This window comes from Streptomyces sp. NPDC058375 (assembly GCF_042723425.1).
Classification (GTDB): Bacteria; Actinomycetota; Actinomycetes; order Streptomycetales; family Streptomycetaceae; genus Streptomyces; species Streptomyces durocortorensis.
In genome coordinates this window covers 1-46,491 of the sequence record NZ_JBHXJG010000023.1, presented here as the reverse complement: position 1 = coordinate 46,491, position 46,491 = coordinate 1, and the positions used below count along the sequence as shown (strand labels likewise).

General features: G+C 70.8%; 56 protein-coding genes and 1 pseudogene. 25 read left to right on the top strand and 32 right to left on the bottom strand.

All coding sequences use genetic code 11. The features are described 5' to 3' along the window. Positions 1–132: 132 nt before the first annotated feature. Positions 133–744, top strand: coding sequence for a Uma2 family endonuclease (locus ACFWM7_RS06585; protein ID WP_383255844.1), 612 nt, complete (start codon positions 133–135; stop codon positions 742–744). Positions 745–755: 11 nt separating this feature from the next. Here the strand turns inward: ACFWM7_RS06585 and ACFWM7_RS06580 are convergent, their stop codons facing one another. The 6 genes from ACFWM7_RS06580 to ACFWM7_RS06555 form a co-directional block, all read right to left on the bottom strand. Then, positions 756–1,169, bottom strand: coding sequence for a DUF4259 domain-containing protein (locus tag ACFWM7_RS06580; protein ID WP_383255840.1), 414 nt, complete (start codon positions 1,167–1,169; stop codon positions 756–758). 42 nt (positions 1,170–1,211) lie between these two features. Then, entirely contained in the window at positions 1,212–1,934 is a 723-nt protein-coding gene (locus ACFWM7_RS06575; RefSeq protein WP_383255838.1) for a class I SAM-dependent methyltransferase, read from the bottom strand. 38 nt (positions 1,935–1,972) lie between these two features. Further along, the gene (locus ACFWM7_RS06570) at positions 1,973–2,362 is read right to left on the bottom strand and encodes a nuclear transport factor 2 family protein (RefSeq protein WP_383255835.1); all 390 of its coding nucleotides are present in this window, start codon (positions 2,360–2,362) and stop codon (positions 1,973–1,975) included. Continuing rightward, positions 2,355–2,624 carry a (4Fe-4S)-binding protein gene (locus ACFWM7_RS06565; RefSeq protein WP_383255831.1) on the bottom strand — a complete coding sequence of 90 codons (270 nt, stop codon included), beginning with the start codon at positions 2,622–2,624 and terminating at the stop codon, positions 2,355–2,357. Before ACFWM7_RS06565 ends, ACFWM7_RS06570 begins: the two co-directional genes overlap by 8 nt. A gap of 16 nt (positions 2,625–2,640) precedes the next feature. Beyond that, on the bottom strand, positions 2,641–2,949 hold the full coding sequence (locus tag ACFWM7_RS06560; RefSeq protein ID WP_383255829.1) for a GNAT family N-acetyltransferase: 309 nt from the start codon (positions 2,947–2,949) through the stop codon (positions 2,641–2,643). A gap of 79 nt (positions 2,950–3,028) precedes the next feature. Then, positions 3,029–3,682: a hydrolase gene (locus ACFWM7_RS06555; RefSeq protein WP_383255826.1), complete on the bottom strand. Its 654-nt coding sequence runs from the start codon at positions 3,680–3,682 to the stop codon at positions 3,029–3,031. 147 nt (positions 3,683–3,829) lie between these two features. On the opposite strand from ACFWM7_RS06555, the gene ACFWM7_RS06550 reads away from it, so the two are divergent. Continuing rightward, positions 3,830–4,294, top strand: coding sequence for a MarR family winged helix-turn-helix transcriptional regulator (locus tag ACFWM7_RS06550; RefSeq protein ID WP_383255824.1), 465 nt, complete (start codon positions 3,830–3,832; stop codon positions 4,292–4,294). A gap of 12 nt (positions 4,295–4,306) precedes the next feature. Here ACFWM7_RS06550 and ACFWM7_RS06545 read toward each other — a convergent pair whose 3' ends face one another. The 3 genes from ACFWM7_RS06545 to ACFWM7_RS06535 all read right to left on the bottom strand — a co-directional run bounded on the left by ACFWM7_RS06545 (position 4,307) and on the right by ACFWM7_RS06535 (position 6,848). Continuing rightward, positions 4,307–4,843: a GNAT family N-acetyltransferase gene (locus ACFWM7_RS06545; RefSeq protein WP_383255821.1), complete on the bottom strand. Its 537-nt coding sequence runs from the start codon at positions 4,841–4,843 to the stop codon at positions 4,307–4,309. 152 nt (positions 4,844–4,995) lie between these two features. Next, the gene (locus ACFWM7_RS06540; RefSeq protein ID WP_383255817.1) at positions 4,996–5,835 is read right to left on the bottom strand and encodes an ABC transporter permease; all 840 of its coding nucleotides are present in this window, start codon (positions 5,833–5,835) and stop codon (positions 4,996–4,998) included. After that, positions 5,832–6,848 carry an ATP-binding cassette domain-containing protein gene (locus tag ACFWM7_RS06535; protein WP_383255815.1) on the bottom strand — a complete coding sequence of 339 codons (1,017 nt, stop codon included), beginning with the start codon at positions 6,846–6,848 and terminating at the stop codon, positions 5,832–5,834. The genes ACFWM7_RS06540 and ACFWM7_RS06535 overlap by 4 nt, the downstream gene beginning before the upstream one ends. Positions 6,849–6,975: 127 nt before the next feature. Here ACFWM7_RS06535 and ACFWM7_RS06530 point away from each other — a divergent pair, with 127 nt between their 5' ends. The 3 genes from ACFWM7_RS06530 to ACFWM7_RS06520 all read left to right on the top strand — a co-directional run bounded on the left by ACFWM7_RS06530 (position 6,976) and on the right by ACFWM7_RS06520 (position 10,022). Further along, positions 6,976–7,911 carry a TetR/AcrR family transcriptional regulator gene (locus ACFWM7_RS06530; RefSeq protein WP_383255813.1) on the top strand — a complete coding sequence of 312 codons (936 nt, stop codon included), beginning with the start codon at positions 6,976–6,978 and terminating at the stop codon, positions 7,909–7,911. A gap of 31 nt (positions 7,912–7,942) precedes the next feature. Then, entirely contained in the window at positions 7,943–8,344 is a 402-nt protein-coding gene (locus ACFWM7_RS06525) for a PPOX class F420-dependent oxidoreductase (protein ID WP_383255811.1), read from the top strand. Between the two features lie 382 nt (positions 8,345–8,726). Beyond that, entirely contained in the window at positions 8,727–10,022 is a 1,296-nt protein-coding gene (locus ACFWM7_RS06520; RefSeq protein WP_383255808.1) for a hypothetical protein, read from the top strand. A 46-nt stretch (positions 10,023–10,068) separates the two neighbouring features. Here the strand turns inward: ACFWM7_RS06520 and ACFWM7_RS06515 are convergent, their stop codons facing one another. The 5 genes from ACFWM7_RS06515 to ACFWM7_RS06495 form a co-directional block, all read right to left on the bottom strand. After that, positions 10,069–11,046 carry a hypothetical protein gene (locus tag ACFWM7_RS06515; protein ID WP_383255805.1) on the bottom strand — a complete coding sequence of 326 codons (978 nt, stop codon included), beginning with the start codon at positions 11,044–11,046 and terminating at the stop codon, positions 10,069–10,071. Further along, the gene (locus ACFWM7_RS06510) at positions 11,043–12,788 is read right to left on the bottom strand and encodes an alpha/beta hydrolase (RefSeq protein ID WP_383255801.1); all 1,746 of its coding nucleotides are present in this window, start codon (positions 12,786–12,788) and stop codon (positions 11,043–11,045) included. The genes ACFWM7_RS06515 and ACFWM7_RS06510 overlap by 4 nt, the downstream gene beginning before the upstream one ends. An 8-nt stretch (positions 12,789–12,796) precedes the next feature. Continuing rightward, the gene (locus ACFWM7_RS06505) at positions 12,797–13,240 is read right to left on the bottom strand and encodes a hypothetical protein (protein WP_383255796.1); all 444 of its coding nucleotides are present in this window, start codon (positions 13,238–13,240) and stop codon (positions 12,797–12,799) included. 409 nt (positions 13,241–13,649) lie between these two features. Next, positions 13,650–13,991 carry a hypothetical protein gene (locus ACFWM7_RS06500; protein ID WP_383255794.1) on the bottom strand — a complete coding sequence of 114 codons (342 nt, stop codon included), beginning with the start codon at positions 13,989–13,991 and terminating at the stop codon, positions 13,650–13,652. 104 nt (positions 13,992–14,095) lie between these two features. After that, positions 14,096–15,124, bottom strand: a complete 1,029-nt coding sequence (locus ACFWM7_RS06495; protein ID WP_383255792.1) for a WD40 repeat domain-containing protein — start codon at positions 15,122–15,124, stop codon at positions 14,096–14,098. Here ACFWM7_RS06495 and ACFWM7_RS06490 point away from each other — a divergent pair. Continuing rightward, positions 15,123–15,902, top strand: a complete 780-nt coding sequence (locus ACFWM7_RS06490; protein WP_383255790.1) for a GDSL-type esterase/lipase family protein — start codon at positions 15,123–15,125, stop codon at positions 15,900–15,902. The two genes, ACFWM7_RS06495 and ACFWM7_RS06490, sit on opposite strands and share 2 nt — an antisense overlap. Here the strand turns inward: ACFWM7_RS06490 and ACFWM7_RS06485 are convergent. Both ACFWM7_RS06485 and ACFWM7_RS06480 read right to left on the bottom strand, forming a co-directional pair. Next, positions 15,886–16,623, bottom strand: a complete 738-nt coding sequence (locus ACFWM7_RS06485) for an MBL fold metallo-hydrolase (protein WP_383255788.1) — start codon at positions 16,621–16,623, stop codon at positions 15,886–15,888. The genes ACFWM7_RS06490 and ACFWM7_RS06485 overlap by 17 nt on opposite strands. 41 nt (positions 16,624–16,664) lie before the next feature. Then, on the bottom strand, positions 16,665–17,132 hold the full coding sequence (locus tag ACFWM7_RS06480) for an NUDIX hydrolase (RefSeq protein ID WP_383255854.1): 468 nt from the start codon (positions 17,130–17,132) through the stop codon (positions 16,665–16,667). A gap of 18 nt (positions 17,133–17,150) precedes the next feature. Between ACFWM7_RS06480 and ACFWM7_RS06475 the strand changes: the two genes are divergently transcribed. Both ACFWM7_RS06475 and ACFWM7_RS06470 read left to right on the top strand, forming a co-directional pair. Further along, entirely contained in the window at positions 17,151–17,930 is a 780-nt protein-coding gene (locus tag ACFWM7_RS06475) for a GntR family transcriptional regulator (protein WP_383255786.1), read from the top strand. Between the two features lie 335 nt (positions 17,931–18,265). Further along, positions 18,266–18,592: a hypothetical protein gene (locus tag ACFWM7_RS06470; protein WP_383255784.1), complete on the top strand. Its 327-nt coding sequence runs from the start codon at positions 18,266–18,268 to the stop codon at positions 18,590–18,592. Between the two features lie 46 nt (positions 18,593–18,638). Here ACFWM7_RS06470 and ACFWM7_RS06465 read toward each other — a convergent pair whose 3' ends face one another. Then, on the bottom strand, positions 18,639–19,256 hold the full coding sequence (locus ACFWM7_RS06465) for a DUF6461 domain-containing protein (protein WP_383255781.1): 618 nt from the start codon (positions 19,254–19,256) through the stop codon (positions 18,639–18,641). Between the two features lie 182 nt (positions 19,257–19,438). Further along, positions 19,439–20,080, bottom strand: coding sequence for a TetR/AcrR family transcriptional regulator (locus ACFWM7_RS06460; protein WP_383255778.1), 642 nt, complete (start codon positions 20,078–20,080; stop codon positions 19,439–19,441). 331 nt (positions 20,081–20,411) lie between these two features. Here ACFWM7_RS06460 and ACFWM7_RS06455 point away from each other — a divergent pair, with 331 nt between their 5' ends. Beyond that, positions 20,412–21,350 (top strand): hypothetical protein, encoded by a 939-nt coding sequence (locus ACFWM7_RS06455; RefSeq protein ID WP_383255776.1) that lies wholly within the window; start codon positions 20,412–20,414, stop codon positions 21,348–21,350. 57 nt (positions 21,351–21,407) lie between these two features. Here the strand turns inward: ACFWM7_RS06455 and ACFWM7_RS06450 are convergent, their stop codons facing one another. After that, the gene (locus tag ACFWM7_RS06450) at positions 21,408–23,699 is read right to left on the bottom strand and encodes a glycoside hydrolase family 3 N-terminal domain-containing protein (RefSeq protein ID WP_383255774.1); all 2,292 of its coding nucleotides are present in this window, start codon (positions 23,697–23,699) and stop codon (positions 21,408–21,410) included. A gap of 179 nt (positions 23,700–23,878) precedes the next feature. Here ACFWM7_RS06450 and ACFWM7_RS06445 point away from each other — a divergent pair, with 179 nt between their 5' ends. After that, positions 23,879–24,478 (top strand): TetR/AcrR family transcriptional regulator, encoded by a 600-nt coding sequence (locus tag ACFWM7_RS06445; RefSeq protein WP_383255772.1) that lies wholly within the window; start codon positions 23,879–23,881, stop codon positions 24,476–24,478. Positions 24,479–24,802: 324 nt separating this feature from the next. On the opposite strand, the gene ACFWM7_RS06440 is transcribed toward ACFWM7_RS06445, so the two are convergent. Continuing rightward, positions 24,803–25,705: a CPBP family intramembrane glutamic endopeptidase gene (locus ACFWM7_RS06440; protein WP_383255769.1), complete on the bottom strand. Its 903-nt coding sequence runs from the start codon at positions 25,703–25,705 to the stop codon at positions 24,803–24,805. A 441-nt stretch (positions 25,706–26,146) separates the two neighbouring features. Here ACFWM7_RS06440 and ACFWM7_RS06435 point away from each other — a divergent pair, with 441 nt between their 5' ends. After that, a complete protein-coding gene (locus ACFWM7_RS06435) occupies positions 26,147–26,932 on the top strand; it encodes an SAM-dependent methyltransferase (protein WP_383255767.1) in 786 nt (261 codons plus the stop codon). Here the strand turns inward: ACFWM7_RS06435 and ACFWM7_RS06430 are convergent. Continuing rightward, a complete protein-coding gene (locus ACFWM7_RS06430; protein WP_383255765.1) occupies positions 26,905–27,996 on the bottom strand; it encodes a hypothetical protein in 1,092 nt (363 codons plus the stop codon). The two genes, ACFWM7_RS06435 and ACFWM7_RS06430, sit on opposite strands and share 28 nt — an antisense overlap. A gap of 188 nt (positions 27,997–28,184) precedes the next feature. Between ACFWM7_RS06430 and ACFWM7_RS06425 the strand changes: the two genes are divergently transcribed. The 4 genes and pseudogenes from ACFWM7_RS06425 (at position 28,185) to ACFWM7_RS06410 (ending at position 29,754) form a co-directional block, all read left to right on the top strand. Then, positions 28,185–28,463, top strand: a complete 279-nt coding sequence (locus tag ACFWM7_RS06425) for a type II toxin-antitoxin system Phd/YefM family antitoxin (protein ID WP_383255762.1) — start codon at positions 28,185–28,187, stop codon at positions 28,461–28,463. A gap of 3 nt (positions 28,464–28,466) precedes the next feature. Continuing rightward, on the top strand, positions 28,467–28,745 hold the full coding sequence (locus tag ACFWM7_RS06420) for a type II toxin-antitoxin system RelE/ParE family toxin (RefSeq protein ID WP_383255760.1): 279 nt from the start codon (positions 28,467–28,469) through the stop codon (positions 28,743–28,745). A 31-nt stretch (positions 28,746–28,776) separates the two neighbouring features. Further along, a pseudogene (locus ACFWM7_RS06415) lies at positions 28,777–28,950 on the top strand (N-acetyltransferase); the annotation flags it as partial. A gap of 60 nt (positions 28,951–29,010) precedes the next feature. Next, complete coding sequence (locus ACFWM7_RS06410) at positions 29,011–29,754, top strand: SDR family oxidoreductase (protein WP_383255757.1); 744 nt, start codon at positions 29,011–29,013, stop codon at positions 29,752–29,754. 22 nt (positions 29,755–29,776) lie between these two features. Here the strand turns inward: ACFWM7_RS06410 and ACFWM7_RS06405 are convergent, their stop codons facing one another. Together ACFWM7_RS06405 and ACFWM7_RS06400 are read right to left on the bottom strand one after the other, a co-directional pair. Next, on the bottom strand, positions 29,777–30,247 hold the full coding sequence (locus tag ACFWM7_RS06405) for a pyridoxamine 5'-phosphate oxidase family protein (RefSeq protein ID WP_383255754.1): 471 nt from the start codon (positions 30,245–30,247) through the stop codon (positions 29,777–29,779). 331 nt (positions 30,248–30,578) lie between these two features. After that, complete coding sequence (locus tag ACFWM7_RS06400) at positions 30,579–31,211, bottom strand: hypothetical protein (protein ID WP_383255751.1); 633 nt, start codon at positions 31,209–31,211, stop codon at positions 30,579–30,581. A 239-nt stretch (positions 31,212–31,450) separates the two neighbouring features. Between ACFWM7_RS06400 and ACFWM7_RS06395 the strand changes: the two genes are divergently transcribed. Together ACFWM7_RS06395 and ACFWM7_RS06390 are read left to right on the top strand one after the other, a co-directional pair. Next, positions 31,451–31,933, top strand: coding sequence for a DUF5753 domain-containing protein (locus tag ACFWM7_RS06395; RefSeq protein WP_383255851.1), 483 nt, complete (start codon positions 31,451–31,453; stop codon positions 31,931–31,933). Further along, the gene (locus ACFWM7_RS06390; RefSeq protein ID WP_383255748.1) at positions 31,930–32,169 is read left to right on the top strand and encodes a DUF397 domain-containing protein; all 240 of its coding nucleotides are present in this window, start codon (positions 31,930–31,932) and stop codon (positions 32,167–32,169) included. Before ACFWM7_RS06395 ends, ACFWM7_RS06390 begins: the two co-directional genes overlap by 4 nt. A 55-nt stretch (positions 32,170–32,224) precedes the next feature. On the opposite strand, the gene ACFWM7_RS06385 is transcribed toward ACFWM7_RS06390, so the two are convergent. Continuing rightward, positions 32,225–32,482, bottom strand: a complete 258-nt coding sequence (locus ACFWM7_RS06385) for a hypothetical protein (RefSeq protein WP_383255746.1) — start codon at positions 32,480–32,482, stop codon at positions 32,225–32,227. 66 nt (positions 32,483–32,548) lie between these two features. Then, on the bottom strand, positions 32,549–32,983 hold the full coding sequence (locus tag ACFWM7_RS06380; protein ID WP_383255744.1) for a hypothetical protein: 435 nt from the start codon (positions 32,981–32,983) through the stop codon (positions 32,549–32,551). Between the two features lie 253 nt (positions 32,984–33,236). Between ACFWM7_RS06380 and ACFWM7_RS06375 the strand changes: the two genes are divergently transcribed. From ACFWM7_RS06375 to ACFWM7_RS06365, 3 genes are all read left to right on the top strand, one after another. Then, positions 33,237–34,106 (top strand): helix-turn-helix domain-containing protein, encoded by an 870-nt coding sequence (locus tag ACFWM7_RS06375; protein WP_383255847.1) that lies wholly within the window; start codon positions 33,237–33,239, stop codon positions 34,104–34,106. After that, positions 34,081–34,887, top strand: a complete 807-nt coding sequence (locus tag ACFWM7_RS06370) for an SAM-dependent methyltransferase (RefSeq protein ID WP_383255742.1) — start codon at positions 34,081–34,083, stop codon at positions 34,885–34,887. Before ACFWM7_RS06375 ends, ACFWM7_RS06370 begins: the two co-directional genes overlap by 26 nt. Positions 34,888–34,972: 85 nt before the next feature. Further along, the gene (locus ACFWM7_RS06365) at positions 34,973–36,427 is read left to right on the top strand and encodes a helix-turn-helix domain-containing protein (protein WP_383255740.1); all 1,455 of its coding nucleotides are present in this window, start codon (positions 34,973–34,975) and stop codon (positions 36,425–36,427) included. A gap of 19 nt (positions 36,428–36,446) precedes the next feature. On the opposite strand, the gene ACFWM7_RS06360 is transcribed toward ACFWM7_RS06365, so the two are convergent. Next, a complete protein-coding gene (locus tag ACFWM7_RS06360) occupies positions 36,447–36,776 on the bottom strand; it encodes a nuclear transport factor 2 family protein (RefSeq protein WP_383255738.1) in 330 nt (109 codons plus the stop codon). Between the two features lie 103 nt (positions 36,777–36,879). Continuing rightward, entirely contained in the window at positions 36,880–37,680 is an 801-nt protein-coding gene (locus ACFWM7_RS06355) for an alpha/beta fold hydrolase (RefSeq protein WP_383255734.1), read from the bottom strand. Between the two features lie 36 nt (positions 37,681–37,716). On the opposite strand from ACFWM7_RS06355, the gene ACFWM7_RS06350 reads away from it, so the two are divergent. Continuing rightward, on the top strand, positions 37,717–38,334 hold the full coding sequence (locus tag ACFWM7_RS06350; protein ID WP_383255733.1) for a TetR/AcrR family transcriptional regulator: 618 nt from the start codon (positions 37,717–37,719) through the stop codon (positions 38,332–38,334). Between the two features lie 55 nt (positions 38,335–38,389). Here the strand turns inward: ACFWM7_RS06350 and ACFWM7_RS06345 are convergent, their stop codons facing one another. Together ACFWM7_RS06345 and ACFWM7_RS06340 are read right to left on the bottom strand one after the other, a co-directional pair. Further along, positions 38,390–39,292, bottom strand: a complete 903-nt coding sequence (locus tag ACFWM7_RS06345) for a LysR substrate-binding domain-containing protein (RefSeq protein ID WP_383255730.1) — start codon at positions 39,290–39,292, stop codon at positions 38,390–38,392. 36 nt (positions 39,293–39,328) lie between these two features. Beyond that, positions 39,329–40,090, bottom strand: a complete 762-nt coding sequence (locus tag ACFWM7_RS06340; RefSeq protein WP_383255727.1) for an SDR family oxidoreductase — start codon at positions 40,088–40,090, stop codon at positions 39,329–39,331. A 204-nt stretch (positions 40,091–40,294) separates the two neighbouring features. Here ACFWM7_RS06340 and ACFWM7_RS06335 point away from each other — a divergent pair, with 204 nt between their 5' ends. Together ACFWM7_RS06335 and ACFWM7_RS06330 are read left to right on the top strand one after the other, a co-directional pair. Then, entirely contained in the window at positions 40,295–41,131 is an 837-nt protein-coding gene (locus ACFWM7_RS06335; RefSeq protein ID WP_383255725.1) for an SDR family oxidoreductase, read from the top strand. A 45-nt stretch (positions 41,132–41,176) separates the two neighbouring features. After that, positions 41,177–43,219, top strand: coding sequence for a serine/threonine-protein kinase (locus ACFWM7_RS06330; RefSeq protein WP_383255723.1), 2,043 nt, complete (start codon positions 41,177–41,179; stop codon positions 43,217–43,219). A 69-nt stretch (positions 43,220–43,288) separates the two neighbouring features. On the opposite strand, the gene ACFWM7_RS06325 is transcribed toward ACFWM7_RS06330, so the two are convergent. Next, complete coding sequence (locus ACFWM7_RS06325; RefSeq protein ID WP_383255721.1) at positions 43,289–43,774, bottom strand: cupin domain-containing protein; 486 nt, start codon at positions 43,772–43,774, stop codon at positions 43,289–43,291. 60 nt (positions 43,775–43,834) lie between these two features. Here ACFWM7_RS06325 and pip point away from each other — a divergent pair, with 60 nt between their 5' ends. Next, the gene (pip, locus tag ACFWM7_RS06320) at positions 43,835–44,812 is read left to right on the top strand and encodes a prolyl aminopeptidase (RefSeq protein ID WP_383255719.1); all 978 of its coding nucleotides are present in this window, start codon (positions 43,835–43,837) and stop codon (positions 44,810–44,812) included. A 127-nt stretch (positions 44,813–44,939) separates the two neighbouring features. Here pip and ACFWM7_RS06315 read toward each other — a convergent pair whose 3' ends face one another. Then, positions 44,940–45,113 carry a CsbD family protein gene (locus tag ACFWM7_RS06315; protein WP_383255717.1) on the bottom strand — a complete coding sequence of 58 codons (174 nt, stop codon included), beginning with the start codon at positions 45,111–45,113 and terminating at the stop codon, positions 44,940–44,942. Between the two features lie 306 nt (positions 45,114–45,419). Beyond that, a complete protein-coding gene (locus ACFWM7_RS06310) occupies positions 45,420–45,938 on the bottom strand; it encodes a hypothetical protein (protein ID WP_383255713.1) in 519 nt (172 codons plus the stop codon). Between the two features lie 263 nt (positions 45,939–46,201). Here ACFWM7_RS06310 and ACFWM7_RS06305 point away from each other — a divergent pair, with 263 nt between their 5' ends. Beyond that, positions 46,202–46,444, top strand: a complete 243-nt coding sequence (locus tag ACFWM7_RS06305; RefSeq protein ID WP_383255710.1) for a DUF6411 family protein — start codon at positions 46,202–46,204, stop codon at positions 46,442–46,444. The last annotated feature ends 47 nt before the right edge of the window (positions 46,445–46,491 follow it).

Below are 46,491 nucleotides of genomic sequence, written 5' to 3'. Positions count from 1 at the left end.
GCCCGGCACCTCGCGTGGGTGCCGGGCCGTTTCTGCTTCACTCGACCGGGTGGCATATGCCAGAAGCGCGATCTCGGGCAGTCCCGCCCTACGATGATGCTCTCGACACCAGCCCATTCCAGGAGGCCCGCAATGTCTGCAGCAGCAGTCGAGCACCCCTGTGACGATGAGCCGGAAACGCTGCTGGAAACGGCCAACCGTCTCACCGAGCAGCTTCCGGGGCATCGCGTCGAGATCATCGGAGGCGTCATCACCGTGGCCCCGCCCGCGGACGGCCCGCACGCACGTGCGCTCACGAAGCTCATGCGCCCCTTCATCTCCGCAGGTCTCGACGACGGCGAGAGCGAAGTCCTCCAAGGCGTGGGCCTCTGGCTCCCCGGCGGCCCCCAGGACTTCGCGATCCCCGATCTGGCGATCGTCGACGCAGACTTCGACGAGCACCTGCGCGAGAACAACAGCTACGACCCTGCCTGCTTCCGGCTGGTCCTGGAGGTCACCTCCGGGAACTACCAGAACGACCTCCGCCACAAGGTCACCGCCTACGCCCAGGCCAAGATCCCGGTCTACGTCATCGTCGACCGCAAGCACGGCCGGGTCCACGTCCTGACCGACCCGCTCCCCAGCGGCTACGACCGCCACGAGGTCTACGCCCCCGGCCAAGAAGCCCCGCTGCCCGCCTCCATCGGCGCCGAAGTCGCCCTGGACGTCGACGAGATCGTGCGCGCGGGCAGCCCGAAACGCTGAAGGCGCGGGCCTCACTCCCCCGGCGCGCCCGCCAGCACCGCCCGCAGCGCGGCTATCCCCGCCAGCCACTCCTGGTCCGCCCCGGCGTCCGCCCACAGGTCCAGCGGCTCCGCGTTCTTCGCGGTGAGGCGGTCCAGGGCGCGGACGGCCAGCGGGCGCAGGTCGGCGGGGAGGGGCGGCAGGGGCTTCTTCGGGCCGTACGGCGTGGTGACGGGCTCTCCGTCGCGGCACTGGGCGGCGATCAGCGCGGCGGCGGCCACCGCTTCCTCCCCGCCGTCCGCATAGTCCTCGGGCCCGGTGTCCGCGGCGGCCGCCAGGACCGCCCGGAGCACGTCCGCCTTCCTCTCCGGTTCCGCGTCGTCGACCCGGCCACCGAAGTCGGCGGCGGTGTCGTTGTCGAAGTGGCCGATGTCCCAGGCGCCCATGGGATCCCCCTCAGTCCGTGTGCCGGTCAGCCCGTGTGCCGGTCAGTCCGTCGTGCTGACGTCCCCATCCTCACAGCCGCCACTGACAACCGGCCGGCGCGCAAGGACGAACCCCTGCGGCGCCCGCTCCGGGAACGGCCCGTCCGTCTCCCGCTCCCGCCACACCCGGGACACCACCTCCAGGCCCGCGTCCCGCAGCAGTTCGGCCACCCGCTCCGGCTGCCGCCGGTGGAAGACGAGCGAGACCTCCAGGCCCCACGCCTCCGTCAGCCGCAACGGCTCGTCGCCGACCTGGAAGCCCAGTTGTACGTAGCCTCCCGGGGCGAGCACGCGGTGGAACTCCGCGAAGACGCGCGGCAGTTCCTCGTCCGGTACGTGGATCGTCGAGTACCAGGCGAGCAGGCCGCCCAGTGAGGCGTCCGGCAGGTCGAGGGCGAGCATGGAACCCTCCTCGAAGCGCAGCCCGGGATGCTCCCGCCGCGCCACCGCGACCATCTGCGGGGAGAGGTCGATCCCGAACACGCCGAGTCCCCGGCCGAGTTCGTGGAGGTGCTCGGTCACCCGTCCCGTCCCGCAGCCGACATCGGCCACCGGGAGGCCGCCGCCGCTCGCCTCCGCGAGTTCCGCGAACGTACTCAACAGCGCACGTTCCAAGGGCTTGGCGGCCAACTCGCCGCGGGTGAAATCGACGTAGGCGGGGGCCATGGCGTCGTACGAGGTACGGGTGGTGTGGAGGAAGCCGGGTGCCGGATCAGTTGCGGTCATGGCGCACCACCCTAGGGGCCGCCTCCCGGGCCCGGGGGTCAGACCATCGGGTGGCCGCTGACGGTCGCCCCGGGCGGGACGAGCTCCTGGACGACGTCCCAGTGCTCGACGATGCGGCCGTCCTCCAGCCGGAAGATGTCGACGATCACGACGGGGTCCGACGCCCAGCCGTGGACGACGCTGTGGGTGAAGACGAGGTGGCCCTGCGCCGCGATCCGCTGCGGTTCCCACGAGAAGCCCTCCAGCTCCGGCACCGTGGCACGGAGCGTCTCCAGGCCGCTCGGCATCCGGGGGCTGTGCTGCACATAGGGCTCGGCCCAGTACCGGTCGAGAGCCGTGAGGTCCTTCTCGGCGAAGAGCTCGCGCATGGCGGTGAGCACGATCTCGGTGTTGCGCCGGGCCTCGTCCGCTGCGGGACGTTCACTCATGATCATGTCTCCTCGGTGGTTGCGCGGGCGGCTCCCCGCCGTCCACGCGTTCGTACTGAAGCGCGCCCGAGGGGCAGCGCCGCACCACGTCGACCAGGCGCTCGGCGTCGGCAGCGTCGGGCGTGATCCACGGGCGCCTGCCGGTGTCGAAGACCTCCGGCAGGCCGTGGACGCACTCGGCGGCGTGCCGGCAGCGCCCGGCCTCGAAGGTCACGGTGATCGACCGGCCCTCGTAGGACTTCTTCCCGGTACTCCTGTTCATCCCTGCCACCGCCCGATCAGTCGCTGACCTTGCTGCGGGACTGGTACAGCAGGTCCTGGTACTCCGGGTGCCGGGCGATCCAGCCGGCGAAGAACGGGCAGGTGGGCAGGACCCGCAGATTCGCGGCCCGCGCCTCGTCCAGGGCCGTGCGGGCCAGCGCCGCCCCGACCCCCTTGCCCTCGTACGCCGGCGAGACCTCGGTATGGAGGAACGCGATGAGTTCCGTCGTACGGAGGTAGTCGGCGACGCCCGCGACCTCGGACTCCCCCTCCACCCGGGCCTCGTACCGCTTGGCTTCCGGAACGTCCTTCACTTCGACTGCCATGTGCCTGCCCTCTGTTCGTCCTGCGTCCGCACCCGCCCGGTCGGCGTGGCGCACCGTCGTCGACTCCGCCGCCCCGGCCTCAGCCGGCGCTCCGGGCGTGCGCGAGGAGCTGGGTCTCCCAGGCGAAGGCCACCCCCGTGGCGCCGCCGTGCTGGGCCTGCACCTCGGCGGCCGCCGGAACGGTCTCCTCGCGGGCCCAGTCGCGCTGCCACTCGCCCATCACGGCCAGCCAGGTGATGGGCACGACGCCCGCCTGGATCATGCGCCGCACCGCCATGTCGTGGGCCTCGGCCGACACGCCCCCCGACGCGTCGGTGACGGCGTAGACCTCGAACCCCTCGCCCACCGCCTGGATGGCCGGCATCGCCAGGCATATCTCCGTCCAGAGCCCGGCGAGGATCAGCTTCTTGCGGCCGGTCGCCTTGACGGCATCGACGACGCGCTCGTCCTGCCAGGTGTTGATGAAGGTCCGGTCGATCGGCTTCTGCTCCGGGAACACGTCCTGGATGCCCTGGATCAGCAGCCCGCCGCGCTCCTCCAGAACAGTGGTCAGGATGGTCGGGACGCCGTAAGCCTTGGCGGCCTTGGCGAGCCCGACGACGTTGTTCACGACCATCGTCGGCTCATGACTGTTCAGGTTGGCGAACTGGAACGGCTGGTGGTCGATCAGCACCACGACGCTTTCCTCGGGCGTCAGCAGCGCGTCGAGTCCGGCCTTGGGCTGGGTGCTCATGGGGGTTCCCCTTCACCAGATGGTTGACGTGTCATCAACATTAGGCACGGGTGGTTGATACGTCAACCATCACCTCGGGCGGGTGACTCGCCGTCGACGCCGAGACTCCGGTGAAGGCGCCCCGGACGGCCTCGCTACGCTCCTCGCATGAACGCGACGCCTCGCTGGCTGACCCCCGAGCAGCAGGCCGCCTGGGACGGCTTCATCCGCATGCAGGAGAAGCTCATCGGACGGCTCTCCCGCCGGGTCCAGGCAGACTCCCGCATGTCCCCCTCCGACTACATCGTGCTGGCCAAACTCACCGAGGCCGGCGGGCGCATGCGCTTCATGGACCTGACCAAGCTGGTGGAGTGGGAGAAGAGCCGCATGTCCCACCAGGTGGCGCGGATGGCCAAGCGCGGCCTGGTGGACAAGGAGGACTGCCCCGACGACGGGCGCGGGGCGTTCATCATCGCCACGCCCGCCGGCCGCGAGGCGATCGAGGAGGCCGCGCCCGTGCACGTCGAGCACGTCCGACGGCTGTTCATCGACGCGCTCACCCAGGAGGAGCTGGACACCCTGGCCCGGATCTCGAACCGCGTCCTCGCCCACCTGGAGAAGCAGCCCGACTGACAGAACTCCGGCTTACGGCATCGGGGGCAGCGGCACGTTCGCGGCCCACCCCCGCTCGCCGCCCTCCCACTCCCCGGTCGGGCCGAGGCCCGCCGCCACCGCCACGGCGGCGGACGCGGCGTGGTCGGGGTGGATGTGGGCGACGAGTTCCCGGACACCTCCGGCCGAGACGAGGTACGCCGCGAGCCCCTTCGCGGCCTCGCTCGCGTAGCCCCGGCCCTGCCACGGCGTCCCGATCACCCAGGCGATCTCCGCGCGGGGCCCCCGTACCGTCGCCTGGACGTATCCGGCGAGGCTCCCGTCCTCGCGGACCCGGAGCACCCAGTTCCACCAGCGCTCCCCCGCATCCGGCGAACCGGCGCACTGCCGCTCGTACCGGGACCGCAGCGCGACCGGGCCCGGCGGCTCGCCCCCGGTGAACACGTACAGCGCGGGGTCCGCGAGGACGGCCGCCATCTCCTCGGCGTACGCCGGTTGGAGGGGGAGCGCGTCGAGGCGGGCGGTGGCGAAGGGCGGAGGCGGAGGCGCGGGCGCGGGGGTCGTCGGCACGGTGCCCGACCCTACGTGCTCCGCCTCCGCCCCGACCGTCCCTTTTCAGGCCCTCAGCTCTCAGGCCCTCAGCTCTCAGGCGCTCAGCTCTCAGGCGCTCAGCGGCTCGCGCCCTCAGCTCTCAGCTCTCAGGCGCTCAGCGGCTCGGGCCCTCAGCGGCTCAGGCGCTGGAAGCGGCGGACCGCCAGCGGCAGGAACACCAACGTGATCACGAGCGGCCACACCACGGCCATCAGCAGGGCGTGTTCCTCGACCCAGGTCCCACCGCCCGCCACCGGGTTGCCGAAGAGTTCGCGGGTGGCCGTCGCGGTCGAGGAGATCGGGTTCCAGGCCGCGACGAAGCCGAGCCAGTCCGGCATCAGGGACGGGGCCACGAAGGTGCTGGAGATCATGGTGAGCGGGAAGGCGACGGCGTACAGCCCGCCCGCCGCCTCCGGGGTCGGCACCACCATGCCGAGCCAGACGCCCACCCAGATCAGGCTGAACCGCAGCAGCAGGAGCAGCCCGAACGCCCCGAGCGCGCCCAGCAAGCCGCCGTCCGCGCGCCAGCCGATGAGCAGGGCCGTGACCGCCAGGATGGTCAGCTCGGCAGCGGCCACCACCAGGTCGGCCGCCCCGCGTCCGGAGGCGAACGCGGAGGGGGCCATCGGCATGGACCGGAAGCGGTCGACGACCCCCTTGGAGGCGTCGGTGACGACGGCCACGGCGGTGTTCATGAAGCCCATGGCCATGGTCATGGCGAACATGCCGGGCATCAGGAACTCCCGGTAGTCCCCTCCCCCGGGCACCTTCATCGCACTGCCGAAGACGTATCCGTACAGCAGGACGGAGAGGATCGGGAAGCCCAACTGCCAGACGACCGCCACGGGTTGGCGCTGGTACTGGGTGAGGGTGCGGCGGGTGATGTTCCAGCAGTCGAGGACCGCCCAGTAGGCCAGGCCGCCGGCGGGGGGTCCGGCCGTCGCCGCGGGATTGCGTTCGAGTGCGGTCATGCCGCCGCCACCTCCAGGGCGTCGCGGTTCTCGGCTCCGTGTCCCGTCAGGCGCAGGAACACGTCGTCCAGGCTCGGGCGGCGCAGCCCGATGTCCTCCACCGCGATACCGGCGTCCTGGAGGCTCCGGGCCACCTCGGTGAGGGCGGCCACCCGGTCGGCGACCTGGGCGTGCACCCGGCGGGCGGGGGCGTCGGTGACGACGAGCCCGCCCCCGGCCACCCGGTCGACGGTCTTCGCCACCGCGTCCAGGTCCCCCGGGTCGGCGGCGACGACCTCGATCCGGTCGCCGCCGACCCGGTCCTTCAGCGCGTCCGGGGTGTCGTCGGCGATGGCCCGCCCCCGGTCGATGACGGTGATGCGCGAGGCGAGCCGGTCGGCCTCGTCGAGGTACTGCGTGGTCAGCAACACCGTCGTCCCGCCCGCCACCAGCGCCCGGACCGCCTCCCAGACCTCGCCGCGGCCGCGTGGGTCGAGCCCGGTGGTCGGCTCGTCCAGGAAGAGCACGTCGGGCTGGAGGATCATCGAGGAGGCGAGGTCGAGCCGCCGCCGCATGCCACCGCTGTATGCGCCGGCGCCCTTGTCGGCCGCCTCGGTCAGGTCGAACCGCTCCAGCAGTTCCGCGGCGCGCTGCCGGGCCCGGCGGTTGCCGAGGTGGAAGAGGCGCCCGAACATCTCCAGGTTCTGCCGCCCGGTGAGGCCCTCGTCGACGGCCGCGTACTGGCCGGCGAGCCCGATCCGGCTCCGTACGCGGCGGGGTTCGCGCGCCACGTCGAGCCCGGCGACCTCGGCGCGACCCGTGTCGTACCGCAGGAGGGTGGCGAGGATCCGTACGGCGGTGGTCTTGCCGGCCCCGTTCGGGCCGAGCAGGCCGTGGACGGTGCCGGGGCGGACGGCGAGGTCGAACCCGTCGAGCGCCCGTTTCTCCGGCCCGCCCTTCCCCCGGTACCGCTTTACGACACCTTCGGCGAGCACCGCGTACCCGGATACGGATGCGGATGCGGATGCGGACATGGCACAACCCCCTGTTTCTCCGACTGACCGGAAGCGAACTGAGTACACCGTACTCCACACTGGGTACACCGTACCCCAATACGAGTACGGTGTACCCAAAACCGCTCCGGAGCACTACGCTGACCCCATGGCGAAAGCGAAAGACGGAACGACAGTGGCGACGAACGGCACGGACGGCGCGGGCGGCACGAACACCGCGAGCGGCGATATCGCACGCAGCCTGGAGCTCCTGTGGGGCACCGGGGAGCGCCCCGGCCGCGGCCCCAAGCCGGGCCTCACCCTGGACCGGATCGTCACCGCCGCGGTCGCCGTCGCGGACGCGGAAGGGCTGGCCGCCGTCTCGATGCGCCGCCTCTCCACCGAGCTGGGCACGGGCACGATGTCGCTCTACCGGTACGTCCCCGGCAAGGCCGAGCTGCTGGACCTGATGCTCGACCGGGTGCTGGGCGAGCCCCTGCCCTCCGCCGAGGGCCGGGCCGACGACGCGCCCGCAGACCTGGCCGACTCACCCGGAGCCCCGGCCGACTCACCCGCAGTCCCCGCCGGGACGCCCGCAGCCTCCGCCGACGCATCCGCGGCCCCCGCCGAGGCGCCCCCCGCCCCCGCCGACTGGCGGGCGGCCGTCGACACCATGGCCCGCGACTACCTGGACAACCTGCGCCGCCACCCCTGGCTGCTGAAGATCAACCAGGCCCGTACGGTGCTCGGCCCCAGCGCCCTGCGTGGACTGGAGCTCGCGCTCACCGGCCTGCGGGGCATGGGGCTGCGCGACCCCGAGCTGATCGGCGTGATCATCACGGTCAACAGCTTCGTGGAGGGCCTCGCCCGCACCCAGGCCGACGCGGCGGAGGCGGTACGGCAGACCGGGCTGAGCGACGAGGTGTTCTGGGACCACCAGCGCCCGTTCCTGGAGCGGGCCATGCTCAGCGGCGCGTACCCGATGATGGCGAGCATGTCGGAGGACACCTTCAGCCCCGAATTCGACCAGTTCGAGTTCGGGCTGCAACGGCTCATCGCCGGTTTCGACGCGCTGGTCCGGGAACGGGCGGCGTCCCGCACATGACAGGGCGGCCGGCCCGTGCCCCAATGGATGTATGGACGCCAGCCGGGAGCTCGCTCCTTTCGTCAAGCAGTACGCCGTCCTGCTGAGCACCCACCGGCAGGACGGGACCTCCGTCGGCACACCGGTCAACATCGCCGTCGAGGGCGATCATGCGTTCATCCGCACGTTCTCCTCCGCCTGGAAGGTCGAGCGGATGCGCAACCACCCGCGGGTGGAGCTCGCCCCCTGCACGGTGCGGGGTGTCCCGACCGGACCCCAGATCAGGGCGCACGCACGCCTGCTGCGGCCGGGCACGAAGGAGAACACGCACGCGGCGCGGATGCTGTCGCGCAAGTATCCGGTCGTGCAGGGCGTGCTCGTCCCGCTCGCGCACCGGCTGAAGCGGGACCGGACGCTGCACTACGAGGTGTGGCCGGTGACGGACGAGAACTGAGGGACGTGCGGGAGCCGCCGAACCGGACAAGCCCCGGACAGTCTCCGCACGCAAGGGTTCCGCCACCGGATCGCACCTCAGCGCGACCCGGTGGCCCGCGAAATCCCGCCACCGGATCGCGAACGACCGCGACCCGGTGACCCGCGACATCAGCTACTTAAAGAACCAAGAGAAATAACCCCACCCGACCCACCCCGGCCTCTACCTGACGCATCCCAGGGGGTTCGTCACTCACACGGGTGAGGTTTGCCAACTCCACTGGATTTGGTGCCGGTTGTCCGGCATATGCTCTCGCCAGCACCACACCCGACATACGTCGGCCCCCGACCGGGAGTGCAATCCCAACCGAGGGCCTGGCCACCAAGGAAGAAGCCCCTTCCCGATGGATGCCCAGCAGAATACCGCCCTCACCCGCGCCCTGGCAGAGGTTCCCGGACCTCTCCCGGCACGAGGCGTGATCCACATCGTCATCCCGCACACCGACCGCTTCACCGTCGTCGGCAACCACCTGGCCCAGCACGCCGGCCTCAGCACCACGGCCGTGGGCTTCGCCGTACGCATCCAGTCCCTGCCCCAAGGCACCGAAGTCGGCGTCAAGGCCCTCGCCGCCCGCTTCCGCGAGGGCGAGAAGCTCATCGCCGCCGCCCTGCGCGAACTGGAAGCCCACGGCTACCTGCAACGAACCCGTACTCGTCTGCCGGACGGTCGGATCGTCACCCGCACGGTCTTCTGCAACCAGCCCTCAGGGCTGTTACGGCCCCTGAAGACGCCCCCACATCAGCCCGCCACTCAGCAGGCCCCGCCGCCGACGCCTCCGCCGAACCGAAACCCGGCACCGGTCCCGGCCCAGGTCCCCGCACCCCTGCCCCAGCCCGTACCAGCTCCGGCACCCACGCTTCAGCCCGTACCAGCGTTGGCCCCCGCGCCCCAGCCGGTACAAGTCCTGGCCCCCGCGCCCCAGCCCGTACAGGCGCCGGCCCCCGCGCCCCAGCCCGTACAGGTGCCGGGCCCCGCGCCCCAGCCCGTACAGGTGCCGGGCCCCGCGCCCCAGCCCGTACAAGTGCTGGCCCCCACGCCCCAGCCCGTACTGGCCCCGGCCCCCACGCCCCAGCCCGTACCGGCCCCGGCACCCGCTCCCGAGCCCGTATCGCCCCTCGCGACCACACCCCCGCGCGCGCCCGGACCACCACCCCAGCCGGCCACCTCGCTCTTCGTCCCGCTCGTCCCGCTCGTCCCACCCCCGACCGCCCCCAAGCCGCCGCCCCGGCCGCTTCCCCACCCCCACGAGCTCACTCTGGAGCTACACCGCGCGGCCACCGCTCTCCTGGCCGATCTCCGGCGTCACGCACCGGAGTTCACGCTCTCCGAGGACGAGATCCAGCAACTCGCCCCGGCAGTCGCAGCCTGGCTGGAACGCGAGGCCCACCCCGACACCATCCGCCACGCCCTCACCACTGACCCACCTCAGCCGCTCCGACACCCCGCGAAGCTCCTCAGGCACCGGCTCACCGCCCTGCTGCCCCCACCGCTCCCCGGCGCACACGACCTCGTGGTGCACGCCCCCCGCGTCACCGTCACGCCGTTCCAGACCTGCGACGGCTGCGAACGCGCCTTCCGCTCCCCCACACCAGGACGCTGCCGCGACTGCCGGACCGACCACGCGCAGACTGCCGCCTGACCTGTCCGTGACGGTGAGCACAGACTTGGGCCCTCGCGCGGTCGTCCTACTGGACGTCCTGGCGCATATAGGGAGGCGGCCACTCCCGTTCCCAGGCGGCGGAAACGCGGATGACCGCGTCACCGTGAGCCCGGGTCACGCCGGCCCCCGCCTCGTGATCGTCCGGTGTCAGAGCAACGACTGCGTCTCCGGCCTGTGCCACCTCCTCCGCACTCGGCTCCCGCGTCTGCCAACCGCGCTCCCTCAGCGAACGCACCATGTGGTGGAAGGCGCGCTCCGCGGACGGAGCGTCCTCGCAGGTGTACGTCCACTGGTGACCGGCGTAGCACGAACCGTCCTGCGGACGCACGAGAACGGCCGGCTCCTCATGGGAAGGCCGTCCGTCATCAAGGCTGTCCAGAATCTGACTGGAAACAGCTCGCACACCGTTCATTGCTTCCTGGCGTTCCTGCAACTCGGCATCGGTCCGGGGAGCCGGGTGACCAAGGGACGACGGCGCTGGTTCCCGGTCCCAGAAGCAGGGAGAGGTGACGCCTACACTCAGTTGGCCGCTCATCCCCATCGCTACCTGCATAAGGAAATCGTCGGGCTTGCTCCTCAAGTTGGCGGCTACCACGCGACGCCCGTAGGCCGGCGCGTCGTCTACAACGTGACCAGCTTCCTTCCAGTTCCCGAAGACCTTGCGAACGACATCTTCTGCCGATTCTCGCGGAATACCTTTTAGTCGGTAGTTACGCGTCAACGTGACACGTTCCTCGGATCCGCCGTCACTGGGTTCCTTGCAGGACCTCACTCCCCCACCGAACGACTCAAGAGTTGGCTCGGGAGTCACCCCATGAATGGCTTCCCTGATCAGCGCCTCAGCAGTGCGCTCCGCCTGACTCATATCCATTCCCGTGCCTCCATTTTGAGCAGCGGAACCACTCGATTCACTGCGCCCTGTCGAATCGTCGCCGCTTGCACCGCACCCGGCCGCGAGGAAGAAAATACTGACGATCAGGCAGAGCAGACGCCCAGTTTTCACTCCGATTCCGCCCCACTCATCGGATACTCGCCGTTCACGATCAGCGCCATATTCTTCAGGGATTTTGAGTTTTCATCCCAGTAGAGGCTGTGTGCAGCAAACGGAGGCCACTTGCTTCCGTCTTGCACTTCGAACTGCTGCCCACCAAAACCTGGGTCCGTGGGGTCAACCCCAAAGGGTCGCTCGCCCCAGCTCCAGGGATTATAGATGGACCGCGTCGGAAGGCTCGCAACTACATCGTTGCGAGACTTCCCCGCCCACACGTTCTCCGGTGGAAGATTCAAGTCAGCCGCATGATCCACCCCCACTCCCGGGCTGCCGACAAAAATAGCGGCATCAACGGGCGGAGTCTCATCCCCGGAGAGCATCTTCCCGGAGACCAGCGACCCATAGCTGTGCCCCAACAGAGTGTCGTTGGCAGGCTCGCCCTGATGCGAAGCCTGCAATCCGTCCAGAAAGTCATTGAGGACCGGCGCCCCTTGATTCGCCAAACCCTCCTTGGCCACCGCCACAGGACTCTGTGGCGCATCGTAACCGAGCCACATCAACGAGGCATACTTCTGGTCCGAATCTCCCATCTCAACCGCTTGACTGTAAAGGATCTCAGCCCTTTCGATGTCTCCCCCGACCGTTTCAAGTTTCGTATTCATGCCAGGCACGTACGTCATCACATTGTCCGCCTCGTCGGGGTTTCCGACCGAAACTATGGCATGTCCATTCTTTTCGGTGTCGATACCGAGCAGGTATAGCTCTGGAATTCCTTTCTCGCCGGTGGAGTCGAGGTGTTGCTGCACCTTATTCAGGCCAGCCAATTTCTTATCAATTCCTTTCAACCTGTTCTCGATTGAACGGTTCACGAACCGCCCGTCCCGCGAGAGCAGGTCCCGCATCAAAATCAATCGCTCACGCTCCATCTCCCATCTGGCAGAGGTGGCTCGCAAGGTATACCTGTTCCCTTCATCACGAATTTCCGAGGGCAGCCCATCCAGGGTACCGACCGTGGCGATATTGAGTGAAGCATAGTCACTCCTCTGCTCCTCAGTAAGCCCGTCCCACCACTCTGCATTCTCTTCAGGGGTTCCGTTCTTGGGGGGCTCAAGAATGAGGTTCAGGTAATCCTCAGCACCCTTGAGAGTGCCTCTCACGTCGTGGCGGGTGTTAATCCAGTCGCGACCGGACACCGTAAGATCGTCGTCCGCTTCGAGATTTTTGAGCTTCGCCGACCATTTCGCATCCACCTCGGTGGCCTCTTTTATAGCCTCGGCGATGCGATTGACGTAGGTTTGAGCCGCATTGTGGTTCGGGTTGATACCCGGCCCCTGCACCAGCGCGGCCCCACCCGACACCGTGCCGCCGGGGATGTTCTCACTGCCCGCCGGCCCGCTCCAGGCCCCGTAGCTGACCGAACCGTCGCCCCGAACCCGGAGGTGGGCGTCTGTCGCGTCGCCGACGGCGAGGTCGAGCTTGACTTTCGCCAGCCGCAGTTCCAGAGCGAATGCGTTGAGTGCGGCACTGATCAAGCCACACTCGACCTGGGCGTACTGGAAATTCTTGGACAGCTCCCGAAGTTGCGTCACTGCTGCGTTCAGCGCCTCGCCACGGAGGGACTTCTGCATCCCAGGAATCACCTGATTGTAGAGATCATCCTTGGCTTGACTGGCCATACTGCTGGCCTTGCGGTAGCCATCTGCCGCGTTCTCGAAATCAGAGATCCTTAGAGATTTGAGCGTTGCGTAGTCCACAGTCCGGATCACCGCGCCCGACTGTCGTGACCGCCGCCGTCGGTATCCTCGTACTTCTTGGCCAACCCGTCGAACGCAGCACGAACCGCGTCGTCGTTCTTGAACTGGTCGTTCCCCGTCTTCTCCAACAGGTCCTGGAGAGCGACGCACCTGTCGCGCACCCGGGTGATGTACTTGCTCCAGGACCGATAGACGCCCTTCTGTGCCGCTCCGCTCAGGACTTCAGCGTTGACTGCGGCTCCGGACTGTTCATGCTTCAACTCCGACAAGGCCTTCCGGGCGTTCCCTGCCAGTTTGCCGACGCTCTCGCCCGCCCGCGTCCAGGACACCTTGCTCGACCGGACTCCTCCGAGGCCCTCATCGGGGCCCTCGCCCACCTGGTTGAGCCGCACCTGCACCGTATGCCGCTGAGCGGCCTCGGCCTTGAGCTGTTCCCACTCATCCCACGCCATCCCCGTACCCCCTGAAGCCCGTCGCGCCCCGGAGCCCCTGAAGGCCAAGGCGCACTCATGTACCGCCTCCGAGTGTCCTTACTCGGACACACGTCGCACGACGAACGACGAACATTGTCCAAACACGGTGCATTGCCGAGGGCTACGAGGTCCCCTCGCACCAGCACCCCGTCACCCTGTCACCCCGGCGGTGAGACTCGGCGGCCTTCCCGTAGTCGTGGTGGTCCAAGGTCATCCGGACGCGCGGCGGCCTGCTTCCGTCGCAGCCCTCGAAGTACCCGGCGACCGTGACCGCACCCGCTCCGCAAGGAAGCTCACGATGCAGGCGAACCACGGATCCCAGCAGCGTCATATCCTTTCGCCTCAGGCGCGCCCGCAGGTCTTTGACTCCCACGTCCAGGGCCGCGAGCTAAGGCGCGGCCAGCCTGATGCGGGGTGTCGGCTGCTCCACCGGCAGGTCGGGGGACCATGTGAAGCCGAAGGAAAATCCCGGCACGTCATCCCCTCCGATCTTGACGAACGCCTCGCAGAGATTGACCGAAAGACCGCCAGGGGCGAAGCGGGCGAAATCGACCAACCCGTCGTCTCGGATGGTACGGCCGGCCGCCTCACGGGCACAGCCCAGAGCCGTGTACAGCGTCCGCGTCACTCGCTTCGCGAACGGCACCTCACGGGAGTTGTGGTCGAACAGAAGGCCTTGGGCCGACCCCTCGGGCAGCGGAGTACACACGGCGACGAAGTAGCTGCCCACCCTCGTCTGATCCAACCGGACGGAGCACACATGGTCCTTGACCGCCTGGGACTTGTTCGCGGGCTGGCCGGGCTACCAGCCGGAGCTCAGCCCTGCCCTTGCCCCTATCCCCGCTTCCGCCGGAGCGCGAACCACAGGATGCCCACCCCGACGACGATCGCCGCACCGAGCCCGGCACCGCCCTTGCCGTCGCCTTCCCCGCCACCGCCCTGGTCACCGGCTTCACCACCGGCGCCACCGCTCCCCGACGAGGGCTTCCCCTGCTCCTGGCCGCCCCCGCCGGAGCCGCCGCCCTCCGCCTCCACCCGGACGACACCGCTCCGGGCCCCCTCCGAGCCGAACATGAGCGCCGAGCCGTCCGCCGTGTACGTCACCGACTCGGCCTGCCGCTGGAACGGGGCGGCGACCGAGCGGTCCTCGCCGAGGCGGCCGTTCTCGAAGGCGTACTCGCGGGCGCTGAAGTACGAGCGCAGCACCAGGCGCTTCCCGTCGGGCGAGAAGGCCCCGTCCGTGACCCACGGCACCTCACCGACCCGCCGGAACGTGTTCACGGCCCCGGCGGTGAGCTTCGCGGGCCCTTCGTAGAGGCCGCCGCCGTCCTCGTTCTTGGAGGCGATGTAGACGCGGCCGGTCTTCGGGTGGACCATCAGCGCCTCGGCGTTGCGGGCCCCGTCGGCGTACTTCACGTCGTACTGGACGGCGTTCACGGTGGCGTCGCGCAGTTCCTTCGGCTCGGGGAAGCGGTAGATCCAGACATGGCTCCACGAGCCGTCCAGGTTGTCCCCGATGTCACCGACGTAGAGGTCGCCGTCCGGCCCGATCGAGATGCCCTCGACGTCCCTCGGCTCCCCGACCCCCCGCATGGTGATGGTGGCGAGGGTCTTGCCGGTGCGGGAGTCGACGGCGAAGACGTAGGGGCCGTCGTCGCTGTCGTTGTGCGTCCAGTAGACGCCGGGGTGCGCACGGCTGGCGGCGAGGCCGCTGGACTCCGTGATGCGGGGGTCCTCGATCGTGAAGTCACGGTCGGGCCGCCCGTTGTCGGCCACGGCCGGACCGGCCCCGGGGAGCAGCAGAAGAGCGGCGGCGAGGGCGGCGGCACGGGTGCCCGCCGGGCCGGTCAGATACGAACGCATGGCCCAAGTGTCCATCGTCACGTCGCAGGCCGGAGCCGTGATCGGCCATGATGACGCCATGCGTTTCCTCTTCGTCGGCGATTCCATGACCATCGGGCGCGCCGGCGACGTCACCTGGCGCTACCGGATGTGGCAGCACCTGGAGGCGTTCCCCGGCCTCCCGTACGAGATCGTCGGCCCGCGCGCGACGCTGTACGACGCCGAGGCGAACGCCCCGCTCTCCCACGCGTACGCCGACCCGTCCTTCCCGCCGCCCGCCCGCCGCCACCTGTCGGGCTGGGGCGAGGGCTGGCTGCACATGGCCCCGGTGATCGCGGACGCGGTGCGCGAGGCGAAGGCGGACGTCCTGCTGGTCTCGCTGGGCCTGATAGACCTCGGGTTCTACACGGACGCCGAGCAGACGGCGGCGAACGCCCGCACGTTCATCGAGGCGGCCCGGACGGCGAACCCGCACCTCCGCATGGTGCTGCTCCCGGTGATACCGAACGTCCGGGCCGAGACGGACGCGCCCTTCGCCGCCTCCTGCGCCCACTTCAACGAGCTGCTGGCCAAGGCGGTGGCCGACCTCGACACTCCCGCCTCCCCGCTGCTCCTGGCCTCGCACCCGCCGGGATACGACATCCACACGGACACGTACGACGGCACGCACCCCGGCCCGACGGGCGAACACCTCCTCGCCGCCGCGTTCGCCGACGCGATGCACCAGGCGTGGGGGCTGGGCGGCCCGTACGCGGGGCAGCCGGCGCTGGTCGGCGGACCGGTCACCGCGGAGGGCTGACCCGCCCCGAGGCCGGCTCCCACACCGAGCAGTCGTGCGCGAAGAACACCCGCTGCGGATCGAACGCGGCCAGCCGGTCCAGCCAGGGCCGATACGGCGGAAGCGGCTGCGCCACCCCGTCGAGGGCGGCGCGACGGGCCAGCTCGTCGGAGGCGTAGTGCGAGGCGAAGTCGTGGGCCTGCCCGGCGAGGACGACGGCCGTACCGTCCCCCTGCCGGACCACCAGCGACTGATGTCCTGCCGTATGCCCGGGAGTCGGAACGACCCACACCCCGGGCCAGACCTCAGCTTCCCCGGAGAGCTCCTCGTACACCGCACCGGGGAAGTCGACCAGGGCGTCGATGGTGTACCCGCCCCGCCGCGCGACGGCCAGCTCGGTCTCCTGGACCAGGACGGGCACCCCGGCCAACAGAGGATTTCCGCCGATGTGGTCGAAGTGAAGGTGACAGTTCACGACGAGCGCCACGTCCTCAAGTGCCGCCCCCGCGGCGGCAAGCGCGCCTTCCAGCGGTCGCCGCCGGGGCCGGTAGTGCGCTTCGGCCCCGGGATCCCCCGCCCCGATACCCGTATCGAAGAGAATCCGCCCGCGCTCGTGCTCGACGAGGTAGGCGAGCACGGGTTCGACTCTGGGGTGCGGCCCGCCGGTCTCGGACGCGGGCCGGACGAAGAAGCCGAGATCGAGGCGGTGCAGTGCGACGGTCTCGTTCGTACGCTGCGTCATACGGCCAGCCTGTCAGCTCGGCCGGCCGGTTGTCCTCGATCTCAAGCGTCCCGGGCGAGCTTCCGGCCGTCATGCGCCCGCACGCGGGCCGCGCCGTCCATCAGGGCATCGGTGACCCGGACCGCGTAGACCTCGGCCATGCGGCTGGTCACCTGGTCCGGGGTCAGCCACTCAACTGCCGCTGATTCATCCGAGAGTTGCTCGCTTCCGCCTTCGACGCGGCAGCGGAAGACCAGAGCGACGATGCCTCGGGAGGTGTTCTTGTAGACGCCGGTCAGCCGGTCCACGTCGACCTTGATGCCGGTCTCCTCGTAGACCTCGCGTCGTACGCCGTCCTCGGGGTCCTCGGCCAGTTCGAGCACGCCTCCGGGCGGCTCCCAGGTCCCGTTGTCGGCCCGCTTGATCGTGAGCACCCGGCCGTCCTCCCGGACGACCACCCCGGCTACGGACACGGAGTGGAGCGGCGTTGACGGGGTTTCCTGACGGATGTTACTCATGTACATGAGGATAGGAGACTCAGAAGGACTATGGCGAGTAGCGATGTGACCTCTTCGACCAAGGCGAAATATCTTCAGATCGCCGACGACCTTGCCGCGCAGATCCGGTCCGGCGTCCTGGCAGCCGGGGACGCCGTGCCGAGCGAGACGGCCCTCATGGAGCGGTACGGCGTCGCCTCGGGCACGGTGCGCAAGGCGGTCGCCGAACTACGGGCGACCCAGCTGATCGAAACCCACCACGGCCGGGGTTCGTTCGTCCGGTCCAGGCCGCCCGTACAGCGCAAGTCCTCCGACCGGTTCCGCCGCACACACCGGAAGGCGGGCAAGGCGGCGTACCTCGCGGAAGCCGAACAGTCCGGTGACAAGCCGTCCGTGACCGTCCTCTTCATCGGCCCTGCCGAGGCACCGCAGGAGATCGCCGAGCGGCTGGGCGTGTCCGCCGGCTCCCAGGTCCTCGCCCGCAAGCGCCGCTACTTCAGGGAGGGCGTACCCGCGGAAGAGGCCACCTCGTACCTCCCGTGGGACGTGGTGAAGGACATCCCGGAGATGTTCGCCGAGAATCCCGGCGGCGGCGGGATCTACGCCCGCCTTGAAGACCACGGCCACACCCTCGCCGAGTTCACCGAAACCGTCCGGGCCCGCCTCGCGACCAAGGCCGAGGCGACCGCACTCGCACTGAGCCCGGGCTCTCCCGTGATCCACCTGGTCCGAAACGCGGAAACGAAGGCCGGACGGGTCGTGGAGGTGTGCGACACCGTCATGGCCGCCGACCAGTTCGTCCTGGACTACCGCTTCCCAGCCACAGACTGAGGCGTCATCAGGCAATCTCCGCGCACGCCCTGACTCCACACGACGAACCACTTGACTCATGTACAGGAGTGCGGCACCCTATCGACCGTCACTCATGTACATGAGTGGAGGAGATCGTCTCTTCTATATGAGGTGCTCATGCCGCCGTCCAAGGTTGCTGAAGTACGGATGACACTGCGGGTCTCGCACGACTCGGGCCGGACGTGGGGGCCACTCACCGAGGTATGCGTGGGCGACAATCCGGCGCTCCCCGACAACCCCGGCGTCTTCCCGCCCTGCACGTGCGGACGCTGCGCGGAGCTCAACTCCGCCGAATCCCTGCGGAGGGTGTCGTAATGCGCTGCAATCACTGGCGTCGCGTGCCACCGGACCTGGCACGAGAAGCCCGGCAGAAGGCCCCGGACGGATGCGTCGACCGGGCCGTTCAGTGCCAACTGTCCGCCCACGGGGGCGAGAAGCACTACGGGCTCCTTGCCGAAGTCAACGCGTACGGCACCGCTCTATGGCTCCGTTGGTACGGAACCTCAACGGACCTGACCGCGCTTCAGGACTGTCCGGTGACCGGCCCCGTACCGGACGGAGAGGGCTGCTGCCTCTTCGTCGGCCACCCCGAGCAGCACACCTGGCAAGACGCCACGGGAAGTGTCTCGGCCATCGATTGACCCCGCATACCCCCTCACCACGCGACCGGCAGCGAGGGAAAAGGCTTCACCTTCGGGATGTCGACAGCGCCGCTGCGGGCAGGCGTTGCTTCTCGGAAGCCTTCGGCACCCACACCCCGAACAGGCGCTCCAGATGCTCCAGAACCTGCGTTGAGCCCAACACCTCGTCGTCCGCCGGCCATGCGAGCGCTGATGGGTCGTCACCATCGTTGTACGCCGGAAGGGCAGGGTCGAAGGTCGACAGGACACGTCTGTCGACCGCGTACTCCACCCGCTGCACGGCATTCACGTCCCTGCTGACAGCGATGACGCGGGTGCCTCGGGAGAGCGCAGAGAGATAATTCCGGGCGGAGACGTACGACGTGGAGGCCTGGATCGCGAAGGACCATCCCTCGATGGAGCCGGCCCGGACGACCGCGTCGGTCTCACGCCGCAGGAACCCCAGCTCTTCCACGGCCTCGACGTCCAGGTCGTCCAAGTCGTAGGGCTCGTCCGCCGCGTTGCGGAGCTCGATCTCCTGGGCTTCGACGCTGGTGAGCGGGTGGAGGGACGCGCGCTCGGCTCCGAGCCGTTCGAGCACCTCCTCCGGCGTGAGGCCTTCGCAGAAGGCGAGGCTGTAGCCGAAGGGGTAAGCCTCGTATATCCAGCCGAGTCCGTCCGTCATGTGACCAGTATCCAGCTGAGTCCGCCCGTCATGTGATCGGGCGGCTCAGGGCGGGGAGAACATCGCGCAGGTACGCCACCGTTCACCGTGACCGTCGCCGCCGCCCGTGCTCCTGCCGAGGCGTTGACCGCCAGGCCCGTCCGGTACACGCCCCGGCCGGCAGCGGGCGCCCCGGCAGAAGCTCACCCGCTCCGCTGCGACCCCAGCATCGTCAGGGCCAGCTGGGTCAGTTCGCCCGAGACCTCGCCGGGGCGGGCACGGCGGCAGCGGCGGGCGTGGTGGGCCATCAGCTCGTGGACCGTGCCGACCATCACCATCACGTCGACCCGGTGGTCCCGGTCCTCCGCCTCGCCCCGGTCCACCGCCCGCTCGGCCTCCCCCGTCAGGAACTCCGTCCACAGCGCCCGCCAGAGCTTGCAGTGCTCGTCGACCACGGCGCTCACGCCCAGCACCTCGACGAACGTCACGCGGGCCTCGCGCGGGTCGCGGGTGACGGCTTCCACGTACGCGTCGAAGAGCCGCCGGACCCGCTCCTCGATCGAGCACTCCTCGATGCCCTCGGTCAGCAGCGCGCTCTCCGCAGCCCGCAGCCCCGTCGTCGTGACCCGGTTGTGGAGGGCGATGAGCAGCCCCTCCCGTGACCCGTACTCCTGACGCAGCACCTCGACCGGCACCCCGGCCGCCTCGCACACATCGTGCTCGGCGGTCTCCCGGTATCCGTTGATGCCGTACAACTCCCTGGCTGCTTCCAGAAGTTGTTCCCGCGCTTGCGTGCGCGCGACATCCCCGGGCCCGGTCCGCTGAACCGTCCAGCTGTCCGCCACCGGTCCTCCTTGAGCGCAAGGTGCGGGAGAGGGGCCTGCGCGCCTCTGCACGAACCGCCGCCCCATTGTGCTCGCCCCACCGCCGTCCGGACGGCCGCGCCACACCCATACGGGGGAATACCCGCACGCGGAAACGCTTCTTCTTTGCACACCCCCGGACGCACCCCGGGCGCGCCCCGAACGCGCCCCGCCCACCGCCCACCCTGCGTTGAACGCGTTCAAACTGCTCTGGCACGATGACCGTAGCTGCCGCCCCCGGCGGGGGCGTGCGCGTACATCACCGTGCGCAAAGGGGGGCTCAACAGTGGAGAAGACGGCGAAGAGAACCGGGATGGGAACGGGGACGGGGACGGGGGCGGGGGCGGGGGCGGCGCAGAGGACGGGGAAGAAGCGGCTCTTCGGGCTGTCGCTGCTGCTCTCGATCCTGGTGCTGCTCCTGGAAGCGACGCTCGCGCTCGTCGTGTCCATCGTGTACGGCGTCACGCAGGAGTCACCGAACGCGGGCGTCGGCGGTTCGGCGATGTTCATCTTCCTTCTGCCGGTGCTCGCCGTGTTCGCGACCGTGATCGCCGCCGCGCTGTCCGTGGGCCTCGTCTTCCCCACCGCCTGGCTCAGCGACGTACTGGGGCGCCGGTTCGGCGGGCGCGAGGTGTGGTGGTGGGTTCCGGTGGTGGCGGGGGCCGTCTCCCTCGTGCTCCTCGGCGCCGTCGTCGTCCTGGCCGACGGCGCGGGGGCCGGCGCCGCCGCCCTGGGGTGGTTCCTGACCACGGCCGCGCTCACCGTTCCGGCGCTGCTCTGGCGGTCGCGCCGGGAGCGGGTCTTCGGGCCGGTGACCCTGTGGGGAGCGGCCGCCATCGTCCTCACCGCCGTCCTCGGCGGCGTCGGCCTGGGGACGGGGCTGCTCCAGGAGTACCGACCACCGGCGGTCACCTCGGCCGACATCGTCGGCCGCTGGTCCGACGGACGCGGCGGAACGCTCACCTTCGGGGCCGACGGCCGGGTCACCGCCGACGCCATCGACGACGACCTCGGCGGCTGGGGACCTGGGGACGGGGAAGACGACGGCGACATCTGTACGGGGCAGGGCACCTGGACGTACGAACCCGGCGAGGGCCGATGGTCACAGGTGGTGGCCGTCAGGGTCGACTCGTGCACGTACGGCACCTGGAACGTCGGCGGTACGGAGAGCCGGCTCGCCCTCTACCAGTTCATCGGCGACCCGGACTCCTGGGACCTGTACGAGCTGAGGAGGACGTCCGAAGAGCCGTGACCCCGCCCGCCCCCTCTCCTCGCACGCCCTCACCGCCGCCCCTCGCACGCCCCCGCCTCACCCCTTGACCGTGAACTCCCCCCGCAGCAAATCCTCGTCCCGGGACGACGGGCCCACCAGCAGTTCGAAGCGGCCCGGCTCCACGACGCGGACGCCCTCCGCGTCCACCAGCGTGCAGTCGGCCACCGGGAGTTCGAAGAGAAGCTCGCGCGACTCGCCCGGCACCAACTCCACCTGCCGGTAGGCCTTCAGCTCCTTCTCCGCCCAGGTCACCGACGTCACCGTGTCGCTCACGTACACCTGCACCGTCTCCAGCGCCGCCCGCGTCCCCGTGTTGGTCACCGTGACCCTGGCCCGTACGGTCTCCGACTCGTCGACCACCGCCGTCAGCACCTCCAGGTCCGTGTAGGCGACCGTCGAGTAGCTCAGCCCCTCGCCGAACGCGAACGCCGGGCGCTGGGTGAGGTCCGCGTAGCGCGTACCGTGCTGGCCGCGCACCTGGTTGTAGTACGTCGGCTGCTGGCCCGCGTGCCGGGCGAAGGAGAGCGGGAGGCGGCCGGTCGGCTCGATCAGGCCGAGGAGCAGTTCGGCGATCGCCCGGCCGCCGAGCATGCCCGGGTTGGCCGCGTACACGATCGCCGCCGCATCGAGCGCGGAAGGCGGCAGCACCAGCGGCTTGGAGCTGATGACCACGACGACCAGCGGCTTGCCCGTCGCCGCCAGCGCGTCCAGCAACGCGACCTGGTCGCCGACGAGTTCGAGCGTCGCGGTGGACTTGCCCTCGCCGATCAGCTCGATCCGGTCGCCGACGACGGCCACCACGTGGTCGGCGGCCTCGGCCGCGGCGACCGCGTCGGCGATCAGCGCCGGGTCGGGCGCGGCAGGGACGACGACCTCGGGGCGGGGCTGGCCGTCGGGGAAGAACTCCCCCTCCGGGTCGGGCCCGACATCCAGGATCCGGGCGCCGGGAGCGTACGAGACGGTCCAGTCGGCGGGCACGTGGTCGCGGAAGCCGTCGAGGACGGTACGGATCATGGCGCGCGGCTGGCCGTCCGGCAGCCAGTCGGCCTGACCGGAGGAGCCCGCCCAGTCGCCCAACTGGGTCTGCGCGTCATCCGCGTTGGGGCCGACGACCGCCACCGTACGAGGGCGTCCGGGGGCCAACGGCCTGCCCCGGCCGGCCTCGTCCGCCGTCAGGCCGCCCGCGAACGGCAGCGTGCCGTCGTTGGCCAGCAGGACCAGCGAGCGGCGGGCCGCCTCCAGGTTCAGCACCGCGTGCGCCCCGCTGCCGATGACCTCGGCCTGCCGGGCGGAGTCGGGGTGGCGCGGGTCCTCGAAGAGGCCCAGCTCGAACTTGAGCGTCAGGATGCGGCGTACGGCGGCGTCGATCTCCTTCTCCGTCAACGCGCCCTGGGCCACGGCCTCCTGGGCCCCCGCGAAGAAGTTCGACGTGGTCATCACCATGTCGTTGCCCGCGCGGACCGCCGCGGCCGACGCCTGCGCGTAGTCGGCGTAGACCTTCTGCTCCCACACCATGCGGCCGACGTTGTCCCAGTCGGTGACCAAGGTCCCGGTGTAGCCCCACTCGCCGCGCAACACCTCGTTGAGCAGCCAGTTGTTGACGGTGATCGGCACGCCGTCCATCGACTGGTAGCCGAGCATGAACGTCCGGCACCCCTCCTTCGCGACCCGCTCGAACGGCGGCAGGAACCAGGAGCGCAGCTTGCGGCGCGAGATGTCCGCCTCGCTGGCGTCCCGGCCGCCCTGGGTCTCGGAGTACCCGGCGAAGTGCTTGGCGCAGGCCAGGATCGCGGTCGGGTCGTCGAGGCCGTCACCCTGATAGCCGCGCACCATCGCGGAGGCCAACTCACCGATGAGGAAGGGATCTTCGCCGAAGGTCTCACTCACCCGGCCCCACCGCAGGTCCCGGGTGATGCAGAGCACCGGCGAGAACGTCCAGTGCACCCCGGTCGCCGCGACCTCGACCGCCGTCGCCCGCGCGATCCGCTCCACCAGCTCCGGATCCCAGGTGGCGGCCATCCCGAGCTGCGTCGGGTAGATCGTGGCCCCCTCCCAGAACGAGTGCCCGTGGATGCAGTCCTCCGCGACGAGCAGCGGGATGCGCAGCCGGGTCTTCGCGGTGAGCGCGGCGGCCTCGCGCACCCGCTCCGGCGAGGCGTGCAGGATCGAGCCCGCGTGCAGGTCCTCGACGAGGTGCCGCACGCCCTCCTTGGCGTTGAGCTGAAGCATCTGGCCCACCTTCTCGGGCAGCGTCATGCGCCCCAGGAGGTCGGCGACCCGCTCCGCGACGGGCAGCGCGGGGTCGAGGTACGGCGGCTTGAGACCCACAGGACTTCCTTTCACGACGGCTATGACGGCTATGACGGCTACGACGGCTACGGCAGCCATCACGACCACGGCGGCACTCGCAGTACCGTACGCTCAATCCCGACCGCTTGGTAAGTATTCGCCCCTGTGAGAATCTGGGGCGGAACGAGAGGCGTGGCGATGACAGCGGGTGAATACGCGTGACCCCGGAAACCCGGCGCGGCTACGCCAAGGGCCGGGCCAAGCGGATCGAGATCCTCGACCAGGCGATGGCCCTGTTCGGCGAGGCCGGCTACCGGGGCGCGTCGCTCCGTGTCATCGCCACCCGGTGCGGCATCTCCCACCCCGGACTCCTGCACCACTTCCCGACGAAGGAGGCGCTGCTCCTCGCCGTACTCCAGCGGCGCGACGACGTGGACGACGAGTGGCTGGCGCTCGGCGTCACCCAGGGCGTGGACCATCTGCGCCGACTGGTGGACCTCGCCGAGCTGAACGCCAAGCGGCGCGGGATCGTGGAGCTGTTCTCGGTGGTCGCGGCGGAGGCCACGGCCCCCGACCACCCGGCGCACGCGTACTTCGAGGCCCGCTACCGTACGTCCGTGGCCAACACCGAACGCGCCTATCTCCAGGCCCGGGAGGCGGGCGAACTCCGGGACGACGTCGATCCGTCGGCCGCCGCGCAGCAGCTCATCGCGCTGATGGACGGCCTCCAGATCCAGTGGCTGATCAGCGACTGCGCGACGGACATGGCGGAGGTGCTGCGGGCCCACGTCCGCGCGCAGTTGACCGTGCGGTTCTGAAACGGGTGTGGCTCCCCGAGCCACTGACAAAATGAACGGGTGCCATGCCGACGCCGTTGATGGGACTTCTCCCGCATCTCAGCGGGGCGGCTGAACCGGCGTGCGCCCTGGTGGTCGTGCTGCTGCTGCGGAACCGGCCCCACCCGCTGCCCAAAGCCTTCGGGGCGGCGGCCCTGCTCTTCGGCTTCTCGGCCGCGGCCGTGTCAGCGTCATGGCCGGCGGCCAGCAGGGGTACGAGGACGCCTCGGCGATCAGCCTGCGCCGCATCCACAGGTTGATCAGGGCCCAGAGCCTTCCACGGACCCCGCGTACGGCCTGCACCGGTCAAGGGCTCACCCGCTCGATCCCGCGGCGGCCGGCGATCCGGGCCATGGTGAGGCAGTACAGCGGGGCGAAGACGAGTTCGGCCGCCATGGCCTGCCAGGGCGCGTCGGCGGCGGTCTCCGTGCTGGCCAGTTCGCCGAAGCCGGCCGCCAGGCCGAAGGCCAGCAGGTTGTTCGCGACGTGCATGACGATCACGGCTTCGAGCCCGCCGGTACGGATCACCAGCCAGCCCCACCACAGCGCCGAGTACAACAGCAGGAGGAACCCGGAGAGTTCACCGAACCCGTGGGCCAGGGCGAACAGCAGGGACGCGACGACGATCGCGGGCCAGGGTGTACGTACGACCCGGCCCATCACCTGGACCAGCCAGCCCCGGAAGACGTACTCCTCGGCGGCGGCCTGGAACGGGACGAGCGCCAGGATCACGGTCAGGCTCAGCAGAAAGACGGGCCATCCCGGGAAGCCGCTCCCCGACTCCCCGACCGGCTCGTCGTTCCAGGTCCACGCGATCAGCAGGCCGATCTGCACGATCATCAGCGGGAAGCCCACGGCGGCGCACCGCCCGAGCCAGCCCCAGCGCAGCCGCCCGACGACGGAGGAGACGGTCCCGGCCGGGCGCCGGCCCAGCAGCCGGACGGCCAGGAGGACGATGGGTATGCCGATCGCGATGCCGAGGAGCTGGACGACCAGGTCCGCGACCGGGTCCTCGAAGAAGAGTTCGCTGTCCGCCGAGGCGGGCCCCGCGCCCAGCAGCTCCGCGACGACCAACCCGATGATGCTGACGACCAGTACGCCCACCACGACCAGCACCACGACGACCGACAGCTCGCCCAGCCAGCCGAACCGTCCGCCCTGGCCGTTGCGCCCCTGCTCGTCGTAGCGGGATCCCGAGGGCGCCCGCACCGGACCGCTCGGCGGGCGGCTCCACTCCGGGGGCCTGTCCCAGCCCTGCCCGCCCTGCCAGGCTTGCCCGCCCTGCCAGGCCTGTTCCGACGGGCGCGGCGGCTCGCCGGATGACGACGGCGGGGCCCAAGGGGACGAAGGCTGGGGCTGGGGCTGGGGCTGGGGCTGGGGCTGGGGCTGGGGCGAGTCAGGGTTCACAGCGTCGATCCTGGGCGCGCACGCGCACGAGGTCAAAGCACGGACCGGCGCGGGTGAGCAGATTCACGGCCCTCGCAACGCCCCGGTCACGAGTGGATCGAGAAGCTGCGCCCAAGGGAACCCTTGGCCGGGTCTCCCCCTCCCGCCCCCACGCGACGAGCGAACACACGTGCGTCGCAACGGGGTTGCTGTGGCAGACTGCGTCGACTGAATGGTCCACACCACGTGTATCTGGAGTTCGGCATGACGGCACAGGCGCCTCACCCCCCGATCGACACCAGCAAGCCCCACTCGGCCCGGGTCTACGACGCGCTGCTCGGCGGCAAGGACAACTACCCGGTGGACCAGAAGGTGGCCGAGCTCCTGCCCATCGAGGCGAAGGTCGGCGCCCACCAGCAGCGCTCCTTCATGAACCGCGCGACGGCCTGGCTGGCGGGCGAGGGCGTGACGCAGTTCCTGGACATCGGGACGGGCATCCCCACCGAGCCGAACCTGCACCAGACCGCCCAGGAGATCCACCCCTCCGCCCGGGTCGTCTACTGCGACAACGACCCCATCGTCCTGCGCCACGCGGAAGCGCTGCTGGTCAGCCGGCCGGAGGGCGTGACGGACTACGTCCACGCCGACGTCCGTGAGCCCGCGATCATCCTCGACGCGGCCCGCGAGACCCTGGACTTCGACCGCCCGATCGCCCTGTCGCTGCTCGGCCTCCTCCACTTCCTGCCGGACGCCGAGGACCCGATCGGCATCGTCCGCACGTTCACCAGCGCCATGGCGCCCGGCAGCTACGTCGTGCTGTCCCAGGGCGCGTCCGACGTGAACGAGGAGCTGGGGCAGCAGAGCGAGGACGAGTACAAGAAGGGCGGCATCCAGCTGGCCCTGCGGACCCGTGAGGAGTTCTCCCGGTTCTTCGAGGGCCTGGAGATCGCCGCCCCCGGCCTGGTGAAGGCCCCGGAGTGGTTCAAGGGCACCCCCGCGCCCACCCAGGAGCTCAGCGGCATCTACGTGGCGGTGGCCCGGGTTCCGTAGCCGGAAGCGATCTCGTCCGCCTGGATCTCGATAGCGACGCGCTCCCGCCAGGAAGGCGGCGGGGGCGCGGGGTCTGCCTCGGCCCGGACCATCAGGTCGGCCCAGTAGGCGCGTTGCTGATCGCGGTGGCAGGGCCCGCAGGTGGTGACCCATGATTCGTGCGGCCGGAACATGTGCTCCTCGCCGGGCCCGTCACAGGCGATCAGGGGCAGGGGCAGGGGCCGTGACGGCGGTGGCTGAGCGGATCCCGCCGCCACCGGATCCCCCAGGTCCGCCGTCTCCTCCGGGCGCGGGGGCAACTTCTCCACCAACCGGTGCGCCAGGAACCCGAAGGCCGTACGTACCCCTTCCGGCGGCAGCGCGCCGCTGAGCGCCAGTCGCAGTTCCCCGGCGCTGACGCCCCGTCGCAGCCACTCGGCGGCGAGCGCGGCGAGCTTGCGGGCCTCGCACACTCCGAGGGTGAGCTGCCGGGCCTGGTGCCTGAGCGAGAGCAACACGCGCTCGGCGAGTGCGAGTTCCTCCTGCGAGGGCGCTTCCGGTTCCCCGGGGACTTCCTCCGCCTCGGCCGCTTCGGTGGGTGGGTGGGAAGAGTTTTCGCCCTGTTCTTCGTCCGCGGGTAATTGACCACCGGCCATCCGACCGGTCGGCTCACCGACGGTCGGAAAGTGCGCACTCGGAGCGGGCCACGTGTCCGGCACGGCGGAACCGCCCGTGCTCTCGTACCCGTCGGCGGGAACACCGGCCCGGAGCCGCGCGGCCTGCTCGTCCGTCAATGGCTCGTTGCTGAAGACCTGGACGGTCCGCCAGCGCCCTCCGGCGACGGGCTCCCGCTTCTCGTGCACATACCCGTACGTCACGAGGTCGGCCTTGGCCTTCTGGTAGGCGCGACCGGTCATACGGATGGCACGGGCATGCTCGCCCAAGGCCTTGTCCCGGTCCTCTTCGGGGAGCCCCTGGACGTAGAGGATCAGGATCTTCGCGTCGCTGCCGATACGCGGATGACGCACCACGCTGTTGGAGGCCTTCGTGTAGCCACGAGGGGGCGGGATAACATGCGAAAGCATCGCGGGTGGACTCCTGATCCACTAGTGGTGAAGGCCCTCGGGTTGGTGCGCAAACACCCCCGGGGGCCGCTCTATGTGCCTCTTCGACTGACCACACAGAGCGTGATGACACGATCACAGTACCGCAGAGCGTGGCACCCCCTTCACCCTCGGCGTGCAACAGATGTACATCTGCTACATTGATTTTCATGAGTGAGCCCGTGACCGAATCCATGGCAGAGGTACGCAAGCACCTCGCGGACGTCATCGACCGCGCCCGCCGTGACGAGACGCCCACGATCATCACCCGCCGAGGCAAGAGCGAAGCGGTCATCGTGGACATCGACGAGTACCGACGCCTGCGCGAGGCCGCCGAGCGGTACGAGGACGAATGGCTCAACCGACTGGCAGACAAGGCGGAGGCCGAAGGAACTGAGGGATCGGTGTCCCTCGAAGAGATGGCCGCACTTCTCCGGTCGGCCAACTGACCCATGGGCCACGTCACTCGATTCACGGCCCACGCCCAGCGGGACCTGCTCAAGATTCCGCTGCCGGAAGCCCGACGCATCCTCGGCCGTCTGGCAGACCTCCAGAAGGCCCTGGACGCGGGGGACCTCGCCGCATTCGACGTCAAGCCGCTCCAGAGCCATCACGCACGCTGGTGTCTCCGAGTGGGTGACTACCGGGCCGTCTACACGGTGGAGGACGGTCGGCTCATCGTCTGGGTGCTGACCGTCGGCCACCGTCGAGACATCTACCGAGCTCTCTGACCTCGCCCTCGGAGCAGGCCGACTGGAATACTCCGCGCGGTGGCGCACGGTGCTGGAGCGAACGGACGCGCAGGGCATGACCGTGGGCCTGAACGTTCTGCGGGGCAGTGCCGCCCGCCGGCTCTACGAGCGCCACGGATTCGTCAGGGAAGCGCAGGACCCGATCGACGTCTTCATGGTGCGCCCGCCAGGACGATGCCGCTGAGCCGCTGAGTGGGTAGGGCTCGGTTGTGCGCAACAGACGCCGTATCTAGGCAGGAGAGACATGACAGCGCTCACAGGCAAAGCAGCCGTCGTCACCGGCGGCTCACGGGGGATCGGTCGAGCTGTCGTGCTGCGGCTCGCACGGGACGGCGCGGCGGTGGTCTTCAACTACGCGCAGAGCCGGGATGCCGCGAACGAGGTCGTACGGCAGGCCGCGGCGGCCGGCGGGAAGGTCATCGCGGTGCAACGGGACCTGGCCGAAACGGGCGCGGCCGAGGAGTTGTTGGCCACCGCCGAACGGCAACTCGGCGGCCTGGACATCCTGGTCAACAACGCGGCCCTGCACACCGAGGTCGTCCCCATCGCGGAGACGGCCGAGGCTGATTTCGACAGGGTGATGGCCGTCAACGCCAAAGCGGTCTTCCTCACCGTGCGTTACGCCGCACGGCACATGCGGGACGGCGGACGCATCGTGAACATCTCCACCCTCAACACCGTGTTCCCCGCCCCCGGCAACGCCCCCTACGCGGCCAGCAAGGGGGCCCTCGAACAACTGACCCTGGTGGCGTCGCGCGAGCTGGGCGCACGCGGCATCACGGTCAACACCGTGTCCCCCGGTGCCACGGACACCGACCTGCTGAACGCGGCCAACGAGCCGGAGAAGCTGGCGACGGCCATCGGAATGACCTCGCTGGGACGCCTGGGCCAACCGGAGGACCTGGCGGACGTGGTCGCGTTCCTGACGGGGCCGGACGGACGCTGGCTGACGGGCCAGAACATCCGTGCCAACGGAGGGGTGCTCTGAGCCGCGCTCCGGCGAGGCCCGCCTAGACCAGCCACTGCCCGTCGCGCATCAGGGTCCGTCCGGTCATCTCGGGCACCGTTCCGTACGCCTGCAGGACCTGCGGGGTGACCCGGAAGAAGACGTACGACGGGTGGTCCTTGCGAGGATCCCAGCCGTCCTTGGCGGCGAACGCGTCGCCGACCTCGGCCGGAAGCTCCTCCCGGGTCAGCATGCGCGCGGTGCCGTGGACCAGGACCACGTCCCGGGTATGGCCGAAACTGAGCCGGACCCGCCCCGAGGAGCACAGATTGCGCCCGGTCGGGTTGGTGTCCCGGGTGGCCAGCCACACCGCCTGGCCGTCCCACCAGAAAGCCAGCGGAACAAGGCACGGCTCGCCGGTGGCGTCGGCCGTGGCGACCCATACGTCGTTGTCCCGGACGAGCCGCTCAAGCACCTCACGCTTGCGCTGCTCCGGGCTACGGGGACCGCTGCGAGGGGAGTCAACTGCCGTCATGCGGGGAGAATATGGCGCGCCGCACCCCTGCCGCATCGGGCGGCGGACCTACGCCGCACGGCGGAGGCGTCGTGGCCCTACAACTGCGAGGACTTCGCGCTGTTCCTCAAAGAGGCTCCCGGCGCGCAGCTCTTCCTCGGCGTCGCAGACACCCCGGATCGACGGTGCGCCGCACTCTCCTGAGTTCGCGGCCGACGAGCGCGCGATCGGCCACGGCGTGCGCGCCATGACCGGTCTCTTGACTCATCGCTGGCGGTCCGGCCCACCGGCTAGGTGCGCGAGGTTGCGGCTCCCCACTGAGGAGTTGCGGAAGCCGCCGCCCCGGCCGACTTCACGACCGCTGCCCGGGCCCGATGACCGTGAGACCCACCTGCTCGGCGAGCCAGTGCGCGTACGGCTCCTGCGTCTGGCGGCCGTCGAAGACGACGCTGCGGACGTGGACGAGGACGGTGTGGTCGTCAGCGGGTTCGTCGAGTTCACGGGTGGGCGTGTTGAGGAGCAGCGTCACTTCGGCGTGCTTGGACTCGCCGTAAAAGCCCACGTCCGGCGCGTCCGGCCAGCACAGCGACTCCCAGTTGACGTAGCCCCTGTGCGGGCCTACGGCCGCCGTGAAGGCATCCTCGATGCTGCCGACCGGCAGGTCTTCCTGTTCGTACTCCACCGGCAACCTCCCTTCGTACGCGGCCGGGTCGGCCGGCAGATCCGGCCCCCTGATGCCGACGACCAGAGCGGGCTGATCCTCGAACGGCACCCCGTCGAACTCCCCGTACTCCTCCTGCCCCCGGAACCACCCCCCGGGCAGCTCCTGCGCCATCCGCCGCACCTCGGCGACGGAGGGGAGCTCTGCGTACACGTAGACCTCGGAGTGCTCCCACCGACCGAACTCCACGAGACGACGCGCAGTGCTCAGGGCGAGGGCACGGTCGGGGGTACGGAAGACGGGGTAGGCGATGTCGTTGGACATGCGGCGACTGTGCCACGGCCCGTCATGCCACGTCACCGCGATGACGAGGCGATCGTCCGGCACCGGGGCGCACGGAAGGGACCACGGGACGTGCGCGGTGCCGTGGAATCAGGCCCTCGAACGCCTCCTGCCAACGGGCAGGATCTACGCTGTGACCCGCGCCCACCACCTCCCGTGTCAGGAGGACATGTGCAACGTGGCGAAGTCTGGTGGATCGAGTTCGATGAGCGGCGGCTGGTCTGCTCCAGACGGAGGCGTACGCCCGGGCCGTCTTTGCGAGCCACTACCCCACCTATGACGACGATGAGATCGAGGCGAAGGTGGCCGCTCGCCTCGAACGGCAGAAGCTGTTGTCCCGCAGGCCGCTGCGCGACATCAGTTTCGTCCTGGAGATGATCGTGCTGACCCGGCCGATCGGCGGCCGTCGCGTGATGAAGGCCCAGCTCCACCACCTCGCCGAGGTGGCACGGCTCCGGCATGTACGCATCCAGCTGATGGACCCGTACCGCGAGGACCATGCCGCGCTGGACGGCCCCTTCGTCCTGCTGGAGACCGACAAGCGCCAGCAGCTCGCCTATATCGAGGGGCAGGGCGGCAGCTTCTTCCTCACCGAACATCCGGAGCTGGGCAACCTGTTCGGCCAGTATGGCGTCACCCGGGCCCAGGCATACACTCCGGAGAGGACGCTGGAAACGATCGAGAAGATGGCAGAGGAACTATGAGCACCGACCTCCACTGGTTCAAGTCCAGCTACAGCGGCAGCGAGGGCGGCAACTGCGTAGAGGTAGCGCTCACCTGGTCCAAGTCCACGTACAGCGGCCCCCAGGGCGGCGACTGCGTAGAGGTAGCCACCTGCCCCCACACCGTCCACATCCGCGACTCCAAGGACCTCACCGTCCCCGCGCTCGCCGTCTCCCCCGGCACCTGGACGTCGTTCGTGGAGTTCGCCGCGTCGTAGCACCCGGCCGGGGCCCGCGAAGGGTGTTCGATGCGGGCCCCGGCCGACCGTGCCGTCAGACCGTCTGGCCGATGGCGGCGCGGGCCGACAGGCGGAACTCCTTGATGGCCGCGTAGAGGGCTCGTTCCCGTTCGGCGGCCAGGGCCGAGTCCTCGGCCTTGCGCGTGGTGTCGCCCGCTCGGGCGTGCTCGGCCATGCGCCGCATGACGTACGAGAGATCGGCCGAGGCGTTCGTGTCTTCACGGCCGGGGCGGCGTCCGCTGGAGCCACCTGGTGTTCGCGTCGGCATGACGTGCCGCACGGCACCGTCCATTCCGGCACCGTCCACGCCGGGGCCGGCCGGGGTCGAGCGGCGTAACGGGCCTGTCCTCCGGGGAGATCAGCTCTCCGGGTCCGGAGCCGTGGACCGCACCAGAGAGACCGGCTCCGTCTGCTGGTTCGAGGCGGAGACGCGGGTGGTGTGGCGGGTGAGGCGCAGGCCCATGGCGGTGAGGGCGTCGGTCTCGTAGAGCGCGCACAGCAGCGCGGCCGCGGCCGGGAGCGGCAGGGGGGCGGTGGGGCTGTAGCCGAGCTGCTCGGCCGTGTCGGGGTCGTCGAGGGCGGCCTGCCGGGCGTGGGCGAGCACCTGGCGGGGGTCGTCGACGACGAGTTCGTCGATCTGGATGCGCTGGGCGCGGACGCGCAGGTCGAGCGGGCGGGCCTGGGTGGGCCGCGGGGCCACGACGACGGACCGGAGCTTGGGGTGGGTTAGGGGGGTCACGTCGGCCAGGCGGTTCAGCGGAGTCGGGTCGGTCAGGCCGGTCGGGTGGTTCATGCGGTGGGCTCCAGAGAACGGGCCGCCGGAACGACGGTGCACGGGACGGCAGTACACGTGAGGGCCGGGGCGGTGGCCGAGGCGGCGGGGGCAGGGGGCAAGATCGGCCCGGTCTCACCGAGTTGGCGTGTGATGGAGTCGGACATGCTTACCTTGGGAGCGGCGTGCGGGCGTCGCAAGGTGCGCTGTGTGCACTTGGCGCAGACTGCGCGGAATGTCGGTCAGATCGAGCCGGAGCGGGGAGGGGAAAGCCGTGGCGCGCGAGCGGTCGGGCCGTACGGCACGGCACCTGGTCCTGGTGGCCCGCCTGCGGCACCTGCGGGAGGGCGCCGGACTCTCCGTACCGCAGGCGGCCTCGCAGTTGGGGTGGCATCCCTCGACGCTGCGACGGCTGGAACAGGCGCAGACCTCGCTCGACGTGGGGCAGGTGTCGGCCCTGCTCGACCTCTACGGGGCGGGCGCGGTGGAGACCGACGACATCATGGGGCGGCTCAACGCGGCCAACATGCCGGGCTGGTGGCATCCGTGGCGGGATGCGATGGCCCCCTGGCTGATGGACCTCATGAGCGTGGAGTCCGCGGCGAGCGTCGTCCGCACCTGGCATCCGGCGCTGGTTCCGCTGCTGTTGCGGACCCCGGCGTACGCGATGGCCGTGGACGAGGTCATGTTCCCCGACCGGGACGCCGCCGCGCGGCAGCGGCGGGCCGATTTCCTGGTGGAGCGCCAGAAACGGCTCCAGGAGCAGCAGACCAGACTCTGGGCCGTCCTGCCCGTCACCGCGCTGCGCTGCCGCGTGGGCAGTGACGAGGTGATGCGGGAGCAGGTCAGGATGCTCCAACAGACCGCTGAGCGCGGGGATGTGACGATGCAGCTGCATCCCGAGTACGCCCCGCCGCACCCGCTCACCGGCGTCCCGGCGCTGAGCCTGTACCGGGTGGAGATCCGGGAGATCGCGGACCATGTGGTGCGGGAAGGCGGGCTGCCCGGCACGGCGGAGGTGTGGGACAGCCCGCACCCCGTGCAGACGTATCAGGGAATGCTGGACGTGTCGTGCGTGATGGCGGTACGGCCGGCCCGAACCAGAGAGGTACTACAGGATGAGTACGACCGGAAATGGGCCTGAACTGCCCGCGCAGATCGACACGAGCGTCGCGCACTCCGCACGTGTCTGGAACTACTGGCTCGGCGGCAAGGACAACTTCCCGGCGGACCGGGCGGCGGGCGACGCCTACCGGGAGAAGTACCCGCTGATCGAGACGTTCGCGAAGGAGTCCCGGGACTTCCTCCGCCGTACCGTCACCTATCTCGCCCGGGACGCCGGGATCCGGCAGTTCCTCGACGTCGGTGCGGGGCTGCCGACCGCGAACAACACCCACGAGGTCGCCCAGCGGATAGCCCCGGAGTCCCGGATCGTCTACGTCGACCACGACCCCCTGGTGCTGCTGCACGTCCACGCGCTGCTGACCAGCGCGCCCGAGGGTGCGACCGCCTACGTCGAGGCGGACATGCGCGACACCGAGACCGTCCTCACCGGGGCCGCCAAGACCCTGGACCTGACGCAGCCGGTCGCGCTCGTCATCAGTGACGTCCTCGGGCACATCGTGGACTGGGACGACGCGCTGTCCCTGGTCCGGCGGCTGGTGGAGCGCCTGCCCTCCGGCAGCTACCTCTCGCTCAGCCACTCCACCGCCTCCGACGAGGCCCACCGGGCCGTGCAGGACGAGTACAACGCGAGCGGCGCGATCCCGTACATCTTCCGGGAGCCGGAGACCACCATCGCGTTCTTCGACGGGCTGGAGATGGTGGATCCGGGGATGGTGTCCTGGCCGAACTGGCGGCCCGACGCGAACACCGGCACCACCACGGCCCGGGCCGGGTGGGGCGCGGTCGCCCGCATCCCCTAGGGGGTGTCCGGACCATGTTCGCAACTGCCGTGCCGCGTACGGGGTTTCCCCGTGCGCGGCGCGCTCGGCCCGCAGAGGCTCGCCCATGAGCACCACAGGCACGACCGGCCGCGAGGCCGCCTGCCCGGACGGCGCCCGGTACGGGCAGGAGGCGGCGGACCGGCTGCTGCGGGCGGCCACCCGGTCCGGGGCGCATCTGATCGCCGAGGCCGCGTTGCTGGTCCAGGGGTGGGCGGTGCTGGCCGACCCGATCGCCGGCGCCGTCTACAGCACCCCCGCCGCCGCGGCCGCCGAGGGGGTGCACGCGGCCGCCGCCCCGCAGGAACACCCGTACTGCGTCCAGCGCCCGGCGGCCGGGGCCGTCCTCGTCCTGGCTCCCGGGCCCGCCGCGCCCTCGGAGCACGCCTCCCACGTCGCCACGACCACCGCCGCCCTCCTGGAGGTGCGCGGTCAGCGGGCGGCGGAGCTGCGGGGCGAGCAGATGCGGCTGCACACCACGCTCGTCCGGCTGCTGCTGGCCGGCCACATCACCGCCGTCGCCGACACCCTGGGCGGGAGCGGGCACACGCATGTCACGGTCTACCGGCTGACCGGCGCCGACGTCCCCACGGCCCACCAGGTGCTCTGGCGGGCCGTGCGCCCCTCGCTCGCCCCGCACGCGGAGGCCTGCACCCTGCTGGGCCGGCTGGACGGCGAACTCGTCGTCGCCGAGCTCCACCACGGCGGTGACGACGGGCGGATCCTGCGCCTGGTCTCCCGGGTCAGCGAGCGGCACCACCTGCTCGCGGGCATGGCCGGACCGCTGCCCCTGGCCGAGATGCCCACCGCCCACAGCGACGCCGCCGCCGCCCGGCACAGCGCCACCCCCGACCGCCGTATCGTCCCCGCCGACGCCGTCGGCGCCTCCCGGCTCGCCCCCCTGCTGCCCACCGGCCCGTACGCCCGCTGGGCCGGAGCCGTGCTGCACCCGCTGAGCACGGCCCAGCAGCACCTGCTCCTCGTCTGGCTCCGCACCGGCAGCAAGCCCCGGGCCGCCGCGGCGCTCGGCCTGTCCGCCGGCACGGTCCGGGCCCGGATACGCGAACTCTCCCGGCTGCTCCGCGCCGACCTGGAGGACGCCACCGTACGGGCGCACCTGCTGCTCGCCCTCCGCGCGCCCGCCCCCGCCGACCCCGACAAGAGCGAGCACGGGGACGGCGACCCCGCCCGGCTGGAGGCGTTGCCCGCCGGCCTGCTGGACACCGAGGCGGTACGGGCCTGGGCCCACGGCCTGGTCGGCGGTCTGGAGCCGCATCTGCGGATCGCGCTGACCTGCTGGCTGCGGCACCACGCCAGAACCGCCCCCGCCGCGGCCGAGCTGCACGTCCACCGCACCACCCTGGCCAACTGGCTCACCCAGTGCGCCGAACACCTCGCGCAGAACCTCGCCGACGCCACCGTGCGCGCCGAGGTCCACCTCGCGCTGAAGGCCACCCGGACCGGTCCCGACGACCCGGCGGCCCTCCCCCGGCGCGGCGGCCGCACCTACCGCCGCCTGTGACCGGAGCCGGACAGCAGGGCTAGGACGGTGCCTGGCCCGTCTCGAAGCGGCTGACGCGGTCGCCGGTGACCGTGAAGACCCAGCGGGTCCGCATCGTGCCCCAGGTGTCGTTCGTGTAGTCGACGACGAGGAACCGGCCGTCGTCGGAGGCGTCCACGACCTTCATACGTCCGTTGGCCTTCGGGGAGAAGATCTCCTTCTCCGTCCAGGCCGCCAGGTCCCGTTCGCTGCCGTCGTCGGACATGGTGGCGTCCTCGGTGAGGACATCGGCGAAGAAGGCGTCCTTGTCGCCCGCGTTCACCGTGGCGATGAACTTCTCCACCACCGGGTCGCTGATCGATGCGGTCATGGTGTTCCTCCTCGGTGCGTCCGGGAACGGACGTCCCGGAGATTTCCCACCGAGTCTCTGTCCGCGGGCCCGCCCCCGCATGTCGGGCGCGTCCCCGCCGCGCTCACCGTGCGGCGGCCAGCCCCTCAAGCAGCCGGGCCAGCTCCGCCGGACCCTGGAGGTGGGCCATGTGCCCCTGGCCGGGCAGCTCGTGCACCTCGGCGGCGGGGACGCGCCGCGCGACGTCCTCGAAGGATGTTCCGTAGGGAGCCGTACCCCGGCTGGCCCCGCCGACGATCAGGTCGACGCGGTCCGCCCGCCGGGCGAGGGCGTCCGGCGCGGGCTCCCCGTACAGCGCGGCCAGCTCGGCATAAAGGGGAGCGGCCAGGCCACGCAGGGCCTCCCACGCCTCGCGGTCGGCGCGCAGAGCGTCGACGACCGGCTTGTCGAGACCGGCGATCCGCCGGTGCACGATCTCCACGGCCGTGTCCCGGTCCGCCGCCTCGTCGGCCGCCTTGAGGTCCGGGAGCACGTCGAGGCCGAACGGCCTTATCACCGGCTCGTACGCGATCACCTGGCGCAGCGGCCGTTCGTCCGCGGCCAGCAGGGCGATGAGGCCGCCGTAACTCCAGCCGAAGAGGGTCCGGGCGCCGCCGAGCCCGTCGAGGACCACCCCGAGGTCCGCCACCTCGGTGCGCAGGGAGTAGGCGGCGGTCATCGGGCCCGAGGGCGCACGGCCGCGGCGGTTGACGACCGCCACCGACGGCCACGCGTCCACGGCGGTCGCGACGGCGCGCCATCCGAGGGCGTCGCTCATCGCGCCCGGGACGACGACGAGGCCCGGGGCGTCCGGATCGCCGTACACGTCGACCGTGATCCAGCTGCCGTCGCCGACCGGGAACTTCTTCTGAATCGATTGCTCCATAAATTCATTATGGTGCGATCGCTCTATAATGCAAGGGTGCCTCAGCCGAAACGTGGACGCCCACGAGCCTTCGACCGCGACCGCGCGCTCCTCGACGCCGCCCGCCTCTTCTGGCGTCGCGGGTACTCGGGCACCTCGACCCGTGATCTGACCGCACGGCTCGGCCTTTCCACCTCCAGCCTCTACGGAGCCTTCGGCAGCAAGGCCGAGCTGTTCGAGGAGGCCGTCCGGACCTACGCCGAGCGCTACCGCGAGATCTACCAACAGGCCGTCGAAGCGACGGAGTTCCGGACCGTCGTCGAGCGCGTCCTGATCGACTCCGTCCACGAGTTCACCCGGCCGGACGACGAACACCCCGGCTGTCTGCTCAGCAGCGCCGCCATGGCCGACAGCACCAGCACCCTCGACACCAGCGCCTACTTCGCCGAACTCCAGGGCCACAACGAGCGCGTCCTCCGGGCGCGCGTCGAACGCGCCGTCGAGAAAGGCGAGTTGCCCGGGGACACGGACGCCTCGGCTCTGACCGGGCTCATCCAGTCGATCTGGCACGGGCTGTCGGCCCGGGCCAATCTCGGTGCGGACCGCGAGGACCTGCTCGCCACGGCCCGGCTCGGCCACACAGTGATCTGCGGGGCGGCCGGGCCGTCCCGGTGACGGTCGCGACAGGGCACGGGGGGGGCGGCCGCCAAGGTGCGCACCCCCGGTCTCGTCACTCCGCGGGAGAGCCGCTTCCCCGCTCCCCCGCGGTCCGTTCGAGGAACAGGTCCCGCCCCGGGCACGTCGTGTGCGCGGGCCACAGCGCGTGGACCGGGACGTGCACCTGCGGGTCCAGGTCCACGACGTGAGCCGCGCCGCCCGCCGCCGGCCCCGGGGGCGTCGTGACGAAGGCGAGGCGGCCGGTCGCGGTGACGGCGGTGACCGGCGGGGTGCCCTGGACCGGGTTGCGCCGGGTGTCCGGCTCCACGCCCGCCTGACGGCACAGGCCGATCAGGAGGTCCGTGTACGCGGACGAGCCCGGCTCGCCCCACACCGTGAGCGGCTCGCCGCGCAGATCGGCCAGGGCCACCGCGGTCCTGGCGGCGAGCGGGTGACCGGCGGGGACGGCGACCCGCAGGCGGTGTTCGGCGATCCGGGCCCGGGTCAGACCGGTGTCGGCGGGCATGGCCCGGCTCAGGCCCAGGTCGCAGGCGCCCGTGAGGAGTTGCTCGCGCAGCTCGTCGGGGAAGAGCTGGCGGACGTGCGCCTGGATGCCCTGCTCTTCCGTGCCCGCCCGGGTCAGCAGCTCCACGACCTCCTCGGCCGTGACCGCCGGGGTGTGGCCGATCCGCAGATGCCCGGCCTGGCCGCGCCCGATGCGGCGGGCCCGGTCCAGGGCGGCGAGCGCTTGGGCGCCGAGGGCACGGGCGTCGTCGATGAGGGCCTGCCCGGCCGGGGTCGGGGTGACGTGCTGGTGGCCCCGGTCCAGCAGCTGGACGCCGACGTACCGCTCCAGGGTGCGGATGGAGGTGCTCAGCGCCTGCTGGCTCAGGTGCAGCCGTTCGGCCGCCCGGGTGAACCCGCCCTCCTCCGCCACGGCGACGAGGTGTTCCAGCTTGTGCAGGTCCAGGGTCACGCGGACCGTCCTCCCGTACGTCCGAAAAGGAAAGGATCAGCGGACCGTGTAACCGCCGTTGGCGAAGATGGTCTGACCGGTGATCCAGCCGCCCTCGGTGACGAGGAACTTCACCAGCGGCGCGATGTCCTCGATCTCCGTCAACCGGCCGCCCATCGCCTGGGACTTGTGGAACTCCACCCGCTCCGGCGTCTCCTGCGGGTAGAAGAACGGCGTGTCCATCGGCCCCGGGGCCACATTGTTCACCGCGATGCCGCGCGGCGCGAACTCCTTGGCCGCCGCGCGGGTGAAGTGCTCCAGCGGGGCCTTCGCGCCCGCGTAGGTGGAGTACCCGTCCGTGAACGCGGCGAGCAGGGACGTCACCAGGCTGACGATCCGGCCACCGTCGTTGAGGCGGGCCCCCGCCTCCTGGAGGAAGAAGTACGCCGCCTTGGAGTTGATCGCGAACATGCGGTCGTACTCCTCCTCGGTCGTCTCGCCGATCGGCTTCCGCAGCACCATCCCGGTGGTGTTCACGGCGACGTCCACCCCGCCGAAGGCGTCCAGCGCCTGGTCGAAGAGGCTCCGCACCCCCTCGACGCGGGTCAGGTCCTCGCGGACGACGACGGCCTGCGCGCCCGTGCCCCGTACGGCTTCCGCCGTCTTCTCGGCATCGGCGGCGGTGTTCTCGCCGTGGTAGTGGACGACGACGTTCGCGCCGGCCTCGCCGAGCGAGCGACTGATCAGGCCCCCGAGGTTCTTGGCGCCTCCGGCGACGACGGCGGTCTTCCCCTTCAGCGACTGCTGCTGCTCACTCATGACGGATCCTCTCTCCGATACATACCGCTTATGTACCGTTCGTTGCGGTTTCCGTGGTCCACGCTAGGAGCGCGGATCACCGAGGGGAAACACAAAGATCGCGTCGGCCCACCAGGAAGTTGAGTCACCGCAGGTCAGCCCGGGGTTGCCGCCGTGTCCGGAAAGGTCATTGACGTACGCGTACGGGTCACGAAGGATCACCGCGTGACGATCACCGAACAGCCTTCGCCCGCCTTGCGCCCGGCCCGCCCCGTCGCCCTGATCACCGGCGTCGGCCGCAGCATCGGCATCGGCGCGGGCATCGCGCGCCGGCTGGCGGCCTCCGGCTGGGACGTCGCCTTCACCTACTGGACGCCGTACGACCGCCGCATGGAGTGGGGCGCCGAGCCGGGGGCCGCCGCGTCCATCGCGGAGGAGCTGGCGGAGGCCGGGGCCCGTACGGCGGCGATCGAGGCGGACCTGTCCGACCCCGACGCCCCGACGCGCATCTTCGACGAGGCGGAACAGCGCCTCGGCGGGCCGGTGACCGCGCTCGTCCTCTCGCACGCGGAGTCGGTGGACTCGGGGCTGCTGGACACCACCGTGGAGGCGTTCGACCGGCACTTCGCGGTGAACTCCCGGGCCAGCTGGCTGCTGATCCGCGAGTACGGACTCCGCTTCCGCACCGCATCCGGAACCGCCGCCGGCAGCACGTCCGTCACCACACCCAAAACCGCCACCGGCCGGATCGTCGCGCTCACCAGCGACCACACCGTGGGCAACCTCCCGTACGGCGCGAGCAAGGGCGCCCTGGACCGCATCACGCTGGCCGCCGCGCACGAGCTGGCCCACCTCGGGGTGACGGCGAACGTCGTCAACCCCGGCCCGGTGGACACCGGCTGGATGACCGACGACCTGCGCGAGGCCCTGGCCCAGGGCACCCCGCTCGGCCGGATCGGCACCCCGCAGGACACCGCGCACCTGGTGGACTTCCTGTGCTCCTCCGAAGGCCAGTGGGTCAACGGCCAGTTGCTCAAGAGCAACGGCGGCGCGGCTGCCTAGAAGATGTCTAATCTGACCTGGTCCATGTAGTGCACAGGGGGTCGTATGCACAACGAAGACAGGGTCGGCAGAGCGGACGACGGGCAGCCCGGGCGTCCCGACGACCGCCGGGCGGACGGCGGGCAGGCCGGGCGTCCCGACGACCGCCGGGTGGGCGGCGCACCCCGGACCGTCATCGACGGCCGCTACGAACTGCTGGAGCGGATCGGCAGCGGCGGGATGGGCGAGGTCTGGAAGGCCCACGACCTGCGGCTGAACCGATTCGTCGCCGTGAAGGGCCTGCTCGACCGGAACGCCATGACCGCCGGCACGCAGACGGCGGCGATGCAGCGCGCCCGGCGCGAGGCGGAGGCCATCGCCAAGATCGAGCACCAGAACGTGGTGACGGTCCACGACCAGGTCGAGACCGACCACCAGGTCTGGATCGTGATGAAGCTGCTCGAAGCGCGTTCCGTCGCGGACCTGTTGAGCGCCGAAGGGGTCCTCGCCGTGCCGAGGGCCGCGACCATCGGCCTCCAGGTCCTCCAGGGTCTGCGGGCGGTCCACGCGGCATCGGTCGTCCACCGCGACGTGAAGCCCGGCAATGTCCTCGTCCGCAACGACGGCATCGCGATCCTGGTGGACTTCGGCATCGCCACCTTCGAGGGCGCGGACCGGGTGACCCGGACCGGAAGCGTCATCGGCACCCCCTCCTACCTGGCCCCCGAACTCTTCGCCCCCGCCTCCCCGGGCCCCACCCCCGCCTCCGACCTGTGGGCGCTCGGCGTCACGCTGTACGAGATGGTCGAGGGCCGCGTGCCCTTCGCCGGGCACGAGGTCTGGGAGGTCCAGGAGAACATCCGGCAGTCCCCCGACCCCGTCCTCCGGTACGCCGGGCCCCTCGCCCCGGTCGTCCAGGGGCTGTTGATCGCCGACCCCCGGGAGCGCCTGGACGCGGCCGCGGCGGAGGCGATGCTCCGCGAGGTGCTGGAGGACCCCGCCGTACCGCACGGCGGCGGGGCCGCACCGGCGCCCCACCCGCCGACGGCCGTGCCGACCCCGGACCCCGCAACACCCGCGCTGGGTGCGGCCGTTCCGCCCCCGCCGCCCGCCGTTCCCCCGACCGCCCCTCCACCGGCGAGCGGACCACGCGCCCGGCACCGGGGCTGGAAGGCAGCGGCGGCCGTGGTGTGCGTGGCGCTGCTGGCCGGCGCGGGCTGGCTGGTCTCACAGGGCGGCGGCCAGGGCGGCGAGACCGACGACCGTACGGGCTCGGCGCGGGGAGGGGGCGAGGGCCCGGACGGCAGAGGCGCGCGGGAGCGGTGGAAGGACACGCACCCCACCCTGGAGATCGGCGTCAAGGACGACCAGCCCGGGCTGAGCAAGTTCGACCGGAAGACGCGCACGTACAAGGGTTACGACATCGACCTGGCGTACGCGATCGCCGAGAGCATGGGCTACGCCAAGGGCGAGGTCGCCTTCACCACAGTCGCCACGGACTACCGGTCCACCGCGCTGAAGACCAAGCAGGTGGACCTGGTCATCGCCTCGTACAGCATCACCGACGACCGCAAGACCGCCTCGCCCGGCGGCTACAGCGTCGACTTCGCCGGCCCGTACTACGAGGCGAGCCGCGGCTTCCTGGTCCGCGAGAAGTCGGCCACGTACACGATCAACGACTCCAGCGATCTGCGGGACCTGGGCGTCGAGGTGTGCACGGCGCGGGAGTCGACGTACGAGAAGGCGCTGCCGGAGCAGGGCTTCACCATGGCGGCGTCGCAGCCCAACACCTACCAGGACTGCCTGGACAAGCTGCTGGACCCCAAGTCCGATGTGTACGCGGTGGCCTCGGACGACATCATTCTCGCCGGGTACGTCGAGGCCAACCCGGGCAAGGTGCGGCGGCTGGAGAACATCCAGGGCGCGGAGGGCTACGGGGTGGCGATGCGGCCGGGGACGCCGGTCCTGAAGGGCGAGGTGTGCTCGGCGCTGCGGACGATCCTGGCCAGCCGGGTCTGGGAGGACATGTACAAGGAGAACCTGTCGGGCCTGGTGGGCGACAAGAACCCGCCGGGACGCCCGGACCTCACGGAGTGCGAGGGGTACTGAGGCCCGGCCGCCGCCGCTCCCCGCCCGGACTCACGGCCCCCGCCCCGGTCGCAGCCGCCCCCGCCCGGCTCACCGCTCGGGGAACCGCTCCCCGCACCGGCTGCAGAACACCGGCGCGGGGTCCTGCGACAGCCGCCCGCACTCCGGGCAGACCCGGTCCAGCATGCAGGGCCCCTCGCCCCCCTCGTACGCCCCGCTCGGCGGCTTGATCGCGAGGCCGGGGCGGCGGCGGTGGACGGTGAGGTAGGTGAGCCCGTCGGGCCCGGCGGCGAGCGCGCGCCGGGACGTGCGGGGCAGCCAGAGGACGGTGCCGGGCCCGAGGGCCAGGTCTCGGCCCCCGGTACGGACGCTCCCCCGGCCCTCCAGCGCGACGAGGAGCACGTCGAGCACGTCCTCCTGGTGCTCACCGACCTCCGCGCCGGGCGGCAGCCGCACCAGATTGGCGTCCAACTCCCGCCCCGGCTGGGCCAGATGCCACAGCGCACCGCGCTCGTCGGGAGCGGCGGCGGCCAGCAGATCGTCGATGACGGCGAGGACCCGGGGAGCAGCGTTCACGGCGTCCAGGCTACGCCGCTGCCGTAGGCTGTCCGGCCGACTCACGAGGGAGATCCTGGGATGGACCGGACACCGGACGACACGCTGTACCCGCCGATCGAACCGTACGAGAGCGGCATGCTGGACGTCGGGGACGGCAACCTCGTGTACTGGGAGGTGTGCGGCAACCCGGACGGGAAGCCGGCCCTGGTCGTGCACGGCGGCCCCGGCTCGGGCTGCAACCCCCGCTCCCGCCGGTACTTCGACCCGGACCGCTACCGGGTGGTCCTCTTCGACCAGCGGGGCTGCGGCCGCTCGACACCGCACGCGAGCGACCCGGCGACGGACATGCGGCACAACACGACCGCCCACCTGATCGCCGACATGGAACGCCTGCGGGACCACCTGCACATCGACACGTGGCTGCTGTACGGGGGCTCGTGGGGCTCGACCCTGATCCTGGCGTACGCCGAGGAGTACCCGGAGCGGGTCACGGAGGCGGTGATCCCCGCGGTGACGACGACCCGCCGCAGCGAGATCGACTGGCTCTACCGGGGCGCGGGACAGCTCTTCCCCGAGGCCTGGGACGCCTTCCGCGCGGGCGTCCCCGAGACGAGCGACCCGGCAGGACTGGTCGCGGCGTACGCCCGCCGGACGGAGAGCGAGGACGCCGCCGTACGGGAGAAGGCGACGGCGGACTGGTGCGCCTGGGAGGACGCGGTCCTGTCGATGGAGGCGGTCCCGGGCCCGCCCCCGTACGGCAGCCGCCCGGGCCGCGAGCAGCTGGCGCTCGTCCGGATCTGCTCCCACTACTTCGCCCACGGAGCCTGGCTGGAGGAGGGCCAACTCCTGGCCCGCGCCCACCGCCTGACCGGCATCCCGGCCGCCCTGATCCACGGCCGCTTCGACCTTGCCGGCCCCCTGATCACCGCCTGGGAGCTGAACCGCGCCTGGCCGGACGCGGAACTGACGGTCATCGACAACGCGGGCCACATGGGCGGCACGGAGACCCGGCGGGCGGTGCTGGGGGCGCTGGATCGCTTCGCGGGGAGGGGCTGACGGACGGCTCCGCCCACGCCCGGCACGAAGACCGGGGAAAGTGCCGGGAACGGAGCCGGGCCGGCGTGACACGGCCCCGCCGGAGGAGGGACTCCGCGGGGCCCGGTGTCATCGCACGGTGAGGGCGTCAGTCGGTCAAGGTGTCCTTGATCTTCTCCTTGGCCTGGCGGGCATCGCCCTTGGTCTGCTCCGCCCGCCCTTCGGCCGTGAGGCGCTCGTTGCCGACGGTGCGCCCGGCGACTTCCTTCATCTTGCCCTTGGCCTGCTCGGTCTTGGCCCGGCTCTTCTCGTCGGCGGCCATGTCACTCACCTCTCGCTGGGCTCGGCGTTGCGGTCTTCCATCGTCTGGCCCCCGCAGTCCGCTTCAAACATGTCGTCCGGTCACCCGCCCGCGGCGACCGCCGGGGCTCGGCGTCCACCGGTTCAGCGGCGTGACCGGCGGGTGGCTGCTGGGAGGCGCGGTCGTCGTCCCGACCGGCTGGGCCTTCGGGCCTGGCGGAGCGGGGCGGGCCGGCGCCGCGCGGACGGGCCGGAAGGCCTCGAACCCGACCTGGCGGACGAGCACCCAGGGGCCGGAGACGTACGGCAGACGGCGTAGCGCGCGGGATCAGTATCCCTGGCCGACCAGGAAGGAGTCGAATTCCAGCGTCAGCGACCGGGCCTCGGAGAGGTGCGCCTCGCTGTCCCCGTCGACCAGCACGAACACCCAGACGCCCTGTTCCGTCCGGACGACCCACATGAAGCGGTCGCCTTCCCGCAGCAGCGCGAGCTCCAGGTCGCGTCCGGTGACGGGGTCGGAGACCAGCTCCCGGTTCTCGCGCCGCCAGGGCATGCCCGCGATCCCCAGGCCCCGGGAATGGACGACCTCCTCACAGACCGTGCCCAGGGCCTCGACGTCGTCCGGCTCCCCGCGCTCCGGGCCAGTGTCACCGGCCGCCGCCCCCGCCCCGGCGACACGCGCCATCGACCGGAAGTACGGCCACCCGTCCTCGTCGCCACGGCCCGCGACGGCGAAGAACCCCGCCTCGGCGGAGAACGCCGCCGCAGCCCGTACGGGCGATCTCTCCTCGCCCAGGGCCAGATGGGTACGGAGAACTTCGCCCCACTGTTCGGTCACCGGAGACATCGGTGCGTCCTTTCGTCGGCTTCCGCCGGACCGTCGGTGCGGCCTCGGCGCTGGTCGGCCCGGGGGAGAAGCCCGGCTTCCCCGGCGGCCCAGTCGCTCCTGCCCGGGTATCTGCTCGGCAGGCCGTTTTCCGCCCTCGCGTGGCAGAGCGCGGCCCCCGCCGCCCGGAGGCGGTCCGTGCCGGGGCACCGGGTTCGATGGCCGTCGGCGGGGCACACGGCGCAGAGACCTCCCGCGAAACAGCACTGTGAAAAGGAGTTGCCATGATCCTCGTAGGAATTATCGCAGTCTGTGTCGTTCTCGCCGTACTCGCCTTCTTCGTTCCGCGGCTCTCCCGCCGTCCGGAGCGCGGTACGCAGCGCACGCTCGGTCTGGGCTCCCGCGCGGGCGGCAAGGCGCCCGGCATCCTGGGCCGCCTCTTCAGCAAGCCGTTCCGCAGCAGCTCCAAGGCCGTCGGCCGGAGCGGCTCGGCCGGCCGCCGCACCCGCGGCCACATGCCGTTCTGACCAGCGCTGCCGAACGAGGCCGACCGGCCACCCGCAAGGGGGCCTCC

Bases quoted from the DNA above. Each gene is read 5' to 3' on its own strand.
- ACFWM7_RS06585 (WP_383255844.1), top strand. From the start codon at position 133: ATGTCTGCAGCAGCAGTCGAGCACCCCTGTGACGATGAGCCGGAAACG.
- ACFWM7_RS06580 (WP_383255840.1), bottom strand. From the start codon at position 1,169: ATGGGCGCCTGGGACATCGGCCACTTCGACAACGACACCGCCGCCGAC.
- ACFWM7_RS06575 (WP_383255838.1), bottom strand. From the start codon at position 1,934: ATGACCGCAACTGATCCGGCACCCGGCTTCCTCCACACCACCCGTACC.
- ACFWM7_RS06570 (WP_383255835.1), bottom strand. From the start codon at position 2,362: ATGAGTGAACGTCCCGCAGCGGACGAGGCCCGGCGCAACACCGAGATC.
- ACFWM7_RS06565 (WP_383255831.1), bottom strand. From the start codon at position 2,624: ATGAACAGGAGTACCGGGAAGAAGTCCTACGAGGGCCGGTCGATCACC.
- ACFWM7_RS06560 (WP_383255829.1), bottom strand. From the start codon at position 2,949: ATGGCAGTCGAAGTGAAGGACGTTCCGGAAGCCAAGCGGTACGAGGCC.
- ACFWM7_RS06555 (WP_383255826.1), bottom strand. From the start codon at position 3,682: ATGAGCACCCAGCCCAAGGCCGGACTCGACGCGCTGCTGACGCCCGAG.
- ACFWM7_RS06550 (WP_383255824.1), top strand. From the start codon at position 3,830: ATGAACGCGACGCCTCGCTGGCTGACCCCCGAGCAGCAGGCCGCCTGG.
- ACFWM7_RS06540 (WP_383255817.1), bottom strand. From the start codon at position 5,835: ATGACCGCACTCGAACGCAATCCCGCGGCGACGGCCGGACCCCCCGCC.
- ACFWM7_RS06535 (WP_383255815.1), bottom strand. From the start codon at position 6,848: ATGTCCGCATCCGCATCCGCATCCGTATCCGGGTACGCGGTGCTCGCC.
- ACFWM7_RS06530 (WP_383255813.1), top strand. From the start codon at position 6,976: ATGGCGAAAGCGAAAGACGGAACGACAGTGGCGACGAACGGCACGGAC.
- ACFWM7_RS06525 (WP_383255811.1), top strand. From the start codon at position 7,943: ATGGACGCCAGCCGGGAGCTCGCTCCTTTCGTCAAGCAGTACGCCGTC.
- ACFWM7_RS06520 (WP_383255808.1), top strand. From the start codon at position 8,727: ATGGATGCCCAGCAGAATACCGCCCTCACCCGCGCCCTGGCAGAGGTT.
- ACFWM7_RS06505 (WP_383255796.1), bottom strand. From the start codon at position 13,240: ATGGCGTGGGATGAGTGGGAACAGCTCAAGGCCGAGGCCGCTCAGCGG.
- ACFWM7_RS06490 (WP_383255790.1), top strand. From the start codon at position 15,123: ATGGCCCAAGTGTCCATCGTCACGTCGCAGGCCGGAGCCGTGATCGGC.
- ACFWM7_RS06495 (WP_383255792.1), bottom strand. From the start codon at position 15,124: ATGCGTTCGTATCTGACCGGCCCGGCGGGCACCCGTGCCGCCGCCCTC.
- ACFWM7_RS06485 (WP_383255788.1), bottom strand. From the start codon at position 16,623: ATGACGCAGCGTACGAACGAGACCGTCGCACTGCACCGCCTCGATCTC.
- ACFWM7_RS06475 (WP_383255786.1), top strand. From the start codon at position 17,151: ATGGCGAGTAGCGATGTGACCTCTTCGACCAAGGCGAAATATCTTCAG.
- ACFWM7_RS06470 (WP_383255784.1), top strand. From the start codon at position 18,266: ATGCGCTGCAATCACTGGCGTCGCGTGCCACCGGACCTGGCACGAGAA.
- ACFWM7_RS06465 (WP_383255781.1), bottom strand. From the start codon at position 19,256: ATGACGGACGGACTCGGCTGGATATACGAGGCTTACCCCTTCGGCTAC.
- ACFWM7_RS06455 (WP_383255776.1), top strand. From the start codon at position 20,412: ATGGGAACGGGGACGGGGACGGGGGCGGGGGCGGGGGCGGCGCAGAGG.
- ACFWM7_RS06435 (WP_383255767.1), top strand. From the start codon at position 26,147: ATGACGGCACAGGCGCCTCACCCCCCGATCGACACCAGCAAGCCCCAC.
- ACFWM7_RS06430 (WP_383255765.1), bottom strand. From the start codon at position 27,996: ATGCTTTCGCATGTTATCCCGCCCCCTCGTGGCTACACGAAGGCCTCC.
- ACFWM7_RS06425 (WP_383255762.1), top strand. From the start codon at position 28,185: ATGAGTGAGCCCGTGACCGAATCCATGGCAGAGGTACGCAAGCACCTC.
- ACFWM7_RS06420 (WP_383255760.1), top strand. From the start codon at position 28,467: ATGGGCCACGTCACTCGATTCACGGCCCACGCCCAGCGGGACCTGCTC.
- ACFWM7_RS06410 (WP_383255757.1), top strand. From the start codon at position 29,011: ATGACAGCGCTCACAGGCAAAGCAGCCGTCGTCACCGGCGGCTCACGG.
- ACFWM7_RS06405 (WP_383255754.1), bottom strand. From the start codon at position 30,247: ATGACGGCAGTTGACTCCCCTCGCAGCGGTCCCCGTAGCCCGGAGCAG.
- ACFWM7_RS06400 (WP_383255751.1), bottom strand. From the start codon at position 31,211: ATGTCCAACGACATCGCCTACCCCGTCTTCCGTACCCCCGACCGTGCC.
- ACFWM7_RS06390 (WP_383255748.1), top strand. From the start codon at position 31,930: ATGAGCACCGACCTCCACTGGTTCAAGTCCAGCTACAGCGGCAGCGAG.
- ACFWM7_RS06385 (WP_383255746.1), bottom strand. From the start codon at position 32,482: ATGGACGGTGCCGTGCGGCACGTCATGCCGACGCGAACACCAGGTGGC.
- ACFWM7_RS06380 (WP_383255744.1), bottom strand. From the start codon at position 32,983: ATGAACCACCCGACCGGCCTGACCGACCCGACTCCGCTGAACCGCCTG.
- ACFWM7_RS06370 (WP_383255742.1), top strand. From the start codon at position 34,081: ATGAGTACGACCGGAAATGGGCCTGAACTGCCCGCGCAGATCGACACG.
- ACFWM7_RS06365 (WP_383255740.1), top strand. From the start codon at position 34,973: ATGAGCACCACAGGCACGACCGGCCGCGAGGCCGCCTGCCCGGACGGC.
- ACFWM7_RS06360 (WP_383255738.1), bottom strand. From the start codon at position 36,776: ATGACCGCATCGATCAGCGACCCGGTGGTGGAGAAGTTCATCGCCACG.
- ACFWM7_RS06355 (WP_383255734.1), bottom strand. From the start codon at position 37,680: ATGGAGCAATCGATTCAGAAGAAGTTCCCGGTCGGCGACGGCAGCTGG.
- ACFWM7_RS06340 (WP_383255727.1), bottom strand. From the start codon at position 40,090: ATGAGTGAGCAGCAGCAGTCGCTGAAGGGGAAGACCGCCGTCGTCGCC.
- ACFWM7_RS06330 (WP_383255723.1), top strand. From the start codon at position 41,177: ATGCACAACGAAGACAGGGTCGGCAGAGCGGACGACGGGCAGCCCGGG.
- pip (WP_383255719.1), top strand. From the start codon at position 43,835: ATGGACCGGACACCGGACGACACGCTGTACCCGCCGATCGAACCGTAC.
- ACFWM7_RS06315 (WP_383255717.1), bottom strand. From the start codon at position 45,113: ATGGCCGCCGACGAGAAGAGCCGGGCCAAGACCGAGCAGGCCAAGGGC.
- ACFWM7_RS06310 (WP_383255713.1), bottom strand. From the start codon at position 45,938: ATGTCTCCGGTGACCGAACAGTGGGGCGAAGTTCTCCGTACCCATCTG.
- ACFWM7_RS06305 (WP_383255710.1), top strand. From the start codon at position 46,202: ATGATCCTCGTAGGAATTATCGCAGTCTGTGTCGTTCTCGCCGTACTC.